The following is a 55,376-nucleotide window of genomic DNA, read 5'->3' on the forward strand; positions in this document are numbered from 1 at the left end:
GCTGCACCCGTGACCGGGAGCCGGGGAGCCTGGCACCGCTCCCCGGCCTCCGGTGTCCGTCAACGGGTCAGCGACACGCGGGTGAAGTCCACCGGCACGTCCAGCGCCACGTTGATGTAGTTGGTGAACACGTTCAGCGCCACGTGCGCCACCGTCTCCACGATCTCCTCCTGGCTCAGCCCGGCGTCGCGCGCGGCCTGCACGTCGGAGTCCGCGATCTGGCCGCGCTTGTCGACCAGGGTCACGGCCAGGGCGAGCATGGCGGCGGCGCGCGGGTCGTCGGACTGGCCGCTCTGCGCGCTGGTCATCTCGGCGGTGGTGGCGCCGGCCTTCTTGCCGAGCATCGTGTGCGCCGAGAGGCAGTAGTCGCAGTGGTTGCGGTCGGCGACGGCCACGGCGACCATCTCACCGAGCTTGGCGCCGAGCACGCCTCCGCCCAGTGCGCCGAACTGGGCCCACATGCTCCGCAGTGCGGCCGGGGAGTTGGCGACCGCGCGGAACATGTTCGGCACCAGGCCGAAGGCGCCCTTGATCTGCGCCAGGGTCTCGGCGCGCTCGTCGGTGATCTGGTCGGGGTCGGTGAGCTCGATGCGGGACATGGTTCTCTCCTTGATGTTGTGGAACGGGATCAGGTGCAGGTGCCGTCGACGGAGCAGACGGCGGGTGGAGTGGTGCCGTCCACGGCGGGTGGGACGGCGCCGTCGAGCAGGCGCGTCACGGCCGAGGCCAGCGACATGTCGTCGACCTGGCCGAGCTGGTGGCCGCGCAGCACGCCGTCGCGGTCGATGAGCACGGTGGTGGGCGTGCCCCGCATGCGGTAGCGGCTGAACGTGACCGGCGCCGGGTGGTCGCCGCTCGCCGCGTCGACGCCGACCGGGAACGGGATGCGGTACTCGTGCAGGAACGCCTTGAGGCTCACCGGGGTCATCGCGCCGTGGTGCTCGAACACGGTGTGCAGGCCGATGACGGCGAGGTCGTCGCCGAAGGTCTTCGCCAGGCGCACGGCCTGCGGCAGCGCGTGGCTCACGCAGCCGGGGCAGAGCATCTGGAACGCCTCCAGCACGACCACGCGGCCGCGCAGGCCGGCCAGGTCGAGCGGCTCGCTGTTGAACCACTCGGTGGTCTCCCACGGCGGCGCCTGCGTGAGCGGATCGGACGCGGGTGCCGGCAGCGGGCTCACCACGACCGCCCGGCGTAGGGCTGCGACCACAGCGCGACCTGGAGGGTGACCGCCTTGAACCAGGCCTGGTGCATGGCGTCGACCTGCTGCTCGTCGTGGCCGCCCGCCGCGAGGAACGGCCGGATCGTCGCGGTGATCGGGTAGACGAACGCGATGATGTAGCGCAACGGGATGTGCGGCACCGAGTCGGCGTGGTCGGTCTCGTTCTTCTTCGGCACGGTGTGCCGCAGCGCGATCTCCTGCTGGTAGGCGAGCCAGCGCTCGTCGTACGGGCGGGTGCAGGTGTCGGTGATCCAGCGGGCGAACCGGGCGCGGACCCGTGCGAGGTACTCGGGGATCGGCGTGCCGTCCGGCGTGGCGAAGTAGGCCACGAGGTGCGGGTGCGAGCCGACGAACCCGTACCAGACGTCCAGGACCTGCTCGATCTGTCCACTGAGGACCTCACCGGCCAGTAGCAGGGCCTCCCGGTCCTCCGGTCCGAACAGGACGGTGGCCAGCAGCAGCTCCAGGTCGGTCGGGGTGACCGGGGACGGGGCCAGACCGGGGTCGTCGTGGGTGTAGCCCGGTACGGGTTCAGGAGTGATCATGTCGCTTTCCTTCGCGAGGACGGAGAAGTCCGCTCGTCCCCAGTGGGGCGAGGTTCCGGGACCGGAGCGGTCCCGGAGGAGGTGAACGTCAGTCTGTCACAAACTAGGTAGGACTCCTACCTAGTTCTTCGCTCAGGTGACCCACGTCTCAGCCGGGGCGATTTGCGCCCGGTGCGTACGATCGCCGGGAAAGCACTAGTCACAGGGCGGATCGCATGACTGACACCGACGGCACGGCCGGCCTCGACCGGCGGCTCGCCGACGCCATCGAGCGGATCGGGCACGGCATGCGGTCGCTGGCCCAGCGCACCGCGCGGGAGCACGGGCTGACGCCGTTGCAGCAGCAGGCGGTGCTGGCACTGGCGCAGCAACCGCAGGCACGGCGCGAGGTGGCCGCACTGGCGCAGGAGTTCGACGTCACCACGCCGACGATGTCCGACGCGGTGGCCGCGTTGGAGCGCAAGGAGTTCGTGACCCGCTCCCCCGGCACGGACGGGCGCAGGCGGTCGCTGGCGCTGACCCCCGGCGGCGAGGAGGTCGCGCGTCGACTGTCCTCTTGGGACGACCCGCTGACGGCCGCGCTCGGCGCACTGCCCGACGCGGACCGCGCGACCACGCTGCACACGTTGCTGCGGGTGATCGCGGACCTGCAGCGCACGGGCGTGGTGACCGTGTCGCGCACATGCACGACATGCCGTTTCTTCGGGCCGAACGAACACCCCGAGCCGGACGCGCCGCACCACTGCCACCTGCTGCGCATGCCGTTGCCACTGGCCGGGTTGCGCACGGACTGCCCGGAGCACGAGGCGGAACCGGCCAAGACGCCGGCGGTCCGGCGCAGGCAGCGCACCACCGCACCCTGAGCCTGCGGTCCGAGCCGGTCGGCTCAGCCGTGCAGGCGTTCGGACTGCGAGTCGAGCCGCCCGTCGAGCCGCCGCCGCAGCATCCCCGCCCACGACTCGGGCAGCACCCCGGCGTGCCGGAGCAGGTGCCGGGCACCCTCCCGGTCACCGCGGTCGAGGTTGACGACGCGGTGCACCTCCGCGGCGGTGATGCCGTGCATCGGCGTGCTCACCGGGATCAGCCGGTCGCCGTGCACGAGGTGTCCCGGCTGGAGCACCCGGCAGTAGAAACCGGTGCGGCCACTGCGTTGCGCGCGCACCGCCAGGTCGTCCACCCCGTGCCGGGCGGCGAGCTTGAAGCAGGGCCGCCGGGGCTGGGACACCTGCAGCAGCACCGATCCGACGGAGTACACCGCACCGATCACCGCGTCGCTCTCCAGCAGTCCTGACGTCGTGAGGTTCTCACCGAACGCGGGCATCGCGAGCTCACCGATCTCCTCGCTCCAGGCGGTGTAGTGCTCGGCGGAGTACAGCAGGACCGCCTTGTTCGGCCCGCCGTGGTTCTCCACGTCCCCCTGCTCGTCCCCCGCCAGACCGAGGCGGCCGACCTCCACCCGGTGGGGCGTGGGCGTTTTCGCGATGGCGGTGATCACCGCACGCCCCCGCCACGGCAGCTCCCGCACGACTCCGGTGGACACGACCACCACGTGAGCGTCGCTCATCGGGTCTCCCCCGTTTTCTTGAACTGATCCGGACTGGTTGATCGAAGCGGGCCGAGCATGCCACAATCTTGCTAGGAGTCCTAACTATTGTTGTCGATGAGGAGCCCGCCTTGACCGCTGACGACCTGGTCGCCGCGTTGCGCGGAGCCTCGTTGAGGGTCACGAAACAACGGCTCGCCGTGCTGTCGGCGCTCGGCAGCCATCCACACGCCGACGTCGAGCAGCTGGGCCGGGCCGTCCGCGCGGACATCGGATCGGTGTCCACCCAAGCGCTCTACGACGTGCTCACGGCGTTGACCGACGCACGGTTGGTGCGCCGGCTGGACACCGGCGCGCCGGCCCGCTTCGAGCTGCGCGGTCACGACCACGACCACCTGGTGTGCCGCGGTTGCGACGCGGTGGCCGACGTCGAGCGCGGCGAGCACCCGGCTCCACCGCAGTTCCCGCAGACGCACGGTTTCCGCGTCGACGAGACCGAGGTCGTGCACCGGGGGCTGTGCTCCCCGTGCCACCTCGCAGCCCAGAACCCCTGACCCGAGAAGGTTTCCCTGATGGCGTTCGAGGACAACACCGACCCGCTGACCACCGCCGCCGGCGCACCGGTCGCCGACAACCAGAACAGCCTCACCGCGGGTCCGCGCGGCCCGGTGCTGCTGCAGGACCTGTGGCTGCTGGAGAAGCTCGCGCACTTCGACCGCGAGGTGATCCCGGAGCGGCGGATGCACGCGAAGGGCTCCGGCGCGTTCGGCACGTTCACCGTCACCGCCGACCTGACCGCCTACACCAGCGCCGCGTTGTTCAGCGCGGTCGGCAACCGGTGTGAGACGTTCCTGCGGTTCTCCACGGTGGCGGGCGAACGCGGCGCCGCCGACGCCGAACGCGACATCCGCGGCTTCGCCACCCGCTTCTACACCGCGGAGGGCAACTGGGACGTGGTCGGCAACAACACGCCGGTGTTCTTCTTCCGCGACCCGCTCAAGTTCCCCGACCTCGCGCGCGCCGTGAAGCGGGACCCGCGGACCAACCTGCGCGACCCCGAGAACAACTGGGGCTTCTGGACGAACCTGCCCGAGGCGCTGCACCAGGTGACGATCGTGATGAGCGACCGCGGCATCCCGCGTTCCTACCGGCACATGCACGGTTTCGGCTCGCACACCTACAGCATGGTCAACGCCGACGGCGTGCGGCACTGGGTCAAGTTCCACTTCCGCACCCGGCAGGGCATCGAGAACCTGACCGACCAGCAGGCCGGTGAGCTGATCGGCCGGGACCGCGAGTCGCACCAGCGCGACCTGTACGACGCCATCGAACGGGGCGAGCACCCGGCCTGGACGCTCTACCTCCAGGTGATGCCGGAGGCCGACGCCGCGAGCTACCGCTTCCACCCCTTCGACCTCACCAAGGTGTGGAGCAAGAAGGACTACCCGCTCATCGAGGCGGGCGAGCTGCGCCTGGACCGCAACCCGGACAACTACTTCGCCGACGTCGAGCAGGTCGCGTTCACCCCGGCGAACGTCGTGCCCGGCATCTCGCTGAGCCCGGACAGGATGTTGCAGGGCAGGCTGTTCTCCTACGGCGACGCGGCGCGGTACCGGCTCGGCGTGAACCACCACCAGATCCCGGTCAACCACCCCAACGGCGCGCGGCTCGTGAACACCTACCACCGCGACGGCGCCATGCGGGTCGACGGCAACCAGGGCGGCGTGCCCGGCATCCAGCCGAACAACCACGGCCGCTGGTCCGAGCAGCCCGCCTACACCGAGCCGGCCCAGGCCGTCGGCGCCACCGCGGACCGGTTCGACTTCCGCGCGGACGACGACAACTACTTCGAGCAGCCCGGCGACCTGTTCCGGCTGATGACCGGCGAGGAGCAGCAGCGGTTGTTCGACAACACCGCGCGGGCGATCAAGGGCGCGCGCAGGGAGACCGTCGAACGGCACGTCTTCCACTGCGGCCAGGCCGATCCCGCGTACGGCGAGGGCGTGCGCAAGGCGTGCGAGGCGATCGGCGCGTTGTGAACCGCCCCGCGCGGCCCGGTCAGGACGGGGCGTAGCGGGCGAGGACCGTCCGCACCGCCTCGTCCACCGAGTGCGCCATCGCCTTCGCGGTCGGCGCCCAGTTCACCAGCAGCATGCGCGGCCAGAAGGCGAAGTTCGAGATCATGCCGAGGAACTGGGTGGCGGCGAGGACCGGGTCGGGCACGGTGAGGGTGCCCACCCCGGACTCGGCGGCCAGGTAGTCGAGCACGGCGTCGAAGAACGGCTGCTTGCCCAACCGGAACTGGGTCTGGCCGAGCTCGGGGAACCGCGGCGCCTCCGCGATCACGATCCGGAAGAGCGCGACCATGCCCGGCCGGGTCAGCAGCGCCACGTACCGGTTGCCCAGGGCGGTCAGCCCGGCTCCCGGGTCGCCGGGCGGTGGTGTGAGCGCGCCGTCGTCGCTCCGCCAGTAGTCGGTGACGATCGCGTCGAAGAGCTCGGCCTTGGTCGGGAACTGCTTGAACAGCGTCGCCTTCGACACCCCGGCCGCGTCGGCGATGCGCGCCAGGGAGGTCTTGTCGTAGCCGGACTCCAGGAACAGCGCGGTGGCGGCGTCGACGATCGCCGCCCGCTTCTGCTCGGCCATCCGCTGGTGGTAGGTCGACACCTCGCCATTGTGCCACGAGGTGAGTCACTTGACTCACCACCGGACCGCAGCCTACCGTTCCGAGGTGAGTCACTCGACTCACCATTAACGGAGGTACCGATGCGTTTCCAGGGCAAGACCGTGTTCATCACCGGGGCGACCGGCGGGATGGGGCGCAGCCACGTGCTCGGCTACCACGCCGAGGGCGCGAACGTCGTGGTCGCCGCGCGCAACGGCGACGCGCTCGCGGCCGAACTGGGTGAGCGCGCCTTGTCCGTGCGCCTCGACGTCACCGACGAGCAGGCGTGGCAGGCGGCGGTGCGGGCGGCGGAGGAGCGGTTCGGGCCGGTCGACGTCCTGGTCGGCAACGCGGGGGTGCAGCACCCGGCGGCGTTGGTCGAGGACACCGACCGCGCGGTCTGGCAGCGCACGCTCGACGTCAACCTGACCGGCCAGTTCCTGGGTGTCAAGCACGTCGCGCCGTCCATCCGGCGCGCGGGCGGCGGGTCGATCGCCATCATCGCCTCGACGATGGCCAACGTCGGATCGCCCTATTACGCGCCGTACGCGGCCAGCAAGTGGGCGTTGCGCGGTCTCACCCGCACCGCCGCATTGGAACTGGGCCGCGACCGGATCAGGGTCAACTCGATCCACCCCGGTGTCGTGGCCACCCCGCTCATCACCGAGCCCGTCGCACCCGGTCAGCCCGCGATCGGCGACCTCTTCTCCCCCGCCGGCTACGCCGTGCCGCGGCTGGCCGAGCCCGCGGAGATCACCGCCGTGCTGCTGCACCTGACCTCGGACGAGGCGTCGTTCACGACCGGTGCGGAGTTCGTCGTCGACGGCGGGTTGCTGCTCGGGCCGGCACTGGCCGCCTGACGAGCTCCTGCACGACTCTGACCAGGTCTTTCATCGGCGGAGCAGCGCGAAACGCGCGGTATGCCTCATTCGCGTCGGGGTTTGCGGGTGGGGCCACCGGGTAGGACGAGCCTTTCGGCGATCGGAGGGCACACAGTGGAACCCAGCTCCCTGCTGTACACCGGAGCGGGGCTCGCGACACTGGCCGCCGCGCTGCTACCGCGGTTGCTCGCCCGCGCACCGGTCTCGATGCCGATGCTGTTCCTCGGGGCGGGTGCGCTCACGTTCTCCGTCGTGGACACGTTGCCGAACCCCGATCCCGACGAGCACGCCACGGTGCTGCTGCACCTCACCGAGATCTGCGTGATCATCTCGTTGATGGGCGCGGGGCTCGCGCTCAACCGGGCGGTGAGCCTGCGCGGGTGGGCGACGACCTGGCGGCTGCTCGCGATCACGATGCCGTTGTCGATGCTCGCCGTCGGGCTGCTCGGCTGGGGTGCGCTCGGGCTGGGTGTCGCGTCGTCGGTGCTGCTGGCGGCCGCGCTGGCGCCGACCGACCCGGTGCTGGCCAGCGAGGTGCAGGTCGCGGAACCGGCGGAGAACCCGGAGGACGACACCGGCGAGGACGAGGCGCGGTTCGCGCTCACCTCGGAGGCGGGGCTCAACGACGGTCTGGCGTTCCCGTTCACCTACGCCGCCGTCGCGATCAGCATCGCGGGTGCCGCGCCCTCGGCGTGGCTGGGGCACTGGCTCGCCGTGGACGTGCTGTGGCGGCTCGCGTGCGGCTTGGCCGTCGGCGTCGCCGTGGGCTGGTTGCTGGGCAAGCTGTTCTTCTCGGTGCCGTCGGAGAAGCTGCGCCTCGCCGAGCACGCGGAGGGGTTCGTGGCGCTCGCCGCCACGTTCCTCGCCTACGGCGTCACCGAGCTGGCCGAGGGTTACGGGTTCGTCGCGGTCTTCGTGTGCGCCTGCACGATCAGGGCCGCGGAACGCCACCACGGCTACCACCAGGTGCTGCACCGCTACGTCGAGCAGGCCGAGCGGATGCTGACGGTCGTGATCGTCTTCCTGCTCGGCGGTGCCGCGGTCAGCGGGCTGCTCGCGGGCCTCGACTGGCGCGAGGTCGCGGTCGCCGCGGTGACCCTGGTGCTGGTCAGGCCGCTGGCGGGGTGGATAGGGCTGCTCGGCGGCAAGACGGGTTCGCGCGAGCGGACCGTCATCGCGTTCTTCGGCGTGCGCGGTGTCGGCTCGCTGTTCTACATCACCTACGCCTTGCAGGAGGGGAACTTCACCGGGCACGACACGATCTGGCGAATCGCCGGGCTGGTGGTCATCGGTTCCGTTCTCGTGCACGGGCTGTCGGCGTCGCCGGTGATGTGGCTGCTGGACCGCAGGCGGCAGCAGAAGGGCGGCGAGGCGGCGGCCACGACCCCGGTCTGAGCCCCGCGCCGACCGTCCACGGCAGGCATTCCCGGTGCTCCCACATTGTGATCAGGAACTTTCGCCGTGCGAAAAACCTGAAACGAGGACTACAGTCCAAGGAAGCGGTTGAGCCTGCAGCTGCGTCCTTCCTCCAGCAGGAGGTCGCTCCACGGCGAGGAGGCTCTGCCATGGCGAACACTTTCCATTGCCCGCTGCACGTGCAAAGAGAGGTCAACGGGCTCGCGATCGTCGTACGCGCCGACGGGGACCTGGACCAGGACACAGTCGAGACGCTGCACAACGAGCTCCAGATCGCCCTCGCGATGGCGACGGCACCGTTCCCGGTCGTGGTCGACCTGAGCCGGGTCACGTTCTTCGGCTCGGCCGGCATCAACGAGCTTGTGGTCCAGCACCGCGCCGCGCGGACCGCGGGCGTTCCCCTGCGGGTCGCCGCCGCTCACCGGATCGTGCTGCGACCCATCACGGCATCCGGAGTGGATCAGCTGCTGGCGCTGTACCCGGACGTGGAGCAAGCCCTTTCCGCTGGCCGGAGCGCCAGGTCGGCCGGGTGACCCGGTCGGCGGCACGCCCGGCCTGCGGTCCGGAGTGGACGGTGCAGCCACCCGCGGGCCGCTCGGCCGCCGCGCTGAACGCGAGCCGGTGCTCGCCGATCCAGATGGAGTCGCCGTCCCGCAGCACGGCCTCGTGCACAGGGCTGCGGTTGACGTAGGTGCCGTTGAGCGAGCCCAGGTCTTCGAGGACGACCACGCCGTCCTCCCACCGCACCTGCGCGTGCCGCCGTGAGACGGTCATGTCGTCGAGGACGATGTCGCAGTGGGGTCCGCGTCCGATGAGCAGGCCCCGCTCGGTCAGCGGGACGGTGACCGGGTGCTGCCCGGTGGTCGTCAACGCTGCGGTCGTCAGCACCGGTGTGCTCGCCTGCACGAGTTCGCCGATCATGCCGGAACCCGCCGTTCCCTTCGCTCTTCGCTGAGCCGGCACTCCCCGTGCCCGAGTGCCGAGTGTAGTGGGGCTCCGGTAGCACGTGAGCACGCCCCTCGGCCATCGGGGACTGATCGGCGGCAGGGCGCTGGGCCGTCTGATGGATCTTCCCGAACCGGGGTTTGAACGGGGGACGCCACCGGGCACTGGAGAGCACCTGTGTGCGGATCGATCCCGGAGCGGTGAAGAACATGATGGCGTCGTACTGGGAGACCGCTCGAACGGGGTTCACCGCGTTCGTGGGCGTCGGCCTGCTGGTGCTCGCTCCCCTGGTTTTGTTGCACTACCTGCGTTTCGGGCGCGTGGAGCCGCGCCGTGCGTTCGTGCTCTACGGCCTGCTGGCCTACGGTCTCGTCGCTCTGGCGCTGATCTTCCTGCCGTTCCCCGCGAACCGCGTGGAGGTCTGCCAGGGCGAGCAGATGCTCTCGCTGGTGCCGTTCCAGTGGGTCACCGACATGAACAACAACCTGTCGGCCAACGGGCGCTCCGGCATCGTCGCGATGGTGACGTCGCAGGCGTTCATGCAGCAGATGTTCAACGTCGCGCTGTTCGTGCCGCTGGGCGTGGTGCTGCGCAAGGCGTACCGCAGGGGCCCGCTGGCCGTGATCGCGATCGGCATGGGCATCTCGCTGGCCGTCGAGGTCGTGCAGTACACGGGCAACTTCGGCTACTACCCCTGCCCGTACCGCATCTCCGACGTGGACGACCTGATCTCGAACACGGCCGGTGCGCTGGTGGGCTGGATGCTCGCCCCCGTCGCACTGGTGGTACCGACGGTGCCCGGTTCGGAGGACTCCGCGGCCCCCACCGGCACGGTGACCGTCCCGCGCCGGCTGCTGGCGCTTGCCGTCGACCTGCTCCCGGTGCTGCTGCTCGCGAAGCTCGTGCTCCCGGACCCGCGCTGGGCGGTGCTGGCCCTGGTGGTCCTGCGCGTCGTGCTGCCGGCGGCGACCGGTGGTGCCACCCCCGGCAGCTGGCTGCTGCGCTACCGCACCCGCCGCGAGGACGGCACCCGCGCGAACCCGCTGCAGATCGCCATCCGCGAACTGCTCGGCGTGACCGGTCTCGTGACCTACGCGACCGTGGTGTCGCCGTGGCTCGGTGCCGGCCGGTTCGACCTGGTCGTGGTGGCGCTGGTGGTCGTCGGGACGTTCGTGTTCCCGGTGTTCCGCCGCGACCAGCGCGGCTGGCACGAGCACGCGGCGCGCACGCGGGGCGTGCGGGATTCGGACCGCGTGGAGGTCCCGGTGGAACGGGAGCGTGAGGATGCGCCTGCGGCCGGGTGAGGTGGAGGCGGCCGGCTGGCGGGTCGTGCCGCTCGGTGAGGTGGTCCGGCGACTGGTCGGGGTCGGGGGCGGCGGGTCGGCGGTGGAGGTCGGTGTGCGACCGACCGCTGACGGCCCCTCCGGCGCTCACCAGCCCGGCCTCGTCCCGCGGCCCGTGATCGTCGGCATCGACGGCCGCGGTGGCGCCGGGAAGTCCGCCCTGGCCGAGCGGCTGCACCACGCCGTGCCGCGGTCGTGGGTGGTGCACACCGACGACATCGCCTGGAACCAGGCGTACTTCGACTGGGCCGGACTGTTGACCGAGAACGTCCTGCGGCCCCTGCACCGCGGCGAGGCGGTGGAGTTCCGCCCACCGGCCTGGGTCGCGCACGACCGGCCGGGCGCGGTCGTGGTCCCCGCCGGGGCCGACGTGGTGTGGGTGGAGGGCACGGGCGTCGTCCGGGCGGAGCTCGGGCCGTGGCTCGACGCCTCGGTCTGGGTGCAGGGCGACCTCGACGAGCAGGAACGCCGCCTCGTGGCGCGCGACGGCGACTCGCCCGAGCAGCAGCGGCACGTTGCCGCGTGGCTGGCCGAGGAAGTGCCGTTCCTGGAGCGCGAACAGCCCTGGCTCAGGGCCGCGGTCGTCGTGAACGGGACCCCGGAGCTGCCGCACGACCCCGCGACCGAGATCGTGGTCGCCGCCTGACCTCGTCCTGATCAGGGCGTCCAGTCGGGCGAGCGGCCCAGCAGGGCGAGGACGCGGCGCATCGGGTCGGTGTCCCGGGTGACCAGCGCGGGCGCGAAGGCCGCACCGGGCTGGAGCCGGCCCTCCCCGTCCGGCACGGCGAGCGCGATCCGCAGCGCGGGTTCGGCCAGTTCCGGTGCGAGCCGGTGGCCGAGCCCGAGCGAGCGCGCCACGTCCCAGCCGTGCACGACGTAGTCGATCAGGTGGAACCCGATCGCCTGCACGGCCGGAAACCTCGTCACCGGGGCGAACTCCGGCAGCTCGAACTCCTCCACCGGGTCGGCGAAGGCGGCGAGGAGGTCGCGTGCGGCGGCGGCGTGGTCGGACGGGCTCGCGAGGCGGGCCTCCCACGCCGTGCGGTCCCCTCCCCCGCCTCGCGCGGCGGCGGCGAACCCGCGGTGTTGCGCGGTCATGTGGGCGAGCAGGTCGGCGACCGTCCACCCGGCACACGGCGTCGGCCGCTCCAGGTCGTCGTCCCGGACCTGGTCGACGGTTCGGACGCTGTCCAGCACGGCGGTCCGGTGGAGTTCGAGCAAATCAGTAAGCACACGCATACGATATGCAGACGCTTATCATATGCGCAAGGCTATGATGTCGATCATGACCGGTCGGCGGGACCTCGCGGCGATGATCGCCCCGCTGCAACGCGCGCTGATCGCCGCCGAGCAGCCGGTGCTGAGCGCGCACGGGCTGAGCATGTGGGGCTACGTCGTGCTCGACGCCCTCGACGGCCAAGCGGTGCGCACGCAGGCCGCGCTGGCGGAGTTCATCGGCGCGGACAAGAGCCGCATCATCGCCGTGCTGGACGACCTGGAGGCGGCAGGCCTGCTGGAACGCACTCGCGACCCGGCAGACCGGCGCGCACGCTTCGTCGCGATCACCGACGAGGGGCGCCGCAAGCACCACGCCGTGCAGGCGGACATCCAGCGCAACGAGGACCGCGTGCTCGCCCAGCTCCCACCCGCCGACCGCGAGGCGTTCCTCCGAGCACTGGCCGTGCTGTCCGCACAGGTCAGCGGCTGAGCCGCGCCCGCAGGATTCCCTCGACCGCCTCGACGAACGTCTCCCCGACCGGCCCGGGATCGGTGAGGCACCCCGCCGCCATCGCACCGTCGCGCAGCATGACGAGGTGCCGCGCGTCGAGCTCGACCGGCGAGTCGCCGACCCGGGACAGCAGCTCCGCGACGGTGTCGTGGAACCACTGGCGGTGGTTCAGCACCGCGACGTGCACGGGGTGCGCGGGGTCGGGGTACTCGGCCGCGGCGTTGAGGAACGCACACCCGCGGAACCCCTCGGAGCGGATGTGCGCGGCAATCCCCCGCGCCACCGCCCGCACCGCCTCGACGTCGTCGGCCGCAGCGGCCACACCGGCTTCGAGCTGCTGCCGCGTCGCCCGGTCCGCCTCACCGAGGTAAGCGACCAGCAGGTCGTCCTTGCCGGCGAAGTGCCGGTACATCGTCGCGCGGGTCACCTTCGCCTCGGCCAGCACGCGGTCCACGCCGACCGAGTGCAGCCCCTCGGCGTAGAACAGCCGGCCGGCGGTCCCGAGCAGGCGGGTGCGGGCATCAGACACGCGGGTCATGCTCCCGACGCTAACAGAGAGAACGTTCGTTCTTGACAACCGCGTGCCGGTCCTGCCAGTCTTCAAAAAGTAGAAAGAACGTTCTCCCTACCTCAAGGACGATCCCGTGAGCACCAGCACCGCGTCACCGGCCACCCTCGCCCCCGCACTCCGCACGCTGTACTTCGCCCGCTTCGGCTTCGCGCTGGTGTGGGCGGTGCTGCTGATGCTCACCGCCACGACGATCGGACCGATCAGCGGCACGCTGCTGGTCCTCTACCCGCTGTTCGACGTGGCGGCGGTCGTGGTGGACAGCCGCACGTCCCGCACCGGACGCGCGTCGTGGGGCCTGTACGCGAACATCGCCGTCAGCACGATCGCCGCGGCCGGGCTGGTCGTCGCGGTGACCTCCGGCATCCCGGCGGTGCTGACGGTGTGGGGCGCGTGGGCCGTCGTGTCCGGCGTGACCCAGCTCGTCGTCGCCGTGGTGCGCCGCGGTCTCGGCGGGCAGTGGCCGATGATTCTCAGCGGTGCGATCTCCACGCTCGCCGGTACGTCGTTCATCGTCCAGGCCGGCAGCGACGGGGCGACGTTGACCACCCTCGCGGGGTACGCGGGGATCGGCGGGATCTTCTACCTGGTGTCGGCGCTGCGGCTGGGCAAGGCGCGCGGCTGACCGGGAGCGGGTGCCCGCCTCGAACCGGGGCGGGCACCCGGCCGGCTCCGGGCGCCGCTCGTCCGTCCACCGCGCTTCCGGTTCCCGCCCGTCTACCCCGGCAGCTGGATTTTGACCGACACTGAAGCCATCGCGAGCTTCGCGACCTTCGTCGGCCAGGCGGGCGCCGTACGATGCGGTGGGCGGGCGTCAGGACCGCGCCTGTGGAGGCTGTGCAAGATGAGTGATCGAGAGCTCGGGCTCTCCGCGCTGGTGGACGACCTGCCGGTGGTCGTGTGGCAGGGCGACGCGAGTGGCCGCGCGGTCACCTTCTTGTCCGGCAACGTCGAACGGCTGCTCGGGTACCCGGCGCGGCGGTGGCGCGAGGACCCCGGGTTCTGGGGGCAGGTCACGCACCCCGACGACCGCGAGGAGAGCGAACGGCGGCGCTGGGGTGCGGAGACCGACTACGAGACGGTCTACCGGGTGCGCACGGCCGCGGGCGAGTTCATGTGGGTCATGGAGCAGGCGCGGGTGCGCGGGCCGGTGCGCAGCGGGGTGCTCGTCGACGTCACGGCGCGGCAGGCCGAGGCGGAGCGGCAGCGGTTCCTCGACGACCTCGACCGGGAGTTGCAGCGGCTCGACGACGCCGAGGAGCTCATGGCGTTGGCGACCAGGATGCTCGGCGAGCACATGAGTGTCGATCGGTGTGCCTACGCGCGCGCAGAGGCTGACGAGAACCACTTCGTCATGAGTGGTGACCACGCCACAGGGTTGCCGCCGTTGCCTGGGCGGTTCGCCATGCGTGGGTTCGGCGCCGGTGCGTTAGCGGCCATGCGCGCGGGTGAGCCGTGGGTCGTGCACGACGCGTTCAACGACACACGGATCGAGAGCGACGACCTTGCCGCTTACCGTGTCACGGGCATACGTGCGGTGATCTGCCTGCCGTTGTTGCGCGGTGGACGGTTCGTGGCGGCGATGGCGGTGCACCAGGCCCATGTGCGGCATTGGACGCGCGACGAGATCGACCTCGTGTCGGTCGTGGTGAACCGGTGCTGGGAGTCGATGCAGCGCGTGCACGCCGACCGGGCGTTGCGGGACAGCGAACGGCGGCACCGCAAGCTCGTGGAGCGGGCCACGGACGCGATCTGGTTGCTGGACCAGGAGATGCGGTTCGTGTCGGCCAACCCCGCGACCGGGCACCTGCTCGGCCACCGGCCGGAGGACCTGCTCGGCACGCCGATCACGGACCTGCTCGTCGACGGCCTGCCCGCCGACCTGTCCGGGTCCGAGGTCGTCACCCTGCGGCACGCCGACGGCACCGAGATCGTGCTGGAGCTGAGCGTCCAGGCCACCCCGACCGGGCTGCAGGCGATCGGCAGGGACGTCACCGAACGCCGTCGCGCGGAGGCCGAGCGCGAGCTGCTGCTGCACCGCGAGCACGAGATCGCGGCGGCGTTGCAGGAGAGCCTGCTGCCGCGGCAGCTGCCGGCGCTGCCCCGGCTCGCCACGGCCGCGCGGTACCTGCCGGCCGCGCAGCACTCGCAGATCGGCGGCGACTGGTACGAGGTCGTGCCGCTCGGCGAGTCGCGCGTCGGGCTCACCGTCGGCGACGTCGTGGGCAAGGGACCGGCCGCCGCCGCGGTCATGGGACAGCTGCGCAGCGCGCTGACCGGGTTCCTGCTCGACGGGCACTCCCCCGCGGAGTCGTTGCGGCGCCTGGACGTCTTCGCGGCGCGCGTGAACGGTGCGGCGGGCAGCACGTGCGTGTGCATCGTCTTCGACTGGCAGGCGGGCGAGCTCTGCTGGGCCTCGGCGGGCCACCCGCCGCCCGTGGTGGTCGACCGCTCCGGCGCCCGGCCTCTGACGGACGGGGTTGGTGCGGTGCTGGGCGCCGGGACCAGCCCCGTCCCGCAGCACTCGGCTCCGCTGCCACCGGGCGCCTCGGTCGTGCTGTACACCGACGGGCTGGTCGAACGCCGTGACGAGGTGCTCGACGAGGGCGTCCACCGGCTCGTCTCGGCCACCGAGACGGCGGCGGACCTCGCACCGGACGCGCTGGTCCAGCTGATCATCGACGCACTGCTCGCCAAGGGCCAGGACGACGACGTGGCGCTCGTCGTCGCACGGCACCTGCCCGCACCGCTGCGGCTCACCGTGCCCGCGGTGCCGGCGGAGCTGGCCGGTCTGCGGCACACGGCCACGAGGTGGGCCGAGGTCGTCGGGCTGTCCGAGGACTCCGTCTACGACCTGGAGCTCGCGATCGGCGAGGCCGCGGCGAACGTCGTCGACCACGCCTACCCCGAGGGCGGCGGCACGTTCGAGACCCGGCTGGAGTCCACCGGCCGCGGCGTGCGGGTGACGGTGACCGACCGGGGCCGCTGGCGCCCGCAGCCGGCCGACCGCGGCCACCGGGGCCGCGGCCTCGACATGATCCGCAAGCTCAGCGACACCGTCGACCTCTCCGCCGGAGAGGAGGGCACGACCATCCGCTTCCACGTGCCGCTCGTGCCGCTGGAGTCCACACCGGACGTGAAGCCCGGCGCGAGACCGCACCACGCACCGCCCCCGGCCGTGACCGGGCTGACCGAGCACGCGGACGGCGACGTGCAGCGGATCGCGCTGACCGGTGACCTCGACATCGCCACGGTCGAGAACCTGCGCACCCCGCTGCTCGCGCGGGTCGGCGCCGCGGACGACCGGCCGGTCCAGGTCGACCTCACCGACCTCGACTACCTCAGCAGCTCGGGCATCGCGTTGTTGTTGCACGCCAAGGCATCCGCGGCCGCGCACGGGCGGGCGCTGACCCTGCTGGCGGCGGCCGGCAGCGCACCGGCCCGCATCCTGCACCTGTCCGGGCTGGAGCACGGCACCCGGCCCTGACCGGTCACTCCGGCGCGGCGCAGTCCACGAGCGCGAACACCGTCTTGCCGCCCTCGCGCGGGCGGTGACCCCACTGGCGGGAGATGCGGTCCACCACGACGATCCCGCGTCCGCGGTGCTCGCCCAGGCGGGAGCGTCCGTAGACCGGTTCGAACGGCGACTCGTCGTCCACCTCGACGGTGATCGAGCACGGGTCGGTCCGGTGCAGGATCCGCAGCCGGCCGGTGCCGGGGGTGTGGTCCAAGACGTTCGTGACGAGCTCGGTGACCACGAGCTGCACGTCGTAGAGGTGGTCCTCGTCGAGGACGTGCAGGGCGGCGGTGACCTCGCGCCGCAGCGCGGACAGCGCGAGACCGGGCGCGACGGGGAGGTCCACCACGAGTGCGGTCACGGGCACCGCCGCAGCAGCACCAGGGCGATGTCGTCCTGCTTGCCCTCGCCCAGCTCGGCCAGCAGCCGGTCGGCGAGCTCGTCCATGTCGGCGGTGTGCGACACGGCGGTGCGCAGCCGTTCCATGCCCTCGTCCAGGTCGACGCCGCGGCGTTCGACGAGGCCGTCGGTGGTCAGCAGCACGAGGGTGGCGCGCGGCAGCGGCAGCTCGGTGGCCTCCGGCCGCTCCAGCCCGACGCCCAGCAACGGGCCCCTGACGTCGGCGTACCGGGCGCCCTGGTCGTCGACCAGCAGCGGCGGCACGTGGCCAGCGTTCGCGACGGCCATGGTCCCCTCCTCGAGGTCCACCAGCAGCAGGCACATGGTCGTGAGACCGCCGGAGGGGTGGAAGCGTTCCAGCAGGGTGTCGACCCGGCGCAGGATCTCGGCCGGCCGGTGCCCCTCCACGGCGTAGGCGCGCAGCGTGTGCCGCACCTCGGCCATCACCGTCGCGGCCTGGATCGAGTGCCCGCACACGTCGCCGATGGCGATCAGCATCCGGCCGTCGATCTCGACCACGTCGTAGAAGTCACCGCCGATCTCGGCGTTGCTCGACGCGGGCAGGTACCTGGCCGTCATCGGCAGCTCGGGGTGCTGCGGCAGCACCCGCGGCAACAGGCTGCGCTGCAACGTGAGCGCGAGCGAGTGCTCCTCGGCGAAGGTGTGCAGCCCCTCCGCGGCCAGCGCGGTGGCCTGTGCCAGCTGCCGCAGCAGGTTGCGGTCGGCGTCGTCCACGACGGACTCCGGCGGCACCGCGATGCAGATCGGCGGCCGGCGCGGCTTGGTGCGGGCCAGCGCCGCCGTCACCGGGGCACCTGGCCGCCACGGCACGTCGCGGGCCTCGGCCAGCGTCACGCCGACGCCGGTGCCCAGTGCCGACGTCCACCGCTCGACGTCGGCGATGTCGGGCCGCGGCAGGACCTCCGGCTGGCTGGACCGTGCCGTGGCCACGGAGACCTCGCCGGAGGGGGCGGTCAGGACCGCGCTCGCCTCGGCGTCGAGCACCTCGGCCGCACCGACCGCCGCGGCCTCGGCCAGCGCGTCGAACGTCGGCGCCGCGTTGATCGCGAACGTGGCGGTGGTGAGCCGGGTGAGCCGGGCGGCGAGGTGCTCGGCCAGTGCGCGGGCCCGGTGGTAGCGCAGGGCGGCCTCGACGTTGGCGAGCAGCTCGCCGGGGTCGAGCGGTTCGGTCAGGTAGGCGTCCGCGCCGCGGGTCAGGCCGGTGACCTTGTCCTCGGGCTCGATGTAGGTCGCCGAGAGCATCACGACCGGGATCGAGCTCGTCCGGGGGTCGGCCTTGATCCGCTCGGTGACGTCGTAGCCGCTCATGTCCGGCAGGTGCACGTCGAGCAGGACCAGGTCGAACAACCCGTCGTCCAGCTCGGTCAGCGCCTGCGCCGCCGTGGCCGCCTCGACGACGGTGTGCCCGCTGCGGCGCAGCCAGCTGCACGCGATGAACCGGCTGGCCTCCAGGTCGTCGACCACGAGGACCCTGGCCGGCCCACCGCCCATGGCTGTCGGGTTCATCGGTCCTCCGTTCTGCGCGCCGTGAGCTGGGCGTCCCTGACCGCCCTGCCCACCGTTTCCGGGGAGATCCGCTCCTCGTGCAGCATCACCGCACCGAGGCCGTGCACGCTGCGGGCGAGACCGCCGGGGTCGTCGCCGCACACGATCACGACCGGCACGCACCGGAGGTCGGGGTCCAGCCGCAGCACCGACAGCACCGCGCTGCCGCTCATCAGCGGCGCGCTGGCGTTCACGAGCACCAGGTCGGGCTGCCGGGCCTTGGCGAGGTTCAGCGCGGACCGGCCGTCCGAGGCCTCGACCACCTCGGCCGCGATGCCCGCCAGCGCGTCCCGCAGCTGCCGGCGGGCCTTCTCGTCGCCGTCCGCGACCAGCGCGCACGCCACCGGGGCCGGCTGGACGAGCTCGTCCTTCGCGGTCGGCAAGGTCAGCACGACCTCGGTGCCGACACCGGGCGTACTGGTCAGCGCCAGCGTGCCGCCGAGCAGCTCCGCGAGCTTGCGGGCGTAGGACAGGCCGAGGCCGGTGCCGCTCACGCCCGCCTGCAGCGCGTTCGGCACCTGGTAGAACTCCTCGAACACCCGGTCCTGCTCTTCGAGCGGGATGCCGATGCCGGTGTCGGTGACCACGAACCGGACCTCGTCGGGACCCGGTCCCGGCTCGGTGGTGAAGCGGATCTCGCCGCGCTGGGTGAACTTCACCGCGTTCGACAGCACGTTGCGCAGGATCCGCACGAGCATCGTCTCGTCGGTCACCAGCGACGGCAGCTCCGGCGTCGGTTCGACCACCAGGCTCACGTCGCCGGTGCGCAGCAACGGCCGCACCGCCGAACGCAGCTGGGTGAGCACGTAGTCGAGCGCGACCGGCGCCGGCCGCGGCTGCAGGCTGCCCGACTCGGCCTTCGCGGTGTCGAGCAGCTCGTTGACCAGCGCGAGCAGGGTGGCGGCCGACTCGTTGATGAGGTCCACGTGGTGGCGCTGGTCGTCGGTCATCGGGTCGCCGCCGGGTGCGTTGAGCAGGCGGGTCAGGCCGACCACGGAGTTGATCGGCGCGCGCAGCTCGTGGCTGATGTTCGACCAGAACCGGATGCGGGCGGCAGCCGCGTCGCGCAGCTCGGCGGACTTGGCGTCGAGCTCGGCGTAGAGGGCCACCACGCCCTGGTTGGTCTGCTCCAGCTCGTCGGAGAGCTCCTGGTAGAGCGCCACGACGCCGCGGTTGGTCTCCTCCAGCTCGGCGTTGACCCGTTCCAGCTCCTTGCTCTTGGCCTCCAGGTGCTCCAGCGTCTCCAGCAGCTCCTGGTTCTGCGCGCGCAGCTCGTCCAGCGCGCTGGCACCGGCGGTCTCGCGCAGGTCCCGCAGCAGGCGCTCGTCGAGCACGACCGCGTGCTGCACGTTCTTCGCGAGCGTCACGCCGGTGGGGCTCACCCGCAGCTCGTCCATCAGCCTGCGCGCGGTGTCCCAGCCCGGTCCCGCGTCGCTGACACCCGCACCGCCGGCCTGCCAGGTCAGCTCGACCAGCAGCACCGGCACCGGGTCGCGGTGCAGCCGGAAGACCGCGGTCGCGGCCACGTCCTGCCGCACCAGCTCCCGGCCGACGTCGCTGAGCGCGGTGGCCAGCCGGACCTGGTTCTGCCCGTCGAGCCCGGCGGCGGCCGCGACCTGGCGGCCGCGCTGACGCAGCAGGAACACGTCCCGCTCGTCGCCGACCACGAGGCGCAGCAGTTCGGTCGTGGTCATGCCGGTCTGGCCACGAGCACGCAGGCGTCGTCCTTGCGCACGCCGGCCTCGCGCAGCAGGGTCGCGGCGATCAGCACCGGCGGGTCGGTGGTGAGGTCGCTGCCGTGGCCGGGGCCCCAGCGCTCGGTCAGGCCGTCGGAGTGCAGCACCACCACCGCCCCGTCCGGCAGCAGGTAGTCGAACGCCCTGATCGTGCGGGCGTGGTGGCCGGCGACACCGGGCACCGAGATCATTCCCTGCTTGCGGTCGGGCGTGAGGACCGCGGCGGCGATGTTGCCCAGCCCGGAGAACCGCACTGTCCGCGCGACGAGGTCGACGTCGGCGACCGCCACCGCGCCACCGCGGGTGCCCCGCAACGCGGCGTGCAGCCGGGTGACCACCTGTTCGGGCGGCATGTGCGGGAGGTCGCGGAAGAGCCGCACGGCGGCGTCGGAGGCCGCTGCCGCCAGCGGGCCGTGTCCGGACCCGTCGCACATCAGCAGCGTCAGCCGACCGGCGCGCCGGCACACCGCGTAGGCGTCACCGCAGACGTCCTCGCCGCCGATCGGCCTCGTCAGGCCGGCCGCGCTCTCCGCGCCCCACTCGGGTGCCCAGTCGGCGGAAGGGGCGAACCGGGCGACCAGTGCGGTGCCCAGGCCGACGCGGGAGGTCATGGCGCAGGTGGTCGCGAGCCTCGCCACGGCGCCCAGCCCGACGCCGAGGGTGCCGGTCGTGGACTGGCCGTCCTGCCAGGCGAGCGCGATGTCGCTGATGCCCGGTCCGCGGTCCACGGCGACGACCTCGACGGCCGCGTCCCGTTCGCCGCGCACCGACCGGATCACGACGACGCCCTGCCGGGCGTGCTTGTGCAGGTTCGACCCGATCTCGGTGACCGCGAGCCCGATCTCGGCGATGCGGGTCGCCCCGAAGCCGAGCCGTTCGGCCAGCGCGGTCGCGGTGCGGCGCGCCCTGCCGACCTGGGCGGTCTCCTCGACCGGCAGCCAGGCCTCGTCCCGCACGTGCGGGAGGCAGTCCGCCGCGGTCATCTCTTCCACTTGACCACCGTCACGACCGTGCCCCTGCCGACCTCGGTGTCGAGGTCGAACTGGTCCACCAGGCGGCGGGCGCCGCTCAGGCCGAGTCCGAGGCCGCTGCCGCTGCTCCAGCCGTCGGCCAGTGCGAGCGTGAGGTCCGGGATGCCCGGTCCCTCGTCGTGGAACGACGCGCGCACGCCGAGCCGGCGCCCGTCGTCGACCTCCTCGACCCTGGCGAAGCCGCCGCCGCCGTAGATCAGCGTGTTGCGGGCCAGCTCGCTGGCCGCGGTGACGAGCTTCGTCTGGTCGACCAGCGAGAGCTTGGTCTGCTGCGCGTACGCGCGCACCAGCTGGCGCACGCGGACGACGTCGTCGTCACCGCTGATGGCGACCTCTTCCGGCCCGCCGGACCGGGGCGGCATCAGTCGTCCCGCTCGAAGTCGGAGTGCGCGACCACACCCCGGCGCTGCCGGCCGAGCTGTCCCAGGATCTTCATGCCGCGTTCGAGGTCGAGCGCGGTGCGCACGCCGCCGAGCGTGAGGCCCAGCTCGACGAGCGTGATCGCCACGGCCGGGCGCATGCCGACCACGACGGTGTCGGCGTCGAACAGCCGGGAGATGGACGCGATCGTGGCGAACATCCGGCCGATGAACGAGTCGACGATCTCGACGGCGGAGATGTCGATGACGACACCGTGGGCGCCGGTCGAGCTGATCTTCTCGGCCAGGTCCTCCTGCAGCGCGAGCACGCTCTGGTCCTGCAGGTCGATCTGGATGGAGACCAGCAGGACGCCGCCGATCTTCAGGATCGGGACGCGTTCCATCAGCCGACCTCGCGGCGCACGACGTCGACGCCCTCACGACGCAGGGCGTGCCGCAGGGCGTCGGCGAGCGAGGCCTTGGTGACGATGTCGCCGAACTCGATGCCCAGTGCGACGATCGTCTGCGCGATCTGCGGGCGGATGCCGGACACGATGCACTCCGCACCCATCAGCCGGGCCGCGACCACGGTCTTGAGCAGGTGCTGCGCGACCTGCGTGTCGACGGCGAACACCCCGGTGATGTCGATGATCGCGTGCTCGGAGCCGGTCTCGACCAGCATCTCCAGCAGCTTCTCCATCACCACCTGGGTGCGCGCGGAGTCCAGCGTGCCCACCAGCGGCACGGCGAGGACGCCCTCCCAGATCTTGACAACCGGCGTGGTCAGCTCCAGCAACTGCTCCGACTGCTCGCGGATGATCTCCTCACGCGCCCGCGCGTACGACTCGAACGTCAGCAGGCCGAGCGCGTCCAGCAGGCCGGAGAACGCCATGACCTGGCGGTGGATCTCCGGGTCCTCGTCGTTCTCCACCAGGGAGAACACCTCGCGCTTGAGGGAGAACACGCTCGACGCGGTCTCCGACGGCGTGAAGCCCGCGCGCACCCTGGACCGCGAGTACTCCTCCAGCTGAGCCTTGATCTCGCCGAACTCCGGCCCGCTCACGTTCCTGCCGTCGTTGCCGACCAGGGGCAGCAGTGCCGCGAAGAACTCGCGGAAGTCGGTCTCCAGCTCCGCCCGCGTCGACCGCCCGCGCAGCAGGGCCGCCACGGCGCCCACCCACTTGTCGATCAAGGGGTCGGCGTTGGTCCGCAGCAGCTCCGTCAAGCGCGGGGCGTGTCCTGCGTCTGCAGTCACTCATGCCTCCTCAGGCGGTGGTACAACCCTGCAGACAGTAGTCGTGGGCGCGGTCGAACCTTCAGGTGGTCGCTGCGTTTAGGGTGCTCCCGCCCGAGGTAAGTCACCCCTGCACAACTTGGACAGAGAGGCACCCCTTGACGACCGGCGGCGACCCTCCTCATACCCCGCACGTCCTGGAGCTGAACGGTGATGTGGCCGACATCCCCGGGGTCCGGCGGTGGGCGGAGTCCGCGCTGCCCGGACTGCACGAGGACGACCTGCTCGACGTGCAGCTGGTCGTGACCGAGCTCGTCTCCAACGTGTACGACCACGGCCGGTTCCCGGCGCGCCTGCGGCTGCACCGCCGCGGCGGTGACGACGGCGTGGAGGTCGTGGTGGAGGACGCCTCGACGACGCCGCCCCAGCTCAGGCCGTCCTCACCCGACTCGGTACGGGGCCGCGGGCTCGTGCTCGTGGACCAGCTGTCCGCGAAGTGGGGTGTGCTGTCGCGGAACGCCGGCAAGACCGTGTGGGCGGTCGTGCCGTGCCCGGAGACCTGCTGAACCCCGCTGGAAGATCGTCGGGAGAACGCTCAGACGCGGCGTTGCCGGGGCAGCGTCCCCAGACCGGACAGGGCCTCCGCCAGGTTCGGGTGCACCGTCAGCAGCACGTTGACACCGGACAGCTCCAGCGGGCGCAGCACGGTCTTGCTCGCCGCGACGACCCGGAACGGCACCTTCGCCCGCTGGGCCTCCCGCCGGACGGCGACGACCATGTTGATGCCCGCGGAGCCGAAGAAGCTCACCCCGCCGAGGTCCAGGACCAGACCGGTGGGCGCACCGCGCACGGCCTCGACGGCCTGGTTGAGGGCGGGGTCGTCGGTCATCCGGTCGATCTCGCCGGACACGACGACGACGGCTATCCCGTGGTGGTGGACTGTGCGGGCGGTCTGCACGACCGCGCCGCCGGCTTGCTGGCTCATGGCCCGCGCTCCCATCGGCAAACCGTGCGAAGCGCCGACTGCAGCAGCCCAACCCGGAGAACCTGTAGATGACCTCACAATGAGTGAATCGGTTTTCAGGTACTCCAGTCCACGCTATGCCTCTTCGGACCGGGACACAACCTCACCCCGTGATCACCGCCCGATGCGCAGCGTGACATCCGTGAGCGGTGCGCTGGTACAGGTCAGGACCCGGCCGGTGGCCTTCTGCTCCGCGGTCAGGCAACCGGTTTCCTGCCGGGACACCTCGCCGCCGACCAGCTGCGCCACGCACTCGCCGCAGCTGCCGACCGTGCAGGAGTACGGCAGGGGCAGGCCGGCCGCGAGCCCGGCGTCGAGCAGCGTCTGGCCGGGTTCGGCGACCGCGGTGCCGAGCCCCTCGACGACCACCCGTTGCGGCGTCGCCGATCCCGGTGCCCTGACCGGTCCGCTGGTGTAGCGCTCCTGGTGGACGTGCTCAGGCGGCACGTCGAGCGCCTGGCGCACCACGTCCATGAACGCCTCCGGGCCGCACAGGTAGTACCGCGCGTCCGGCGACGGCGCGAGACTCCCGACCCACCGCCGGACACCGGGGCCGTCGAGGCGTCCGGCGCGGGCGGTCACCACGTGCGTGACGGCGAGCCGGCCGGGGTGGCGCTCCCCCAGTTCGGCGAGCTCGGCGGCGAAGATCGCCTCCTCCTCGCTGCGGTCGCAGTGCAGCAGGGCGATCCGGGGTCCGGCCGGCTCGGCGAGCAGCGCGCGGACCATGCTCATCACCGGTGTGATGCCGCTCCCGGCCGTGATCGCCACGACCTCGTGCCCCTGGACGAGCCGGAAGGAACCGGACGGGCCGCGCACGGCCACCCGGTCGCCGACGGCGAGGCGCTCGTGGACGTGCGCCGAGAACCGGCCGCCCGCCACCCGCTTGACGGTGAGCTCCAACCGGGTGGTGCCGGGCGCGGAGGACGCCGAGTAGGGCCGGCGCACCTGCTCGCCGTCGAGGTCGGCGACGAGCGTGAAGAACTGGCCCGGCCGGAAGTCGAACGGCGCGCCGTCGGCCAGCACGACCGTGACCGCACAGGGGGTCTCCGCGCGCACCTCGACGACCCCGACCTCGCGCAGCGGGTCCGGTGTGGGCGCGGCGGTACCGGCAGGGGCGATCGCGTAGCCCTCCTTGCGCAGGCCGGAGCGGTAGGCGAGGTCCAGCACCGGTCGCAGCCACCTGGCCGGTACCAGGCCCGCCACCCTCAGCAGTGCACGGCGCGGCCGGCTCGCGGTGTTGGCGGTGAGGTGCCCGCTCGCCAGCGCGATCAGGTCGGGGGTGTCGTCGACCGGCGCCGAGGTCCAGAGGCGGGCGCGGGTCACGGCGTCGCTCGTGCTCAGCTCCGCGGCCTCGACGTGGACGAGCAGCGCCGCGTGCGGCGGAACTCCCTTCAACGCCAGCGGTTCCAGCACGGCCGGGTCGACGGTGATCACAGCGCGGCCGCGCCCGTGCAGGACGCCGGTGCGGCCGGGGACGAGTGCGGCGAACGAGAGGCGGTCGTCCTCCAGCAGGTTGTGCAGGGTGTCCGCGCGCCGGTTGCCCCTGCGGTCGGCGATCACGAGCGTGTGGCCGTCCAGTACACGTGCGACCGGTCCGGCCTCCCCGCGCGGGCTCGTGTCGGAGCCACCCTTCAAGTCCCATGTGGACAGTGCGAGGAACGGTGCCGCGGCGAGGAAGTCGGCCACGCCGGGCGCGGCCAGCGGGCCCTCACCGACCTGCGCGGCGGCGGGTCCGGCCGGTACCGGCGGCTGCCACAGGCCGGACCGCAGCACGGACTGGGCGCAGTGCACGTAGGCCTGCTCGACGTCGAACACGACCTCGCCGGTGCCGGACGCGGTCCCGTTGACCCGCAGCGTCTCCCCCACGCCCGGCAGCAGGAACACCAGCGACGCCGGTCCGGCGGCGGTGCCGTCGAGGGCGAAGGTGAGCCGGGTCGGTGACAGGAGGCGCGCGAAACCCGGCCGGCCGCCGACGACAGCGGTCCGGCTCGTGCCGTCGGCGGCGCGGTGGCCGAAGCCCGCGATCGGACTGCGCGCGAGCACGGCCGCGCAGCCCTCGTCGAGCGCGCCGACCTGCTTCAGCACGATCATGGACGCGGGCCGCCCGACGACGGCCTCCACCTCGGCCACCGTCCGCAACCGATGGGCTTCGTCGATCATGACGGGCTTGTTTCCCCAGCTCATGACACTATTGTGAGGTTTTGCTCAGCTCTTGGGTACTCGCTTTTGGAAGGACCGCCGTGCCGTCACCGGACGATCGTCTCGCCCCACGTCGCCGACCGCGTCAGGTGCGCGCGGAGCTCACCCGCGACCGGATTCTGACGGCGGCTGCTCACGTTTTCGTCGAGCACGGGTACGCCGCGGGCACCACCAACCGCATCGCCGAGCACGCCCGCGTCTCGATCGGCTCGCTGTACCAGTACTTCCCGAACAAGGACGCGGTCCTGGCCGCCCTGCTGGTGCGGCACGTCGACCGCGGCCGGTGGGCGCAGGCCGAACAGCTCGACCTCGCCCCCGGCTCGCTGGCGCAGACGGTGCGGGCGCTGGTCCGCGACGCGATCGACAACCACGACGAGGACCCGCGGCTGCTGCGGATCATGATCCAGGAGGCGCAGCACTCCCGGGAGCTGACCGAGGCCGTGGCCCGGCACGGCGAGCAGCGGGTCGCCCAGGTCCGCGACCTGTTCGCCCGCCACCCCGACGTCGGCGTGGCCGACCTCGACACCGCGGCGGAGCTCATCGTGTTCACCGTCGAGGTGAACACGCACCGGCTCATGGCCTTTCCGCGGAACACCACCGTCGAGAAGTTCGAGAACGAGCTCGTCGGGATGGTGACGCGCTACCTGCGCGGCGACCGCTGAACCGCCGTCGGGTCACCGGTCGCGGCGCAGGTGGCGCGCTGGCCCGCTCAGCGCCAGAACGACCGGCGGCGCTCCTTCGCCTCCTGCTGGGCGAACTGGCGCAGCAGTTCCCGCGCGCGGGCCCAGAGCCGGTCGACGTCACCGCCCGCGGTGAGCTCGTCCTGCAAGCGCCGCAACGGTTCGAACGCCTGCCCCTGCTCACCGGCGATCAACGTGCCGAGCCGGCTGGCGAGGTCGGCGAGCAGGTCGCGGCGTTCCCACTCCGGCAGACCGGTGGCCTGGTCCAGGCGGTCGGCTTCCAGCGCGGCGATCTCGCGCAGTTCGGCCGTGGCGTCCCGGGGCGGTGCCGGACGGGCCGAGCCGCGCAGGGTGGCCGAGATCCGGGCTCGGCCGCGGGTGGGCGGTGGCACCGGGGCGCCGGGCGGGACCGGGGCTCCAGGCGGCACCGGAGGGCTCTGCGGTGCTGGAGGTGCGGGCGGCTTCGGGGCGTCGGGCGGGGCGGGTGCGCCGGGCGGGACAGGGGCACCGGCCGGAGTCGGAACGCCGAGCGGGACGGGTGCCCCCGGCGGGATCGGGACGCCGTCCGGCGCGGGCGCGCCGGCCGACCTGGCGGGAGCGGCGGGCATCGGAGCGGCGGGCATCGGCGCGCCCGCCATCGGTGCGGCCAACGGGAACGGCGCCGGTCCGGCGAAGCCCACCGCCCCACCGCCATAACCACCGCCGTATCCGCCACCGGCGCGCGGCATGGGCGGCGGTGCGGGGTCCCAGCCCGACGGCAGCTCGACCGGCTGCACCACGCGGTGCACCTCGCCGTCGCCCGCGACCCGTTCGTCCACCGCCACGAACGCGGTGAACCGGCACAGCACCCCGAACCGCAGCGAGGTCCGCACGATCTCCGCTTCCACGGCGCGCTCGCCGGTCGCGTAGCGGTCTTCGAGGTCGCGCAGCGCGGCACGGGCCCACTGCGACCGGACCGCGGGCTCGGTGTGCTCCAGGACGGGCACCGCCTCCTCCCAGGCGCCACCCTCGCGGGTGCGGCCGCGGACGGTGAACGACTCCGGCGCGGCACCCCGGTACCGGCCGAACGCCACCAGCGGCACGCCGGGGTAGATCGCGGTGGGCAGCTTCGGCAGGTCGGACGACGGTGTCACGACCACGTCGGTGACCACCGGCGCGCCGATGCGGCGCTGGATGTGCGTCATCGCCTCGTCGAGCCGGTCCTCGCTCTCGACGAGCTCGCACCGCCCGGCGCCGCGCGCGGCCAGGCGGCCGAGGAAGCCCGCGTTGACGGCGGAGTCGATGCCGACGGCGTGCACCCGCGTGCGGCCGAGGACCGGTGCGATGTCGCGCAGCAGCTGGTCCTCGTTGCCGACCTGGCCGTCCGTGACGAGCACGAGCACCGGGTCGCGGTCCGCCTCGGCCTGCGCGAGCAGGGTCAGCCCGTCGCGCACCGGCTGGAACATCTCGGTGCCGCCGCGCGCCTGCACCTTCGCCAGGTGCTCGACCGCGCGGAACCGGTGGCGGTCGGTACCCGCGACCAGGCCGGTGCCGAGCTCGGCGGGGTGTTCCACGCGGTCGTCGAACGTGAGCACCGCGAACCTGTCGTCCGCCGTCAACGTGTCGACGATCCGCGCCGCCGCACGCCGTGCCGCGACCATCTTCCAGCCCGACATGCTGCCGGACCGGTCGAGCAGCAGCACGACGTCACGCGGCCGCACCGCCGCCCGCGGCTGCGGTGGCAGGACCGTGAGCTGGTAGGTGCCCTCCTCGCCGTCGGCGTCGGGCACGCACACCACCGCGGAGCTGGTGCCCGCGTAGGCCAGCCGCAGCACGAAGTCGCGGTCGACGCGTTCACCGGGAACGACCGTGACGGTGTTGCCCTCGGCGGTGACGGCGTGCAGGCTCGACCGCACCTCCCCGAGCTCCAGCCCGGCCGGGTCGACCTGCACGCTGATGCCCAGGCGCACCGGGTTCGGGAAGCCGGGCAGCAGCACCGGCGGCGTGATCCGGGAGGCGTCGGGTACGAGGTCGGTGTCCTGCGCGTGCCCGTCCCCGACCGACGGACCGTCGAGCGGCGCACCCGGCACGTACCGCGGCGCCACGACGAGCGGGAACCGGAACGTGGCCGCGCCGTCCTCGAACACCAGCGGCCCGACGACGCTCAGCTCGACGGTGACCCGTTCGCCCGCGGGGATGTTGCCCACCCGCATGGTGAACACGTCCGGCCGTTCCTCCTCCACGATGGACGCTCTTCGCCCCGCCGCGATCGCCTGGTCATAGGCCTCGCGTGCCTGACCGCGCTCTTGCAGGTCGGCCACGACGGTCCGGTCGCCTGCGGTCATCTTCATGCCGGTGACGGCGGCGCGGTCGGGCAACGGGAAGACGTAGGTGGCTTCGAGAGCGGTGTCGTGCGCGTTCACGAACCCGGTCGTGAACACCGCGCGACCCAGGAGCCCGGTGACCACCGCCCGCACGTCGACGCTCTCCAACGGCAGGTTGCCGCGCTCGGTGAGCAGCGCGCCGACCCCCGCGTCCTCGGTCGTCCGGCCGACGCGGTCCACCTCGGCCGGCTGCAACGGGGTGACGGTGATGGTCATGGCGTTTCCCTTTCGTCGGTGAGCAGGCCGCGGGCGGCGAGCAGGTCGAGCAGTGGCCGCGCGGCGGCCGCGATGTCGGCGAGGTCGGCGGGGGTCGGGGTGCCGGGGGTGAGGAGGACGGCGCCGCCGGTGAGGGGGATGCCGGTGAGGAGTGCGGGTGGTGCCGGTGCGTCGTGCGGGGCGGGTGGGCTGGATGGGGCGACGGGCTCGGGCGGGCTCGGTGGTGCGGCGGGTGCGGGTGGTGGAGCGGCACCCGCGGGCGGCACGGGCGAGGGCGGCGGCACGGCATCCGCGGGCGGCATGAGCGACGGCGGCGGCGCAGCACCCGCAGGCGGCGCGGGCGCAGACGGCGGCGCGGCACCTGCGGGCGGCGGAGCCAGCGGTGCGACCGCTGGCCAAGGCGTGCCCGCTAGTGGCGGCGGTGGCGTGGGCGGTGCGGGCAGCGGCGGTGGCGCGGGTGGTGCCGGTGGTGCTGCCGGCGCGGCCCAGAACCGCGGCCGCACCTCCCCCGCCGGCGCGTCCTCCGCCACCTCCAGCAACCCGTCGGGCACGCGGGCGATCGCCAGCAGCGCCTGGTCGGTCGCACCGGCGAGCTCGGCCTGGATGTCGGCCAGCGTCCTCCCCTCCGACTGCAGCCTCTTGACCGCCACCAGCTGGAGCAGGTGGCGCCGGTCGTACAGCGCGGTGCGGCCGCGCATCGCCGAGGGCCGGTCGACCAGCCCCGTCGTCGCGTACCAGCGGACCGCTCGCCGGTCGGGCACGTCGCGAACCCGGCCGTTGGGCGCGCCCTGGTACTCCGCCGTCAGCGCGGCGGAGACACGTTCCAGCAGCTCGTCAAGCGTCCACACCCCATGATAGTGACACTGTCACGATGACAGTGTCAATGAAAAAACCTGATGAGGTCCACCCGGCGTGGCCGGGTAGGGTTCCGCGCGTCGCGCAACGGACGGAGACCCCTGGGTGAGCACGGACGAGGCCAGCCTCAGCACCGGCCACGAGGCCGCATCGGGCCAGCTCAGGACCCGGAAGGCGCAGATCCTGACCGCAACCGTTCCCGCGCAGGTCGCGGACATCACCGCCCTGGTCAACCGCGTCTACGCCGAGGCGGAGGCCGGGTTGTGGCGCGACGGCGCCACCCGCACCAGCGAGGCCGAGGTCGCGGGGCTCGTCGAGGCCGGACAGGTGGTGGTCGCGCTGCACGAGGACCGTGTGATCGGCGCGGTGCGGCTGCGGCAGCTCGACGACCGCACCGGCGAGTTCGGCATGCTCGTCGCCGCGCCGGAGGTGCGCGGCACCGGGCTCGGCCGCGACCTCGTCGCCCACGCCGAGGAGTGGGCGCGGGACAGGGGCCTCTCCCGCATGCAGCTGGAGCTCCTGGTGCCGCAGAACTGGGAGCACCCGGTGAAGGAGTTCCTGCGGAGCTGGTACACCCGCATGGGCTACGAGGTCGTGCACAGGGGTGACCTGGCCGACGACCACCCGCACCTGGTGCCGGAACTGGCCTGCCCGTGCGACTTCCTGGTCTTCCACCGGGAGCTCGTGCCGGGCACCTGAGGGTGCCCGGCACGATCCGCTCACACCACCGAGCAGGCCGCCCCGTTCAGCGTGAACGCGCCCGGCACCGAGTTGGACCCGGTCCACGTGCCGGTGAACCCGAGGCTCACCGACCCGCCGCCGGGGATCGCCGCGTTGTAGGAGGCGTTGGTCGCGGTCACCGCCGCACCGGACTGGGCGGCGACGGCGTTCCACATCTGGGTCACCGTCTGGCCGTTGCCGAACGTCCAGCGCAGCGCCCAGCCGTTCACGGCGGCCGTGCCGGTGTTCTGCACCTTCACCTCGCCCTGGAACCCGCTCTGCCACTGGCCGGTCACGCGGTACGCGACCGCGCACGAGCCGGTGGGCGCGGTGCCGGTGGTGAACGTCGTGACCGGCGACCGGGACGAACGGTTGCCGGCCGCGTCGAGGGCGTAGACCGCGACCGCGTAGGCCGTGGCGGGCGTGAGGCCGGTCAGCGTCGCCGACGGGCCGGTGGTGGACGTCAACGGGGACTCGGTGCCGTCGACGACGCGCACGACCTGGTAGGAGGTGACGCCGACCGCGTCGGTCGACGCCGCCCACGCCAGTGCCGCACCGGTTCCAGTGATGTTGGAGGCCGCGGGGGCGCCGGGGGTCGTGGGTGCCGTGGTGTCCTGGCCGCCGCCGCCGAACACCGCCGCCTCCCGCGAGGTCGCCGCGATCCCGCCCGCGCCGGTGAAGATCCGCTGGCCCCAGGCGGTGAGCCGGGAGGCGTCGAAGTCGGTGGCCATGTCGAGGTACTCGACGCCGCCGCCGTTGCCGCTCCACGACCAGCCGAGGTACCCCAGGCGCTGGGACTGGGTGTAGGAGAAGATCGTGTTCTCGTCCGGGTCGCCGTCGGAGTGGTTGTGGCCGAACTCCCCCACCACGATCGGCAGCCCGGCGGCCACGAAGCGGCCCAGGTAGTCGGTGATCTCGGCCGCCGTGTCGAACACGCCGTACATGTGGACGGAGAACACGGTGTTGCGCTGCGGGTCGGCGGCGAAGACCGACGCCGCGTTGTCCCTCATCGTGAACGACCAGTCCTGGCCCCAGTTCGGGGCGTCCACCATGATCGTGTGGGTGAAGCCGGCGGCGCGCAGCCGGCTGATCGCGGACTTCGTGTCGGCGGTCCAGCCGGAGGCACCGGTGTTGCCCCACGGCTCGTTGCCGATGTTGAGGATGACGTAGGCCTCCTGACCGGTCATCGCGCTCTGCACGCTGATCCAGTAGTCGACGGCCTTGGCGAGGCTCACGGCACCGCTCTGCTCGCCGTAGCCGGTGGTGTCGTGCACCTCCAGCACGCAGATGAGCCGGTTGGCCTTGCACTGGCCGATGACGTTCGCGACGTCGGCCGCGTCGTTGCGGGTCCACCGGTCGCCGCTGGAGAGCACGACGCGAACGGTGTTGGAGCGCAACGCCTTCAGGTCGGCGAGCGCCCGCGTGGTGCGCGAGGTGTACCAGGTGTGCGCGTGGTTCACCCCGCGCATGACGAACTCCGCGCCGGTGGCGTCGTACAGGCGGCCACCGCTGACGTGGAAGCCGGTGGCGGCCTGCGCGACCGCGGGTGTGGTGAGCAGGGACAGGCCGACGAGCACTGTGCTCATCAGCGACAACAGTCGTTTCACGGTGCGGTCCTCTCTTGCGGTCCGACTGGGAGCGCTCCCAGAAATGGGCGCGCCGAAACAACCCGTGCAGGGCGACGGGAGATCAGTGAGCGGCCGCCGAGCTGTCGCGCGGGACGAGCACGGCGGTGGGCGACCAGCGCGGGGCGACCGGGCCGCCGCCGATCAGCTCCAGCACCGACTCCGCGACCGAGACGCCGAACTGGTGCACGTCGACGCTCATCGTGGTGAGCGCGGGCGTCGCGAGCCGGCACAGCGTGGAGTCGTCCCAGGCGACCAGGCTCAGCTCGCCGGGCACCGCGACGCCCAGCTCCTTCGCGGTGGCCAGCCCGGCGACGGCCATCACGTCGTTGTCGTAGAGGATCGCGGTCGGCGGCTCCTGCCGGTTCAGCAGCGCCGCGGTCAGCTTGGCGCCCGCCTCCTCGGAGTAGTCGCCCTCCACGATCACCGGGACCAGACCGGCCGCGCGGCAGCCGTCGACCAGCGCCGTCGTCCTGGCCGCGGTGTGCAGCAGGCCGGCGGGACCGGTGATCCGGGCGATCCGGGTGTGGCCGAGCGCGAGCAGGTGGGCGAGCACCTGCTCGATCGGGCCGGCGTCGTCGGTGCGCACGGCGGGTGCGGCGAGCTCCGGCGCCGGTTCGCCGACGACCACCGTCGGCAGCCCGATCTCCCGCAGCACAGCGGGTCTGGGGTCGACGACGGTCCGGTTCACCAGCAGCACGGCGTCGACCAGGCCACCGCTCGCCCACCGGCGGTAGGCGGTGATCTCGGCGTCGTGCGCGGGCACGACGTGCAGCAGCAACGACAGGTCGTGCGGCGTGAGGCGTTCCTCGATGCCCGCGATGAACTCCATGAAGAACGGCTCGGTGCCGAGCAGCCGGGCCGGGCGGGCGAGCACCAGCCCGACCGCACCCGAGGACGGGGTGCCCATCAGGCCCCTGCCCGGCCGAGGTCGTTGGCGCAGCGCAGCACCGCGGGACCGGTCAGCGCGTCCTGGTCGGGCAGCCGGACCGCAGTCCGCACCACGAACGAGCGCGTCTCCCCGGCGAGCATCGGCACCAGCATCTCCTCCACGACGGCGTCCGGGGCGACCCGGTCGGCCAGCAGCACCACGTCCCCGGCGTAGGAACGGGCGCGCACGTCGACACGGTATCCGCCCTCGACCGCCACCACCTCCGCGGTGAGCGGTGCCGGGTCGAGGTCGAGGTCCACGTCCTCGGCGAACGGCCGCACGACCCGTTCGGCGTCGGCGGTCGCCACGAGCACCTCCCGCACCGGATCTCCCGGCACCACAACGGAATCGGGCAGCTCGACCGCCGCGGCGGACCGGGCGGCGACGGCGAACGGCAGCGACACCTTCTCCAGCACCGCTCCCCCGACCGCCTGCCGCTCCACCCGCAGCTCACCGCTCCACGGCTCGTCGTGGTCGTTCACCACGACCAGCGCCGACCGGCCGTCGCGGGGCTGCACGGTGAGCAATCGCGGCGCGAACGCCCTCCGCAACGCGTACCAGAGCGGTTTGCGGCGCTCCCCGCTGTCGACCGCGGCCCACGACGTGGCGGGCCAGCAGTCGTTGAGCTGCCACACCAGCGCACCGGCCGTGCGCGGCCACCACGACCGGAAGTGCTCGATCCCGAACGCCACCGCGCGGGCCTGGTTGAGCTGCGTGGCCCAGTGCCAGTCCGCGAACTCCTCGGGCACCGGCAGGTGCGGCGCGAGACCGCGGTCCAGCTTGCCGTTGCCGTCCTCCGCCTTCTGGTGCGCGAGGAACGCGGGCGAGGTGGACGTCAGCGGTTCCTCGTGAACCCAGTGGGTCAGCGTCGTCCACGTCGGCGGTCCCTGGAAGCCGAACTCCGAGCAGAACCGCGGCACGTGGTCGCGGTAGCGGGTGTAGTCGACCCGGTTCCACACCTCCCACTCGTGCCGGGTGCCGTGGTCGGCGTCGTTGGGGTGGCGCTCACCGGGGCTGTGCGGGCTGCCGGGTGAGTAGTGCCGGGTCGGGTCGAGCTCGGCGACGACCGCGGGCAGCAGCTCGGTGTAGTAGCGCAGGCCCCAGGTCCGGCCGCCGAGCTGCTCCGGCCAGCCCCAGTCGGCGAAACCCCACTGGTTCTCGTTGTTGCCGTTCCACAGCGCGAGCGACGGGCGCCCGGCCAGCCGCGCGACCTGCTCGCGCGCCTCGGCCTCCACCTCGCTCCACAGCGGCTCCTCCTCCGGGTAGGCGCCGCAGGCGAACAGGAAGTCCTGCCACACCAGCACACCGCGCTCGTCGCAGACGTCGTAGAAGTCGTCGGACTCGTAGATGCCGCCACCCCAGACCCGCAGCATGTTCAGGTTCGCCTCGACGGCCTGGTCCACCCGGCGCGCGAGCCGGTCGCGGGTGACGCGGGTGAGGAAGTGGTCGTCGGGAATCCAGTTGGCGCCCTTGGCGAACACCCGCCGGCCGTTGACGACGAACGTGAACGGCGTGCCCACCTCGTCCGGTTCGACGTCCACGGTGACCGTACGGAACCCGACCCGGTGCTGCGCCCCGTCGAGGAGCCCGTCCGGGCCCAGCAGCGACACGGTCACGTCGTAGCGCGGCTGCTCGCCGTACCCGACCGGCCACCACAGCTCGGCGTCCGGCACCAGCGCGGTGACCACGCCCCGGTCGCCCTCGCAGTCCGCCTCGAACGTCTCGCCGTTCACCTCGACGCGCAGCCGCAGGGCCTTCGGTGCCGCGGGGTCCGCGTGCTCGACGTCGGCGTGCACCTCGACCCGGCCGGTGCCGTCGGCGTCGACCGTCACGAGTGGACGGACCGACGCCAGCCGCGCGGTGTGCCAGCGCTCCAGCCGCACCGGCTTCCAGATGCCCGCGGTCTGCAGGTCCGGTCCCCAGTCCCAGCCGAAGGAGCAGGCCATCTTGCGGATCATGTTGAACGGGTGCGGGTAGGCGTGGTCGCGCCGTCCCAGCCGGCCCTCCACCTCCTGCGCCCGCGTCAGCGCGGAGGAGAACGTCACCACCAGCTCGTTGGTGCCGTCGGCGAGGAACGGCCGCACGTCGAACCGGTACGTGCGGTGCATGTTCGCGGCGGTGCCGACCAGGACGCCGTTGAGCTGCACAGCGGCGATCGTGTCGAGGCCCTCGAACACCAGGTCGGCGCGTTCGCCGGCGACGGCCGACGCCTCGAACTCGGTGTCGTAGCGCCATTCTGTGCGGTGCATCCACCGCAGCGACTCCTCGGCGCGGTCGAGGAACGGGTCCTCGATCAGCCCGGCGGCGAGCAGGTCGAGGTGCGTGCTGCCGGGCACGGCGGCCGGCACCCGCACGCCCCGCAACGAGTCGGGCGCGGGTCCCGCGACCACGCTCAGCTGCCACCCGTCGTGCAACGTCTGGCGCTCCATCATGTCCCCATTCCCCAGCGTCAGCCGGAAACCGGTGCCGCGTCGGCCCATTGCCCGGTGTGGTGGTCGTACGCCGCGGCCGCACCCGCCCGCGCCACGACGTCGCGGCGCACGTCGAGCACGCGGCCGCGGGCGTCGGGGTTCGGCGAGGCGGCGGCGAGCAGCTTCGTGTACGGGTGGTGGGCGTCGAGGATGACCGCGTCGGACGGTCCCCGTTCCACCACCCGGCCGCGGTGCAGCACGAGGATCTCGTCGGAGAAGTGCCGGGCCGTCGCGAGGTCGTGCGTGATGTAGAGGACGGCCAGCCGTTCCTCGGCCTGCAAGCGTGCCAGCAGCCTCAGGACGCCGAGCCGGATCGACACGTCGAGCATGGACACCGGTTCGTCGGCCACCACGACCTGAGCTCCCGGTGCGAGGGCGCGGGCGATCGCGACGCGTTGCCGCTGGCCGCCGGACAGCTCGTGCGGCCGGCGCCGGGCGAAGTCGCGCGGCAGGGTCACGCGGTCGAGCAGCTCCCGTGCCAGCTCCACCGCCTCGTCCTGGTCGCGGGCCTTGCCGTGCAGCAGCAGCGGGCGGGTCAGGTGGTGCTCGACGGTGTGGAACGGGTTGAGCGAGGCGAACGGGTCCTGGAACACCATCTGCACCCGGTTGCGGTACTCCCGGTCCGGCACCGGCGCGCCGGTCGGTCCGGTGACGGTGATGGTGCCGCCGCTGGGTTTCTCGAGCCGCGCGATCATCCGCGCGATCGTCGACTTGCCCGAGCCGGACTCGCCGACGAGCGCCACGGTGCGGCCGGGGTCGAGGGTGAACGAGACCCGGTCGACCGCGCGGAACGACGTGCGTCGCAGCCCGGTCCGCACCGGGAAGTCCTTCACGAGCTCGTCAGCGCGCAGGGTGGTCATCGCAGCGCCCCTTCCCGGCCGAACGCGCCGCGTTCGCCCTCCAGGCTCGGGAACGACCCGAGCAGCTCGCGGGTGTACGGGTGGGTGGCGGCCCGGTGGACCTGCTCGGCGGTGCCGTGCTCCACGACCCGGCCGCCCCGCATCACGGCCACCCGGTCGCTGATCTCCAGCAGCAGCGGCAGGTCGTGGGTGATCAGCACGACCGCGAACCCGAGCTCGTCGCGGAACCGCAGGATCTCCTGGAGGATGCCGCGCTGCACCACCACGTCGAGCGCCGTCGTCGGTTCGTCCATGATCATGACCTGCGGTTCGAGCAGCAGCGCCATCGCGATCATCACGCGCTGCCGCATGCCACCGGACAGCTCGTGCGCGAACGACCCCAGCCGGCGCGGGTCGACCCCGACCAGCTCCAGCACCTCGGCGCACCGCTGCCGCCGGTCCTCCCTCGCCATGGCGGGCCGGTGGGTGGTGAGCACGTCGTCGAGCTGCGCGCCGATGGTGGTCACCGGGTTCAGCGCGTTCATCGCGCCCTGGAACACCATGGACAGCTTGGTCCAGCGGAACGCCCGCAGCTCCTCCGGTCCCAGCGCCAGCACGTCCACGTCGGTGCCGTCGGCGTCGTGGAACACGACCGAGCCGGACGTCACCTGCGCGGGCGGGCGGTGCAGCCGGTTGACCGCGTGGGCCAGCGTGGTCTTGCCGCACCCGGACTCCCCCGCGATGCCGAGCACCTCGCCGCGCCGCAGCGTGAAAGACACGTCGTCCACCGCGAGCACCGGCTCGGCGCCCTGGTACACGACGGAGAGGTCCCGCACCGTCAGCACCGCGTCCACGTCCGGCCGTTCGACGGCCTCGGCCCGCGGCACCACGGCGTCGGGCGCACGGCGCGGTTCGCTGCGCAGCTTCGGGTTGATGATCTCGTCGATGCTGAAGTTCACCAGCGCGAGCCCGCACCCGAACAACGCGATCACCAGCCCCGGCGGGACGAACCACCACCACGCGTCGAGCTGCAGCGCGAACCCGTTCTGCGCGTAGAACAGCATCGTGCCGAGCGTGAGCGAGTTCGACGCGCCCAGGCCGAGGAACGACAGCCCGGCCTCGCCGAGGATCGCCGCGATGACCGCGAACACGAACTGCGAGGCCACCAGCGGCAGCAGGTTCGGCAGGATCTCCACGGTGATCACCCGCCACGGCTTCTCGCCCGCGACCCGCGCCGCCGCCACGTAGTCGCGGTTGCGCACCGACAGCGTCTGCGCGCGCAGCACCCGTGCCGAGGCCGCCCAGCCGGTCAGCGCCAGCACCACCGCGATCGTCCACGCGCCGCGCTGGTCGGCCGGCACGAACCCGGCCACGACGATCACCAGCGGCAGGCCGGGGATCACCAGCACCACGTTGGAGAACAACGAGAACAGCTCGTCGGTGACACCGCCGGCGTACGCGCCGAGCACGCCGAAGAACGCGGACAGCGCGGTGGCGAGCACGCCCACCAGCAGCCCGATCCGCAACGACCCGCGGGTGGCGTGCGTGAGCTGGGCCAGCACGTCCTCCCCGGTCTGCGTGGTGCCCAGCAGGTGCTCGCCGCCGGGCGGGGTCAGGCCGATGTCGCGCACCGCGTTCGGGTCGCCGGTCAGCAACGGCCCCACCAGGCCGAACAACGTGATGACCGCGATCAGGCCGAGGCCGAAGCCGAGCTTCGGCGACCAGCGCGGCAACAGCGCGCCCCAGCCCGTGCCGGAGTTGCCCATGGTCCGCTCCTCTCAGCCGGTCGCGCGGGTGCGCGGGTCGACGATCGCGTGCAGCAGGTCGACCGCGAGGTTGGCCCCGAGCACCGCGGTGGTGATCACCAGGAAGATCCCCTGCATGAGCGCGTAGTCGTTGTTCTGCACCGCTTGCAGCAGCCGGCCGCCGATGCCGGGGTAGGAGAAGACCTGCTCGGTGACGATCGAGCCGGCCACCACGAACCCCAGCGAGATGGCGAACCCGGCCACCGACGGCAGCACGGCGTTGCGCGCGGCGTAGCGGATCATGACCCGGCTGTCGCGCAGTCCCTTGGCGCGGGCGGTGAGCACGTAGTCCTCGGACATCGCCGACACCATCATGTTGCGCATGCCCAGCAGCCAGCCGCCGACCGACGAGATCACGATCGTCAGCGCGGGCAGCGTGCCGTGGTAGAGCGCGGAGCCGATGAACTCGGCGTTCCAGCCCGGCGACAGGACCACGTCGTAGCCGCCGAGCAACGGGAACCAGCCCAGCGCCGACGACAGCAGTGCCACGAGCAGCAGTGCGAGCCAGAAGTACGGCACCGCGGCGAGGACGGTCGTCGAGGGCACCAGCGTGTCGAGCCAGGTGCCGCGCCGCCAGCCGACCACGGCACCGAGTGCGACGCCGAGCAGGAACGACACCAGCGTCGCGATGCCGACCAGCACGATCGTCCACCACAGCGACGCCGTGATCACCTCCGACACCGGCGCCGGGAACGCGCTGACCGAGACGCCGAGGTCGCCGCGGGCGAGGTTGCCCAGGTAGGAGAAGTACTCGCCGAGCACCGACCGGTCGCCGCCGGTGCCGAGCAGCAGCTCGTAGGAGCGGCGCACGGCCGGGTCGACCGAGCCGCCGCGCTGCTGCAGCCGGGCGATCAGCACGTCGACCGGGTTGCCCGGCATGAGCCGCGGGATCACGAAGTTCAGCGTCACCGCCGCCCACAGCGCGACCAGGTAGAAGGCGATCTTGCGCGCGTAGTACCGCATCAGCTGCCCGCGGGCTTGAGCTTCATGAGGACCTCGGAGCTCTCCGGCCGCGACCAGACGGCGGGGAACGCGTAGAGGTCGTCGGTGGTGGGCCAGCCGGTGAACTTCTTCGCGTTGTACTCGCTCGTCGTGCCGCCGGTGAGCACCGGGATGTACGGCATGACCTCCTCCACCCGCTGCTGGATCACGTCGAAGTGCGGCTTGCGGGCCGCGGCGTCCTCCGGGTTGATCCGCTTGAGCGCGGCGAGTGCGGCGTCGACCTGCGGGTCCTTCATGCGGCCGAAGTTCGGGTTCGCGGCCTGCCCGACCGGTGCGGTGGTGTAGCCGGCGAAGAAGTAGCTGAACGTGTAGTACGGGTCGGCCGCCGGGCCCTGGTAGACCGAGTCGATTAGCAGCTCGTACCCGCCCTGGCTGCGCGCGTCGGCCCACTCGTTCCACGACAGCTGCTGTGGCGTGACCTTGATGCCCGCCTGCTGGAGCTGCTGGGCCAGGGTGTTCACGGCGGTGATGTAGTCGGTCCACCCGGTCACCACCTTGACGGTGAGCGACAACGGCTTGCCGTCCTTGGCGTAGATGCCGTCGGCGCCCTTGCGGTACCCGGCGGCCTCCAGCAGCTGGGCCGCCTTCGCGGTGTCCGGGCTCATCGCAGCGGACTTCTCCTCGAGCGTGCCCGCGATGTACGGCTCGTCGCGCTGGAGCAGGGCAAACCCGGGCGAGATCGGGCTGCCGGTGTCCTGGAACGCGAGCGCGTTGAGCTGTGAGCGGTTCATGGCGTGGTGGATCGCCTTGCGCACGGCGGGGTCGGTCTGCGGACCGGTGCAGCCGAGCTCGGCGCTGGAGCAGGTGAACAGCGCGATCTGGTTCTGCGGCACGGTGACCGCGCGGTAGCCGGGGTAGGTCTTCTCGACGTTCTTGATGTCGGGCACCGGACCGGTCTGCCAGTCGACCTTGCCGGCCTTGAGCGCGTCGGCACCGCCCTGGTTGCCCGCGAGCGACAGGTAGCGGACCTTCTTCACCGCGGGCTCGCCGCCGTGGTAGCCGGGGTTGGCCTTGAGCGTGATCGCCTGCGGCTTGAACTCCTCCAGCTGGAACGGCCCGGTGCCGACCGGGTTCTTCACCGGGTCGGTCGCAGGGGTGGCGAGGTCCTTCCAGAGGTGTTCGGGCACGATCCACAGCCGGCCGAGCACCTGCGGGCCCTCCATGAACGACGGCTCGTCGAACTTCACCACCACGTGGGTGTCGTCGACAGCGGTCGTCGTGCCCTTGAAGCCGGTCGAGTTCATCGTGCCGTTCTTGCGCACCATGTCGAAGGTGAAGACGACGTCGCGGGCGGTGAACTCCTGCCCGTCGGACCACTTCACGTCGTCGCGCAGGGCGACCGACAGCTCGGTGCCGTCGGCGTTCCAGGAGAACTCCCTGCCCAGCCGGGGCCGGGGCTTGGCGTCGCGCTGCATGGCGTTGAAGAAGAACAGCGGCTCGAAGATGGTGCCGATGCCCTCGTTCGCCGTGGGCGAGTAGGGGTTGAAGTTGCCCTGGTAGTCACCGTTCTGGCCGGTGAAGGCGACCAGCGTGGCCGCGTCGGCCGAGCTCCCGCCGGACGGTCCGCAGGCGGTGGCCGTCAGGGCTAACGCCGCGACCGCGGCGGCGACGCGCAGGGACTTCGGGTTCATCGTGGATCCTCTCGCAGGCCTTCAGTGGGCTGGATCACACCAACGGAGGACATTCTTAAGTAACTTAAGAAAGTAAGTCAACATCTGCGCGTAGCACCGCCGTTACTCCGACGGCTAACCTTCGTGCGGCGAGAGGAGGCCCCGTGAGCGGCCCTGTCCGGGGCACCCCCCACGCGAGCAGCAAGGCAGCGGTGCTGGACGTCATCCGCGCCGCGGGCACGATCAGCCGCGTCGGCCTGATCAACGCCACCGGCCTCACCGGCGCCACGATCTCGACCGCCGTGCGCAAGCTCCTCGACGAGGGTCTGGTCGCCGAGACCGGCCACGCCGAGTCCACTGGCGGCAAGCGCAGGGTGCTGCTGCAGCTCAACCCCACGTCCCGGTTCGCGCTGGGCGTGCACCTCGACCACAGCGGCATCACCTACGTGCTGACCGACCTGGCCGGCGGCGTGGTCGCGCGGATCACCAAACCCGGCGCGGGCACCCGGGCACCGGCCGAGGTCGTCGACCGCATGGCGGCCGAGGCGAAGACCCTGATCGCGAGCGTCGGCGTCGACCACGACCGGGTCCTGGGCCTGGGTCTCGTCTCCCCCGGCCCGCTGGGCGCCAGGACCACGGCGGCCATCGCCCCGCCCGTGATGCGCCGCTGGGCGGGCTACCCGGTCGACCGCGAGCTCGCCGCCGCCGCGGGCCTGCCGGTGGTGGTCGACAACGACGCCACCGCCGCGGCACTGGGCGAGCACTGGTCGCGCGGCATGGGCAGCGCCTCCACCTCGGCCGCGCTCTACATGGGCACCGGCATCGGCGCCGGCCTGGTGATCGGCGGCATCACCTACCGCGGGACCAGCGGCAACGCCGGGGAGATCGGGCACGTGTGCCTGGACGTGGACGGGCCGGAGTGCTGGTGCGGCGCGCGGGGGTGCGTGGAGGTGCTCGCCGGGCCTGAGGCCGTGGTGGCCGCGGCGCGGGCCGATCGGGCCCTGGCGGAACGGATCGGACTGGCCGGCGATCCCGGCGCGGACGGCGACCGGACGCCGGCTTCTCCCGCAGCCGGCTTCGCGGCCGTAGGCCGTGCGGCCCGGCGTGGCGACCCCGCCGCCCTCGCCCTGCTCGAACGCTCCGCCCGCTACATCGCCGTGGCCGCGCGGACGCTGGCCAACGTCATGGACGTCGAGTTCGTCGTGCTCACCGGCCCGAGCTTCGCCATCGCGGGCTCGGTGTACCTGCCGGTCGTGCGCGAGGAGCTGGCCAGGAGCTTCTACGCGCGCGGCGCGCACCCCGTGGACGTCCGCCTCTCCCACACCGCGGCCACCGCGCCCGCGATCGGCGCCGCGGCCATGGTGCTGCAGTCCGAGCTGGTGCCGTTGCACGCGCCCCAGCGACTGCCGGAGGACCTCGCAGAGCCGGGGCTCGTGACCGTCCGCCCCTGAGGGGCCGGGCAATTCACGCGACCGGTTGATTCCGTGCGAGTGCGCATAAGTTTCCGCGATTCATCTGCACGCAACTTCCGGTCTCACGAGCTGGGAATTCACCATTCGAAAAAGTGTTAACCGTTGCGCCATCCGAGTGGTCGGTCGTTTTGTCGGATTGCCCCGAGATAGAGCTGGATAACCAGCGATGCGTGACTGGGCGGTATTCGGGTTGATTCCTCGTCGGGACCGGAAAAGCGGCAGGGCGATGGACGGACTGGGGCTTCGGTGATGAACAGGACCTGGCACGACCTGATCCACGGCGACCACTGGCGGTCGGACGACCCGGTGTGGGTGGAGGACGACGAGGAACACAGCCGGCGCGAGGTCGACGCCCTCGCCGCCTCGGTCGAACGGGCGGTCCGAGCGCACGGCACAGCGCGGGTCGTGCTGATCCGCGCCGGCAGCAAGCTCGGTTTCTTCGCGGGCCAGCTCGGGGTGTGGCGGGCCGGGTGTGCCGCCGTCACCGACGACGGCACGCTGAGCCCGGACGAGCTCGACCGCGTGCGCCCCGGCCTGACGTTGTCGGTCCACGGCGACGTGACGGTGACCGCGAACACGGGCACCGCGGCACCGGACGGCGCGCTGCCGGAGGACATGGTGTCGGTCAACTTCACCTCCGGCAGCACGGGCAGCCGCAAGGCCGTCGCCGTGTCGAGGGGCAACCTGCTGGCGCTGTTCGCCTGCCGCGGTCTGCGGGTGCCGGTGGACCACCGGCTGACCGCGGGCAGCTTCGCCACCCCGGCGTTCGACGGCTGGTGGTTCGACACGTGGTGCGCGGTCGCCGCGGGCGGCAAGGTGGTGTGCCTGCCGGACGTCAACGAGGACGTGTTCGAGTGGCCGGACCTCGTGCGCCGGCACGGCGTCGACCGGCTGCTGCTGCCCGCCGCCGTGGTCGCCACGCTGCTCGACGTGCTGCCCGAGGCGATCGCCGGTGTGCCGTGGCTGTTCAGCGGCGGCGAGCAGTTCCACGTCTCGACCTACCGGCGCGCGAGGGAGGCCGGCCTCACGAGCCGGTTCGTCAACCTCTACGGGCCGACCGAGGCCACGTTCGCCACCCACCGGTACGTGCTGCCCGACCGCTTCGACCGCGACACCGTCCCGATCGGCCGGCCGCTCGACGGGTGCGTGGAGCGGTTGCAGGCCGCCGGCAACCGGCAGGAGCTGGTCGTGGAGGGCCCGTTCGTCTGCCTGGGCTACCTCGACCGGGGCGTGCTCGCGACCCGGTTCGACGGCCGGTACCGCACGGGCGACCTCGTGTGGACCGACGGCGGCGGCGACCTGGTCTTCGCCGGGCGCTCGGACAGCCGGATCAAGGTCAACGGGACGCGGGTCGACGCCGCCGCGCTGGAGCACGCGGTGGCCGGGCTGCCCGGTGTCACGGCCTGCCGGGTCGCCCAGCACGAACGGCACACGATCGCGTTCGTCCAGCTCGAACCCGGTGTGCCCGGCGACGAGGTGCGCGCCCCGGTCGAGGCACTGGTCCGCGGCTGCTCCGCGGCGATCGCCGTGGACCTCGTGGACAGCTTTCCGGTCAAGCCCGGCGGGAAGGTCGACACCGCCGCGCTGCTGGGCCGCCACCTGCGCACAACGGGAGTCTGAATGAGTGAGATCACGACCGCCATGATCGTCGAGTGCGTGCGGACGATTTCGAACAAGGACATAGCGGCGGACACCGACATCTTCGCGGCCGGGTTCGACTCGCTGGCCGTGCTGCGGTGCCGGGCGCTGCTCAAGGAGCAGACCGGGGTCAAGGTGCCCGGACACGTCTTCTTCGGCGGGCGCACCCCCGCGGGGATCGCCGACCTGATCGGAGCCGGCGATGCTGGTCGTTGAGAACAGCCCGCTCTACTCGGCCGACTTCTTCGCCGAGGACGACCCGTGGGCATACCTGGCCGACTTGCGGGAGAACAACCCCGTGTCCCACCACCGCCGCTCCGACGGCTACGAGTTCTACGCGCTGACGCGCTACGACGACGTGTACGCGGCCTACGTCGACCACGACCGCCTGAGCTCGGCCTACGGCACGATGATCGACGGCTCGTACCGGCCGGAGAAGGACTCGGCGTCGGGCCGCATGCTGATCGTCGCGGACGAGCCTGCGCACGGCGCGCTCAAGAGGCCGATCAAGACCAGCGGGTTCAGCAGGGAGATGGTCGCGCGGATCGGCGAGACGGTCCGCCGCAACGTCCGCGAGGTGTTCGGCTCGCTGTCCGTCGGCGACCGGGTCGACTTCACGACGGTCGTCGCGCCCGAACTGCCCAAGGGCGTGCTGGAGATCCTCTTCGGCATCGGCAGGCAGGACGCGGCCTCGTTGCTGGAGGCCACCCGGATCATGATCGGCTACCGCGACCAGGCCTACACCGGCACCGCACCGCTCGACGCGCTGGTCGACGCGCAGATCGAGGTGCTCGACTTCATGAACGAGCTGGTGGACAAGCGCATCGCCGACGGCGCGGCCGACGACATGATCGGCGTGCTCGCGCAGCTCGTCGCGTCCGGGGAGATGCCGCGCGACGTCGCGCTGCTCAACGGGCTGAACGTCGCCGTGGGCGGCAACGAGACGACCCCGCACACCGCCAGCCTGACCATCGACACGATCAACCGCGAGCCCGCGCAGTGGGCCAGGGTCACCGCCGGAGAGGTGTCCTCCGCTGTCGCCACCGCCGAGCTCCTGCGCTGGACCTCGACGAACAGCTACGTGCAACGTCTCGCGGTGCAGGACTTCCCCGTCGGTGACGAGGTCGTTCCCGAGGGCAGCTTCGTGACGCTGTGGAACATGTCGGCCAACCGGGACCGGGCCGTCTTCGACCGCCCGGACGAGTTCCTGGTCGACCGCCAGGACAACCGGCAGATCGCGTTCGGCGCGGGCGTGCACCGCTGCATCGGTGCTCCCGTGGCGACGCTGGAGGTCCAGATGTTCGTCGAGGAGCTGGCCGCGTGGGACAAGGCGTTCGCCGTGGTCGCCCCGCCGCAGCGGCTGCGGTCGAACTTCATGCTGGGCCTCACCGAGCTGCAGGTCGAGGTCGTCGAGGCGGGGAAGCCGGGCGCATGATCGCGTCGTTCCCCGCCGCCGGTGCCGGTCGCGGGCTGCGCTGGCTGTCCGGCGCGGACCACGTCGCGTGCGGCAACGCGGCGGGGGTCGGCGAGCTGCTGTCGGGCCGGTGGGAGCACGACACGGTCGCCGAGGTCGTGCGGGCGGCTCGGCAGTCCGCCGCGGAGCACGTCGTGCTGGTCGGGCACAGCATGGGCGGGCTGTCCGCACTCCGGTTGCGCGGTGCGCTGCGCTCCGCGCTGGGGGTGCCCGTGGGGGTGCTGCTGGTGAACACGCCGTACCCGGACGCCGCCGGCCGCATCCCGACGATGTCGCACTCGACGGACGCCGAGATAGCGGACGTGCTGGCCGCCGACGGATTTCCGCCGGACGTTCTCGAGGACCCGGAATTGCTGGCCGAGATCGCCGCCGGTGTCCGCACCGATGCAGAGGTCGCCGATCGGCTCGCCGAATGGGTGAACCAGGAAGCGGACATCGACCAATTGCACGTGGTGGCGACCCGTGGCGACAATTTCATCGGAACGGAGATGTGTGCCCGCTGGCGTGATCGGGTATCAGGTCAATTCCGCCTCGTCGAGGCCGAAGGGGGTCACATGCTCGACGGAACCCCGCCGGAGGTGCTCCGCGAGGCGGTCGATTCGGTCGTGTCGGCGTTGAGGAACCCCTGAATGAGCGAGCTCCGCAAGTCGACGGGCGTCTTCGTCGGCACCTTCGTGGCGCTGTCCACGATCCTGGGCGCGGGCATGATGGTGCTGCCCGGCACGAGCTACTACCAGCTCGGCCTGTCGGCGTGGATGCCGTGGGCGGTCGCGGCGTTGTCGGTCGTGCCGCTGCTGTACTGCTACGCCTGGCTGGGCCGGCGGTACCCGGCCGCGTCCGGTGTGGCCCACTACGCCGAGGTCGCGCTCGGCCGGTCGACCGGCCGCACCTCCGGCATGCTCGCCACGTTCGCGCTGGTCACCGGCATTCCCGCGACCGCGATCACCGGTGGCCGCTACCTCGCCGAGTTCTCCGGCGCCGCCGCGCTGACCTGGGCGTTCCCCGTGGTGGTGCTCGCGGCCGCGACCGCCGTGGCGCTGCTGGGCGCGAACGTCTCCGGCCGGCTGCAGGTCACCCTGCTGCTGGCGTTGTTCGCCCTCGTCGTGGTCACGGCGGTGATCGCGATCGGCTCGCACGGCCCGGCCGTCCCGAGCACGCGCCTGCCGGAGTTCTCCGCGCTCGGCACCGCGCTCACCGCGGTCTACGTGGCGTTCACCGGCTGGGAGACGGTCGCCTTCACGTTCGAGGAGCACAAGAGCTCGGACGCGATCCCGCGCATCTTCGTCACCTCCTACCTCGTCGTGGTGGCGCTGTACGCGTTGCTGCTGCTGGGGATCTTCGCCGTGGTCGACTCCGGCGACCCGGCGCTGAACTCGGCACCGCTGCTGCTCCTCGCCGAACGGGCGCTCGGCGGCGTCGGCCGGCCGATGACGCTGCTGCTGGTGATCGTCACGATCACGGCGAACGTCTGCGCCTCGGTGCTCGCCCTGTCCCGCCTGGTGTTCGGCATGGCCCGCAGCGGCTACCTGCCCGCCGCGCTGAGCCGGGTGCGGACCCGTGACGCGAACCCGGTGACCTCCGTGGTCGTGGTCGGGCTGGTGCTGACCGTGATCGCGGTGCTCGGCGCACTGGGGCTGGTGTCGTTCGAGGCGCTCTTCGTGGTGTCGGGCGGGATCTACTTCGTGCTCTACGGCGTGGGCGCGGCGGCGTTCGCCAAGCTGGCGGACGGGGTGCGCGCGCGTGTCGTCACGGCGTTGTGCGGGGTGACCGTGCTGCTCGTGACGCTGCTCGCGGGACCGCCGATGTGGCTGTGCTGGGTGCTGTTCGCGGTGGTGCTGCTGGGCACCTCCCTGGTCGACCGCCGCAGGCGGGCGAGGGTGAGCGCGACCTCCGGCTGACCGGACCGCTCCCGTCACGCCAGGGCGGTGCGGCACACCTCGACGGGATCGCGGACCTCGTGCACACCCGCCGCCGCCAAGGCCGCCGCGGCGGCGAACGACGGATCGTCCAGCACGCGCGTGACGGCTGCCCGCAGACCGTCCACCGCGGCCGGGCGGACGAGCACGCCGCTGCCCTGCCGCGCGACCCGGTTCGCCATCTCCCACTGGTCACCGCCGCCGGGCACCACGACCACCGGAACGGCCGCCCGCAGCGCCTTGACCAGCATCCCGTGCCCGCCGCCGCAGACCAGGACCGCCGCGTCGCGCAGCAGCTCGTCCTGCCGTCCCGGTCCTGACCTGGCCCAGTCCGGCAACGTCCCGGGCGGCGGCGCGAACGTGGACACCACGGCCCGCACGCCCAGGCCGTCCAGCGCCGCCAGCGTCATCTCGGCCATGCCGGCCGCCCCGGTCCACGCCGTCGACGGAGCGATCAGGACGAGCGGCGCGGTGCCCGGTGGCGGGGTCATGAGCTCCCGGCTCGCCTCCCACAGCAGCGGCCCGACCACGTGCGCGTCGGCCGGCCAGTCCGGTCGCGGCACCTCCAGCGCGGGCAACGTCGCGACCAGCCGTGCGACCGGGCCCGCTCCCCTGCCGCTCAGCCCGACCCGCCGCCGTGCCGCGACCAGCTGCCGTTCGCCCTGCTTCAGCGAACGGGCGGTCAGCGCGCGCAGCACCGCGTCCCGCAGCTTCCCGCGTACCCCGACCCCGGCCGCCAGTCCGCTGCCCATCGGCGGCAGGTGCTTCGACGGCGCGTAGAGCGGGTGCGGCGACAGCTGCACCCACGGGACGCCTGCCCGTTCCGCGGCCATGCCCGCACCCAGCGCCAGGACGTCGCACACGACCAGGTCAGGCTCTGACTCGGCGAGCTGGGGCCCGAGCGCGAGGGCCAGCTCCGCCGCCTGGTCGTGCAACGCCTTCCCGAGGTCGGCCTCGTCGCGCAGGTCGCGCAACGCCAGCCCGGTGACCCGCGCGGCCGGCACGCCCTCCCGCACCGCCGCGTCCACCCAACGGTCGCCGGTCAGCAAGACCGGGGCGTCCCCGGCCTCCCTGAACCGCAGGCACAACGCGATCGCCGGAACGACATGCCCCGGATCGCCACCGGAAACGACAACCACCCGCACGCCCCCAGTTGACCACGCCCCCTGCTGCCCAGGCATCTGCAAGTACCACCAACCCTTGATCAAACCGCCGCTGACCACCACCAACCGCTTCGCCGCACGCCGAAGCGCGCGTCCGGCTGCGGGCCGCCCCCGAGGCAGTCGGCAGTAGAAAAGTGCTGGGTGATCTTGAGTTGGTGGTACTTGCAGATGCGGGAGCAGCAGGGGTCAGAGGGCGAGTGACTCGATTGCCGCGGCTGCCAGTGGGGCCGCCGTCTGGGCGTACCGGGTGGCGAGCTTGCGGAACAGCTGCTCCGCCGCGATCGCCGGCCAGTCGTGCGCCAGGAGCTCCGCCGGCAGGTGCGGGTCCTGCCGCACGAGGTCGAGCCAGTCGCCGTGCAGCACCAGCTGCCGGGCCAGGTCGTCGGGCAACGTGTCGTCCGGCGTGCGCCACCGGGCCAGGAAGTCCTGGTAACGCGCGGCGATCGCGGCCATGTCGAAGGCGCGCGCGGCCAGGTCGGCGGCCTCCGTCGGCTTGGCGTGCTGGGCGGTGAACACGGTGATGTGATCGGCGAGGCCCAGGCCCGCGACGATCTCGGTCACGTCGTGGGTGCCCGGCGTGATCCACAGGCCGTTCTGCACCGGGCCGAAGCCCGCCCACTGCAGCTGCGTGCGCAGGTCGTGGCGGGTGGAGCGGCGGCCCTCCGGCAGGGAGAACCCGACGAGCGTCCAGGTGCCGTCCCAGTCCCTGTTCACGGCGCCGCGCTGCCAGATGCGGCGCTCACCGTCGTGCAGCACGTCGTTCGCGCGCGGGGTGAGTCCGAAGTAGACCTTGCGGCCGTTGCGGTGCTTGGTGAGCAGGCCGCGGGAGGTCATCCGGGTCAGCGTCGACCGCACGGCCTCCTCGGAGACGTCCACGCGTGCGAAGACGTCGATCACGCTGCCCGAGTAGACCGCGATGTCCCGGCCCAGCACGTACAGGCCGAGGAAGTTGAGCAGCAAGGACTGGGGCGTCACGCTGCTCACGATACATGTTGGGCAACATCTAGACGAGCGTCACGAATATGCCTTACTTTTGGTCGCGATCCCAACGGAGAGGACTCGTCGGATGGAGCTGTCTGGCAAGGTCGCGATCGTCACCGGCGCCGGTCGCGGACTGGGACGGGCCTACGCGGAAGCCCTGGCGCGCAACGGGGCCGCGGTCGTGGTGAACGACGTGGACGAGAGCGCGGAGGAGGTCGCCGCGGCCATCGGCGGCACGGCGGTCGTCGCGCCGGTGGGGCCTGCGGAGACCGCGCAACGGCTCGTCGACACCGCCGTGGCGGCGTTCGGGCGGCTCGACGTGCTGGTCACCAACGCGGGCATCCTCCGCGACCGGGTGCTGTGGAAGATGACCGACGACGAGTTCGACGCCGTCATCGACGTGCACCTGCGCGGCACCTTCACGTGCGCTCGCGCGGCGGCGGTCCGGATGCGGGAGCAGGGCACGGGCGGCCGGCTCGTGCTGGTGTCGTCACCGGCAGGGCAGCGCGGCAACTTCGGGCAGACCAACTACGCCGCCGCCAAGGCCGGGATCGCCGCCATGGCACGGACCTGGGCGCTGGAGCTCGCCAGGGCCGACGTCGCGGTCAACGCGGTCGTGCCGGTCGCCGCCACCGAGATGACCAGGACGATCCCCGCGTTCGCCCCGTTGATCGAGGAGTCCGAACGCACCGGCACGCCGCTGCCGGACTGGGTGCGCCGCGACGAGGGCATGGGCACCGTCGAGGACGCCGCCGAACTGGTCGTGTTCCTGGCGAGCGACGCCGCGAAGGGCATCACCGGACAGGCCATCGGCATCGGCGGCGACCGGCTCGCGCTGTGGGCGCACCCCGCGGAGAAGCAGGTGCTGTTCGCCGACGGCGGCTGGTCGGCGGCCGCGATCGCCGAGCGGTTCGGCGAGCTCGAACCCGAGACCTACGGCATCCCGGCTCCGGTGGCGCCATGACCGGCATCGACCTGGACGAGATCGTCGCCATCGACGTCCACACGCACGCGGAGATCTCGAAGGACGGCCACAGCTCGCTCAGCCCCGATCTGGTCGAGGCGTCCGCCCGGTATTTCAAGGCCGCCCACCGCCAGCCCACCATCGCCGAGACCGCCGCGATCTACCGCGAGCGCAGGATGGCCGCGGTGATCTTCACCGTGGACGCCGAGCACGCCACCGGCCACCCGCGCATCGCCAACGAGGAGGTCGCGGCGTCCTGCGCCGAGCACGCCGACGTGCTCATCCCGTTCGCGAGCGTCGACCCGTGGAAGGGCAGGGCCGCGGTCCGCGAGGCGCGCCGGCTCGTGGAGGAGCACGGCGTGCGCGGGTTCAAGTTCCACCCGAGCCTGCAGGACTTCTCCCCCGACGACCGGATGGCCTACCCGCTCTACGAGGCGATCGAGGAGCTCGGCGTCCCCGCCCTGTTCCACAGCGGGCAGACCGGGATCGGCGCCGGCGTGCCCGGTGGCGGCGGAATCCGGTTGAAGCACTCCAACCCGATGCTCGTCGACGACGTCGCCGTCGACTTCCCGCACCTGCGGATCATCCTCGCGCACCCGTCGTTCCCCTGGCAGGACGAGGCGCTCGCGGTCGCGACGCACAAGCCGTTCGTGCACATCGACCTGTCCGGCTGGTCACCGAAGTACTTCCCGCCGCAGCTGGTGCGGTATGCCAACACCGTGCTGCAGGACAAGGTGCTGTTCGGCTCGGACCACCCGGTGATCACCCCGGACCGCTGGCTCGCCGACTTCGCCGCGCTGGAGATCAAGGACGAGGTCCGCCCGAAGATCCTCAAGCACAACGCCGCACGCCTGCTCGGACTCGTCAAGGAGGACGCATGACCACCGCCGTGCAAGGGATCTCCGAGCTCAAGGCGCTGGCGGGGGCCGACCTCGGCCACACCGACTGGCTGCAGGTCACCCAGGAGCGCGTCGACACCTTCGCCGACGCCACCGACGACCACCAGTGGATCCACGTCGACCCCGAACGCGCCGCGACCGGCCCGTTCGGCACCACGATCGCGCACGGCTACCTGACGCTGGCACTGCTCATCCCGCTCATGGGGCAGCTGCTGACCGTCTCCGGCGTGCGGATGAGCCTCAACTACGGGCTGGAGAAGGCCCGCTTCCCCGCACCCGTCCCGGTCGGCGCCAAGATCCGGCTGGCCGGCCGCGTCGCGTCCGTCGAGGACGTCACGGGCGACGGCGTGCAGCTGACCGTCGACTTCACCGTCGAGATCGAGGGCTCCGAAAAGCCCGCGTGCGTCGCACGCGCCGTCTACCGCCACTACGCGTGAGGTGAGGTCATGGCGACAACAACGCAGTTACGCCGTGCGGTCTCGTCCAGCTTCCTCGGCAGTGTGATCGAGTACTACGACTTCCTGCTCTACGCCACGGCCTCCGCGGTCGTGTTCAACAAGGTCTTCTTCTCCTCGCTCGACCCGCTGGTCGGCACGATCGCGAGCTTCGGCACGTTCGCCACCGGCTACCTGGCCCGCCCGCTCGGTGGTGTCCTCTTCGGACATTACGGCGACCTGCTGGGCCGCAAGAAGATGCTCGTGCTGACCATGACGCTGATGGGTGTGGCGAGCTTCCTGATCGGCCTGCTGCCCACCTACGCGCAGATCGGCTGGCTGGCACCGGCCGGGCTGGTGCTGCTGCGGGTCGTGCAGGGCATCTCCGTTGGCGGCGAGTGGGGCGGCGCGGTGCTCATGTCCGCCGAGCACGCCACCTCGCGGCGCGGGCTGTGGGCGAGCTTCACCAACGCGGGTGCGCCGTGCGGCATGGTCCTGTCGACCGCCGCGCTGACCGGTACCGCGGCGCTGGTGGGCGAGCAGGCGTTCCTGTCGTGGGGCTGGCGGGTGCCGTTCCTGCTGAGCCTCGCGCTGCTGGCGGTCGGCCTGTTCGTGCGGATGCGGGTCGAGGAGACGCCGGTGTTCCGGGCCGAGCGCAGGAGGACGTCCACGCCGCTGGTCGACGTGCTGCGCAACCACCCGCGCACGCTGCTGCTGAGTGTCGGGGTCGGCCTGTCGGCGTTCGTCGCGCAGTCGACGCTGACGACGTTCATCCTCGCGTACGGCGTGCAGGCCGGGAACAGCCGGCAGGCGATCCTCAACGCGCTCACGCTGTCGTCGGCGCTCGCGGTGCTGGGCATCCTCGGCTGGTCCGCGGCCTCGGACCGGTTCGGGCGCCGGCCGGTGGTGCTCGCCGGGGCCGTGCTGATGGCCGTGTTCGGGTTCGTGCTGTTCCCGTTGGTGGACAACGGGTACGTCGTCCTCGCGCTGGTGCTCGGCCAGGCGGTGGTCCACCCGATGATGTACGGGCCGCTCGCCGCGCTCTACAGCGAGCTGTTCACCACCGGGAGCCGCTACACCGGCGCGTCGCTGGGCTACCAGCTCGCCGGACTCGGCGCGGGCCTCGCCCCGCTGCTGTTCGCGCAGGTGCAGAACAGCGCGGGGACGGGCGCGATCCCGTTCATCCTCGCGGCCTTCTGCCTGCTGACCGTGGTCTGCACGGTCGTGTTGCGGGAGACCAGCCACACCAGCCTGACGGGAGACAGGGATGCGGAACTCGGGTCTGGGCAGCTGGCCGCACCGCCGCGCGCGCATGGCGCCGAAGCGTGACGCGCTGACCCACCAGGGGGTCACCACGACCTACGGGGAGCTGGACGAGCGCACGACGAGGCTCGCGCGGCGGCTGGAGGAGCTCGGGGTGCGGCACGGCGACCGGGTCGCCTACCTCGGGCCCAACCACCCGTCGTTCGCCGAGACGATGTTCGCCGCGCACCTGCTCGGCGCGGTGTTCGTGCCGCTGAACTTCCGGCTCACCCCCGCGGAGGTCAACTACCAGTTGGGCGACAGCGGGGCCCGCGTGCTCGTGCACGCGGCCTCGCACCGCGTCACGCACGAACACGCCATCTCGCTGGACGGCTACGAGGAGTGGCTGGCCGGGGGTTCGGCGGACCCGCTCGACGTGCCGGTGGCGGTCGACGACCCCGCGTTGATCCTCTACACCTCCGGCACGACCGGGCGGCCCAAGGGCGCGGTGCTCACCCACGCCAACCTGCTGTGGAACACGTTCAACCTGATGGTCGGCGTCGACATCGCCGCCGACGAGGTGGCGCTGGTGGCCGCGCCGCTGTTCCACGTCGCCGCGCTGACGCAGACGCTGCTGCCCACGTTCGTCAAGGGCGGCCACAGCGTGCTGACCCCGCGCTGGGACGTCGACGAGTGCGTGTCGCTGATCGAGCGGCACGGTGTGACGTGGCTGTTCGGCGTGTCCACGATGTACGCCGACCTGGCCGCGTCACCGCATTGGCACACGGCGGACCTGTCGTCGGTGCGGGTGCTGCTCTGCGGCGGTGCGGCGATACCGGACGCGCTGATCCACACCTACCAGGACCGCGGGCTGGTGTTCTGCCAGGGCTACGGCCTCACCGAGACCGCGCCGGGCGCCACGTTCCTGGAGGCGGCCGACAGCGTGCGCAAGGCGGGCTCGGCCGGTCCGCCGGTGTTCCTCGGCGACCTGCGGCTGGCCGATACCGGCGAGATCGAGGTGCAGGGCCCGAACGTGACGCCCGGCTACTGGAACGACCCGGCCGCCACCGCGGCCGCGTTCACCCCGGACGGCTGGTTCCGCACCGGCGACATCGGCCGCCTGGACACCGACGGCCACCTGCACGTCGTCGACCGCCTGAAGGACATGTACATCTCCGGCGGGGAGAACGTGTACCCGGCGGAGGTGGAGAACGCGATCGCCGACCACCCGGACGTCGCCGAGGTGGCGGTGGTCGGCGTGCCGGACGACCGGTGGGGTGAGGTGGGCCGCGCGTTCGTGCGGCCCCGCGACGGTGCTTCGCTGGACGCACCATCACTGCGCGAGTTCCTGCTTCCGCGCCTGGCGAAGTACAAGATCCCGGTGCACGTCGAGGTGGTCGCCGAGCTGCCGCGCACGGGTTCGGGGAAGGTGCTCAAACCGGCGTTGCGCCGGATGCCGCTGGTCAGCTCAGCGCGGCCAGAAAGCGGCTGATCGGCCCGAAGGTGAACAGGCCGGTGCCGGCGGCCTGTTCGTCCTTCGCCGGTGCCAGTGTCGTGCGGGCCCGTTCTCCCAGCCCCCGGTCCCCCAGGCGGATCGCCGCCATCGCGAGCAGGCAGGCCCGCGTCTCGGTGAGCAGGTCCGCGGGCCCGGCCGGGAGGTCCCTCGCCGCGGCGAGCGCCTCGTCGTGCGGCAGCACGAGGGGGCGCACCCAGTCGCGGTGCGGGCCCCAGTCGTCGTCCAGGTCCACCACCGACGGACCGTGCAGGCTCAGCAGCGCCAGCGGCAGGAGCCCGCGCTCCATGCCCCACATGCCGGTGCCCTCCACACGGGCGGCGGCGGCCCGGTAGGCGCGGTCTGCGGCGGGGACGTCTCCGGCGGCGGCGAGCTTGAGCGCCGCGTACCAGCCGGTGAACACCCCGACCAGCGGCAGGTCGTACCGGCGGGCGAGGTCGTCGGCCTCCTCGGCGTGCCGGTCGGCGGTGCCGAGCCGGTCGAGTGCGGCGTGCGCCTGGACCAGGACCAGGTGGCCGAGGACCTCGTGGGTGACCAGGCGGTGCTCGGCGGCGTGGGCGACGATCTCCGCACCGATCGCGGCGCGGTGCGGGGCCAGCCCGGTGCGGTGGAAGGTGTGCATGAACCGGGCGTTGAGCGCG

54 protein-coding genes and 1 pseudogene (2 of these 55 cut by a window edge) are annotated in these 55,376 nt (G+C 72.3%); 26 read left to right on the plus strand and 29 right to left on the minus strand.

Features of this window, described 5'->3' with window-relative positions; genetic code table 11:
- Positions 1-13 carry the final stretch of a polyphosphate kinase 2 gene (gene ppk2, locus ACZ7CH_RS15020; protein WP_458432568.1) on the plus strand. 953 nt of this gene lie to the left of the window's left edge, so the window shows 13 of its 966 coding nt (coding positions 954-966); its start codon lies beyond the left edge, outside the window; it ends in the stop codon at positions 11-13.
- A gap of 46 nt (positions 14-59) precedes the next feature.
- Here ppk2 and ACZ7CH_RS15025 read toward each other — a convergent pair whose 3' ends face one another.
- The 3 genes from ACZ7CH_RS15025 to ACZ7CH_RS15035 are packed head-to-tail and all read right to left on the minus strand — an operon-like array spanning position 60 to position 1,767.
- Positions 60-599 (minus strand): carboxymuconolactone decarboxylase family protein, encoded by a 540-nt coding sequence (locus ACZ7CH_RS15025; RefSeq protein ID WP_470374143.1) that lies wholly within the window; start codon positions 597-599, stop codon positions 60-62.
- 29 nt (positions 600-628) lie between these two features.
- Positions 629-1,183: a redoxin domain-containing protein gene (locus ACZ7CH_RS15030; protein ID WP_458432572.1), complete on the minus strand. Its 555-nt coding sequence runs from the start codon at positions 1,181-1,183 to the stop codon at positions 629-631.
- Entirely contained in the window at positions 1,177-1,767 is a 591-nt protein-coding gene (locus tag ACZ7CH_RS15035; RefSeq protein WP_470374144.1) for a protoglobin domain-containing protein, read from the minus strand. The genes ACZ7CH_RS15030 and ACZ7CH_RS15035 overlap by 7 nt, the downstream gene beginning before the upstream one ends.
- A 215-nt stretch (positions 1,768-1,982) precedes the next feature.
- On the opposite strand from ACZ7CH_RS15035, the gene ACZ7CH_RS15040 reads away from it, so the two are divergent.
- On the plus strand, positions 1,983-2,630 hold the full coding sequence (locus ACZ7CH_RS15040; RefSeq protein WP_458432576.1) for a MarR family winged helix-turn-helix transcriptional regulator: 648 nt from the start codon (positions 1,983-1,985) through the stop codon (positions 2,628-2,630).
- 23 nt (positions 2,631-2,653) lie between these two features.
- Here the strand turns inward: ACZ7CH_RS15040 and ACZ7CH_RS15045 are convergent, their stop codons facing one another.
- Positions 2,654-3,331, minus strand: a complete 678-nt coding sequence (locus ACZ7CH_RS15045) for an MOSC domain-containing protein (RefSeq protein WP_470374145.1) — start codon at positions 3,329-3,331, stop codon at positions 2,654-2,656.
- Positions 3,332-3,441: 110 nt separating this feature from the next.
- On the opposite strand from ACZ7CH_RS15045, the gene ACZ7CH_RS15050 reads away from it, so the two are divergent.
- Together ACZ7CH_RS15050 and ACZ7CH_RS15055 are read left to right on the plus strand one after the other, a co-directional pair.
- Complete coding sequence (locus ACZ7CH_RS15050; protein ID WP_470374146.1) at positions 3,442-3,864, plus strand: Fur family transcriptional regulator; 423 nt, start codon at positions 3,442-3,444, stop codon at positions 3,862-3,864.
- An 18-nt stretch (positions 3,865-3,882) separates the two neighbouring features.
- The gene (locus ACZ7CH_RS15055) at positions 3,883-5,349 is read left to right on the plus strand and encodes a catalase (protein WP_470374147.1); all 1,467 of its coding nucleotides are present in this window, start codon (positions 3,883-3,885) and stop codon (positions 5,347-5,349) included.
- 19 nt (positions 5,350-5,368) lie between these two features.
- Here the strand turns inward: ACZ7CH_RS15055 and ACZ7CH_RS15060 are convergent, their stop codons facing one another.
- Positions 5,369-5,977, minus strand: coding sequence for a TetR/AcrR family transcriptional regulator (locus tag ACZ7CH_RS15060; RefSeq protein WP_470374148.1), 609 nt, complete (start codon positions 5,975-5,977; stop codon positions 5,369-5,371).
- Between the two features lie 99 nt (positions 5,978-6,076).
- Between ACZ7CH_RS15060 and ACZ7CH_RS15065 the strand changes: the two genes are divergently transcribed.
- The 3 genes from ACZ7CH_RS15065 (at position 6,077) to ACZ7CH_RS15075 (ending at position 8,805) form a co-directional block, all read left to right on the plus strand.
- Entirely contained in the window at positions 6,077-6,835 is a 759-nt protein-coding gene (locus ACZ7CH_RS15065; RefSeq protein ID WP_360384288.1) for an SDR family NAD(P)-dependent oxidoreductase, read from the plus strand.
- A gap of 135 nt (positions 6,836-6,970) precedes the next feature.
- Positions 6,971-8,251 carry a cation:proton antiporter gene (locus ACZ7CH_RS15070; protein WP_470374149.1) on the plus strand — a complete coding sequence of 427 codons (1,281 nt, stop codon included), beginning with the start codon at positions 6,971-6,973 and terminating at the stop codon, positions 8,249-8,251.
- Positions 8,252-8,421: 170 nt separating this feature from the next.
- Positions 8,422-8,805, plus strand: a complete 384-nt coding sequence (locus ACZ7CH_RS15075) for an STAS domain-containing protein (protein ID WP_470369032.1) — start codon at positions 8,422-8,424, stop codon at positions 8,803-8,805.
- A 76-nt stretch (positions 8,806-8,881) separates the two neighbouring features.
- Here the strand turns inward: ACZ7CH_RS15075 and ACZ7CH_RS15080 are convergent.
- A pseudogene (locus tag ACZ7CH_RS15080) lies at positions 8,882-9,193 on the minus strand (FHA domain-containing protein); the annotation flags it as partial.
- Positions 9,194-9,396: 203 nt separating this feature from the next.
- Here ACZ7CH_RS15080 and ACZ7CH_RS15085 point away from each other — a divergent pair.
- The gene (locus ACZ7CH_RS15085) at positions 9,397-10,521 is read left to right on the plus strand and encodes a VanZ family protein (protein ID WP_458432585.1); all 1,125 of its coding nucleotides are present in this window, start codon (positions 9,397-9,399) and stop codon (positions 10,519-10,521) included.
- Positions 10,496-11,206 (plus strand): uridine kinase family protein, encoded by a 711-nt coding sequence (locus ACZ7CH_RS15090; RefSeq protein WP_470374150.1) that lies wholly within the window; start codon positions 10,496-10,498, stop codon positions 11,204-11,206. The genes ACZ7CH_RS15085 and ACZ7CH_RS15090 overlap by 26 nt, the downstream gene beginning before the upstream one ends.
- Before the next feature lie 11 nt (positions 11,207-11,217).
- On the opposite strand, the gene ACZ7CH_RS15095 is transcribed toward ACZ7CH_RS15090, so the two are convergent.
- On the minus strand, positions 11,218-11,793 hold the full coding sequence (locus ACZ7CH_RS15095; protein WP_470374151.1) for a TIGR03086 family metal-binding protein: 576 nt from the start codon (positions 11,791-11,793) through the stop codon (positions 11,218-11,220).
- A 52-nt stretch (positions 11,794-11,845) separates the two neighbouring features.
- Here ACZ7CH_RS15095 and ACZ7CH_RS15100 point away from each other — a divergent pair, with 52 nt between their 5' ends.
- Positions 11,846-12,268 (plus strand): MarR family winged helix-turn-helix transcriptional regulator, encoded by a 423-nt coding sequence (locus tag ACZ7CH_RS15100; protein WP_458432589.1) that lies wholly within the window; start codon positions 11,846-11,848, stop codon positions 12,266-12,268.
- Here ACZ7CH_RS15100 and ACZ7CH_RS15105 read toward each other — a convergent pair.
- Positions 12,258-12,818 carry a TetR/AcrR family transcriptional regulator gene (locus ACZ7CH_RS15105; protein ID WP_360384970.1) on the minus strand — a complete coding sequence of 187 codons (561 nt, stop codon included), beginning with the start codon at positions 12,816-12,818 and terminating at the stop codon, positions 12,258-12,260. The two genes, ACZ7CH_RS15100 and ACZ7CH_RS15105, sit on opposite strands and share 11 nt — an antisense overlap.
- 115 nt (positions 12,819-12,933) lie before the next feature.
- Here ACZ7CH_RS15105 and ACZ7CH_RS15110 point away from each other — a divergent pair, with 115 nt between their 5' ends.
- Both ACZ7CH_RS15110 and ACZ7CH_RS15115 read left to right on the plus strand, forming a co-directional pair.
- Positions 12,934-13,482, plus strand: a complete 549-nt coding sequence (locus tag ACZ7CH_RS15110; RefSeq protein WP_458432590.1) for a hypothetical protein — start codon at positions 12,934-12,936, stop codon at positions 13,480-13,482.
- Between the two features lie 219 nt (positions 13,483-13,701).
- Positions 13,702-16,344 carry a SpoIIE family protein phosphatase gene (locus ACZ7CH_RS15115; RefSeq protein ID WP_470374152.1) on the plus strand — a complete coding sequence of 881 codons (2,643 nt, stop codon included), beginning with the start codon at positions 13,702-13,704 and terminating at the stop codon, positions 16,342-16,344.
- Between the two features lie 4 nt (positions 16,345-16,348).
- Here the strand turns inward: ACZ7CH_RS15115 and ACZ7CH_RS15120 are convergent, their stop codons facing one another.
- Genes ACZ7CH_RS15120 through ACZ7CH_RS15150 form a run of 7 tightly spaced genes read right to left on the minus strand, consistent with a single transcriptional unit; the run spans position 16,349 to position 22,720 of the window.
- Positions 16,349-16,735 carry an ATP-binding protein gene (locus tag ACZ7CH_RS15120; RefSeq protein ID WP_360384307.1) on the minus strand — a complete coding sequence of 129 codons (387 nt, stop codon included), beginning with the start codon at positions 16,733-16,735 and terminating at the stop codon, positions 16,349-16,351.
- The gene (locus ACZ7CH_RS15125) at positions 16,732-18,300 is read right to left on the minus strand and encodes a fused response regulator/phosphatase (protein ID WP_360384309.1); all 1,569 of its coding nucleotides are present in this window, start codon (positions 18,298-18,300) and stop codon (positions 16,732-16,734) included. The genes ACZ7CH_RS15120 and ACZ7CH_RS15125 overlap by 4 nt, the downstream gene beginning before the upstream one ends.
- Positions 18,297-20,033, minus strand: a complete 1,737-nt coding sequence (locus ACZ7CH_RS15130; RefSeq protein WP_360384311.1) for an ATP-binding protein — start codon at positions 20,031-20,033, stop codon at positions 18,297-18,299. Before ACZ7CH_RS15130 ends, ACZ7CH_RS15125 begins: the two co-directional genes overlap by 4 nt.
- Positions 20,030-21,058: an ATP-binding SpoIIE family protein phosphatase gene (locus ACZ7CH_RS15135; RefSeq protein WP_360384972.1), complete on the minus strand. Its 1,029-nt coding sequence runs from the start codon at positions 21,056-21,058 to the stop codon at positions 20,030-20,032. The genes ACZ7CH_RS15130 and ACZ7CH_RS15135 overlap by 4 nt, the downstream gene beginning before the upstream one ends.
- Positions 21,055-21,468 (minus strand): ATP-binding protein, encoded by a 414-nt coding sequence (locus ACZ7CH_RS15140; protein ID WP_360384313.1) that lies wholly within the window; start codon positions 21,466-21,468, stop codon positions 21,055-21,057. Before ACZ7CH_RS15140 ends, ACZ7CH_RS15135 begins: the two co-directional genes overlap by 4 nt.
- On the minus strand, positions 21,468-21,869 hold the full coding sequence (locus tag ACZ7CH_RS15145) for an STAS domain-containing protein (protein ID WP_360384315.1): 402 nt from the start codon (positions 21,867-21,869) through the stop codon (positions 21,468-21,470). Before ACZ7CH_RS15145 ends, ACZ7CH_RS15140 begins: the two co-directional genes overlap by 1 nt.
- Positions 21,869-22,720, minus strand: a complete 852-nt coding sequence (locus ACZ7CH_RS15150; RefSeq protein WP_360384317.1) for an STAS domain-containing protein — start codon at positions 22,718-22,720, stop codon at positions 21,869-21,871. The genes ACZ7CH_RS15145 and ACZ7CH_RS15150 overlap by 1 nt, the downstream gene beginning before the upstream one ends.
- A 137-nt stretch (positions 22,721-22,857) precedes the next feature.
- On the opposite strand from ACZ7CH_RS15150, the gene ACZ7CH_RS15155 reads away from it, so the two are divergent.
- Positions 22,858-23,265 (plus strand): ATP-binding protein, encoded by a 408-nt coding sequence (locus tag ACZ7CH_RS15155; RefSeq protein WP_360384319.1) that lies wholly within the window; start codon positions 22,858-22,860, stop codon positions 23,263-23,265.
- Between the two features lie 29 nt (positions 23,266-23,294).
- Here the strand turns inward: ACZ7CH_RS15155 and ACZ7CH_RS15160 are convergent, their stop codons facing one another.
- Both ACZ7CH_RS15160 and ACZ7CH_RS15165 read right to left on the minus strand, forming a co-directional pair.
- Positions 23,295-23,684 carry an STAS domain-containing protein gene (locus ACZ7CH_RS15160; RefSeq protein WP_360384321.1) on the minus strand — a complete coding sequence of 130 codons (390 nt, stop codon included), beginning with the start codon at positions 23,682-23,684 and terminating at the stop codon, positions 23,295-23,297.
- Between the two features lie 153 nt (positions 23,685-23,837).
- Entirely contained in the window at positions 23,838-25,907 is a 2,070-nt protein-coding gene (locus ACZ7CH_RS15165; protein WP_470374153.1) for an FAD-binding oxidoreductase, read from the minus strand.
- 104 nt (positions 25,908-26,011) lie between these two features.
- Between ACZ7CH_RS15165 and ACZ7CH_RS15170 the strand changes: the two genes are divergently transcribed.
- Entirely contained in the window at positions 26,012-26,584 is a 573-nt protein-coding gene (locus ACZ7CH_RS15170; protein WP_458432595.1) for a TetR/AcrR family transcriptional regulator, read from the plus strand.
- 47 nt (positions 26,585-26,631) lie between these two features.
- Here the strand turns inward: ACZ7CH_RS15170 and ACZ7CH_RS15175 are convergent, their stop codons facing one another.
- Both ACZ7CH_RS15175 and ACZ7CH_RS15180 read right to left on the minus strand, forming a co-directional pair.
- Entirely contained in the window at positions 26,632-29,181 is a 2,550-nt protein-coding gene (locus ACZ7CH_RS15175; protein ID WP_470374154.1) for a VIT domain-containing protein, read from the minus strand.
- Positions 29,178-30,029: a MerR family transcriptional regulator gene (locus ACZ7CH_RS15180; protein ID WP_470374155.1), complete on the minus strand. Its 852-nt coding sequence runs from the start codon at positions 30,027-30,029 to the stop codon at positions 29,178-29,180. The genes ACZ7CH_RS15175 and ACZ7CH_RS15180 overlap by 4 nt, the downstream gene beginning before the upstream one ends.
- Positions 30,030-30,141: 112 nt before the next feature.
- Between ACZ7CH_RS15180 and ACZ7CH_RS15185 the strand changes: the two genes are divergently transcribed.
- Positions 30,142-30,735 (plus strand): GNAT family N-acetyltransferase, encoded by a 594-nt coding sequence (locus tag ACZ7CH_RS15185; protein WP_470374156.1) that lies wholly within the window; start codon positions 30,142-30,144, stop codon positions 30,733-30,735.
- Positions 30,736-30,755: 20 nt separating this feature from the next.
- Here ACZ7CH_RS15185 and ACZ7CH_RS15190 read toward each other — a convergent pair whose 3' ends face one another.
- From ACZ7CH_RS15190 to ACZ7CH_RS15220, 7 genes are all read right to left on the minus strand, one after another.
- Positions 30,756-32,363, minus strand: coding sequence for a cellulase family glycosylhydrolase (locus ACZ7CH_RS15190; protein ID WP_470374157.1), 1,608 nt, complete (start codon positions 32,361-32,363; stop codon positions 30,756-30,758).
- Positions 32,364-32,445: 82 nt separating this feature from the next.
- On the minus strand, positions 32,446-33,291 hold the full coding sequence (locus ACZ7CH_RS15195) for a LacI family DNA-binding transcriptional regulator (protein ID WP_470374158.1): 846 nt from the start codon (positions 33,289-33,291) through the stop codon (positions 32,446-32,448).
- Complete coding sequence (locus ACZ7CH_RS15200; protein ID WP_470374159.1) at positions 33,291-35,744, minus strand: glycoside hydrolase family 2 protein; 2,454 nt, start codon at positions 35,742-35,744, stop codon at positions 33,291-33,293. Before ACZ7CH_RS15200 ends, ACZ7CH_RS15195 begins: the two co-directional genes overlap by 1 nt.
- A 17-nt stretch (positions 35,745-35,761) precedes the next feature.
- Positions 35,762-36,643, minus strand: coding sequence for an ABC transporter ATP-binding protein (locus tag ACZ7CH_RS15205; protein WP_360384339.1), 882 nt, complete (start codon positions 36,641-36,643; stop codon positions 35,762-35,764).
- Positions 36,640-38,388 (minus strand): dipeptide/oligopeptide/nickel ABC transporter permease/ATP-binding protein, encoded by a 1,749-nt coding sequence (locus ACZ7CH_RS15210; protein ID WP_470374160.1) that lies wholly within the window; start codon positions 38,386-38,388, stop codon positions 36,640-36,642. The genes ACZ7CH_RS15205 and ACZ7CH_RS15210 overlap by 4 nt, the downstream gene beginning before the upstream one ends.
- Positions 38,389-38,400: 12 nt before the next feature.
- Positions 38,401-39,390, minus strand: a complete 990-nt coding sequence (locus tag ACZ7CH_RS15215) for an ABC transporter permease (protein ID WP_360384343.1) — start codon at positions 39,388-39,390, stop codon at positions 38,401-38,403.
- Positions 39,390-41,060, minus strand: coding sequence for an ABC transporter substrate-binding protein (locus ACZ7CH_RS15220; protein WP_470374161.1), 1,671 nt, complete (start codon positions 41,058-41,060; stop codon positions 39,390-39,392). Before ACZ7CH_RS15220 ends, ACZ7CH_RS15215 begins: the two co-directional genes overlap by 1 nt.
- A gap of 143 nt (positions 41,061-41,203) precedes the next feature.
- On the opposite strand from ACZ7CH_RS15220, the gene ACZ7CH_RS15225 reads away from it, so the two are divergent.
- From ACZ7CH_RS15225 to ACZ7CH_RS15250, 6 genes are all read left to right on the plus strand, one after another.
- Positions 41,204-42,490 (plus strand): ROK family transcriptional regulator, encoded by a 1,287-nt coding sequence (locus ACZ7CH_RS15225; RefSeq protein ID WP_470374162.1) that lies wholly within the window; start codon positions 41,204-41,206, stop codon positions 42,488-42,490.
- A gap of 270 nt (positions 42,491-42,760) precedes the next feature.
- On the plus strand, positions 42,761-44,131 hold the full coding sequence (locus ACZ7CH_RS15230) for an AMP-binding protein (protein WP_470374163.1): 1,371 nt from the start codon (positions 42,761-42,763) through the stop codon (positions 44,129-44,131).
- On the plus strand, positions 44,132-44,365 hold the full coding sequence (locus tag ACZ7CH_RS15235) for an acyl carrier protein (protein WP_360384351.1): 234 nt from the start codon (positions 44,132-44,134) through the stop codon (positions 44,363-44,365). It begins immediately after the preceding gene.
- The gene (locus ACZ7CH_RS15240; protein ID WP_470374164.1) at positions 44,352-45,584 is read left to right on the plus strand and encodes a cytochrome P450; all 1,233 of its coding nucleotides are present in this window, start codon (positions 44,352-44,354) and stop codon (positions 45,582-45,584) included. Before ACZ7CH_RS15235 ends, ACZ7CH_RS15240 begins: the two co-directional genes overlap by 14 nt.
- Positions 45,581-46,252, plus strand: a complete 672-nt coding sequence (locus tag ACZ7CH_RS15245; RefSeq protein ID WP_470374165.1) for a thioesterase II family protein — start codon at positions 45,581-45,583, stop codon at positions 46,250-46,252. The genes ACZ7CH_RS15240 and ACZ7CH_RS15245 overlap by 4 nt, the downstream gene beginning before the upstream one ends.
- Positions 46,253-47,521: an APC family permease gene (locus tag ACZ7CH_RS15250; protein ID WP_458432606.1), complete on the plus strand. Its 1,269-nt coding sequence runs from the start codon at positions 46,253-46,255 to the stop codon at positions 47,519-47,521.
- Positions 47,522-47,535: 14 nt separating this feature from the next.
- On the opposite strand, the gene ACZ7CH_RS15255 is transcribed toward ACZ7CH_RS15250, so the two are convergent.
- The gene (locus ACZ7CH_RS15255) at positions 47,536-48,684 is read right to left on the minus strand and encodes a glycosyltransferase (protein ID WP_470374166.1); all 1,149 of its coding nucleotides are present in this window, start codon (positions 48,682-48,684) and stop codon (positions 47,536-47,538) included.
- Between the two features lie 204 nt (positions 48,685-48,888).
- The gene (locus ACZ7CH_RS15260) at positions 48,889-49,677 is read right to left on the minus strand and encodes a PaaX family transcriptional regulator (RefSeq protein WP_360384361.1); all 789 of its coding nucleotides are present in this window, start codon (positions 49,675-49,677) and stop codon (positions 48,889-48,891) included.
- Between the two features lie 91 nt (positions 49,678-49,768).
- Here ACZ7CH_RS15260 and ACZ7CH_RS15265 point away from each other — a divergent pair, with 91 nt between their 5' ends.
- The 5 genes from ACZ7CH_RS15265 to ACZ7CH_RS15285 are packed head-to-tail and all read left to right on the plus strand — an operon-like array spanning position 49,769 to position 54,714.
- The gene (locus tag ACZ7CH_RS15265; protein ID WP_360384363.1) at positions 49,769-50,647 is read left to right on the plus strand and encodes an SDR family oxidoreductase; all 879 of its coding nucleotides are present in this window, start codon (positions 49,769-49,771) and stop codon (positions 50,645-50,647) included.
- Positions 50,644-51,528, plus strand: a complete 885-nt coding sequence (locus ACZ7CH_RS15270; protein ID WP_458432610.1) for an amidohydrolase family protein — start codon at positions 50,644-50,646, stop codon at positions 51,526-51,528. Before ACZ7CH_RS15265 ends, ACZ7CH_RS15270 begins: the two co-directional genes overlap by 4 nt.
- Positions 51,525-51,983, plus strand: coding sequence for a MaoC family dehydratase (locus tag ACZ7CH_RS15275; protein ID WP_470374167.1), 459 nt, complete (start codon positions 51,525-51,527; stop codon positions 51,981-51,983). The genes ACZ7CH_RS15270 and ACZ7CH_RS15275 overlap by 4 nt, the downstream gene beginning before the upstream one ends.
- 9 nt (positions 51,984-51,992) lie before the next feature.
- A complete protein-coding gene (locus tag ACZ7CH_RS15280) occupies positions 51,993-53,309 on the plus strand; it encodes an MFS transporter (protein ID WP_470374168.1) in 1,317 nt (438 codons plus the stop codon).
- On the plus strand, positions 53,248-54,714 hold the full coding sequence (locus tag ACZ7CH_RS15285) for an acyl-CoA synthetase (RefSeq protein WP_470374169.1): 1,467 nt from the start codon (positions 53,248-53,250) through the stop codon (positions 54,712-54,714). Before ACZ7CH_RS15280 ends, ACZ7CH_RS15285 begins: the two co-directional genes overlap by 62 nt.
- Here ACZ7CH_RS15285 and ACZ7CH_RS15290 read toward each other — a convergent pair.
- On the minus strand, positions 54,686-55,376 hold the 3' end of the coding sequence (locus ACZ7CH_RS15290; RefSeq protein ID WP_470374170.1) for a BTAD domain-containing putative transcriptional regulator. It continues 2,270 nt past the right edge of the window; only the last 691 of its 2,961 coding nucleotides appear in the window; the start codon falls outside the window, past its right edge; its stop codon occupies positions 54,686-54,688. The two genes, ACZ7CH_RS15285 and ACZ7CH_RS15290, sit on opposite strands and share 29 nt — an antisense overlap.

This window comes from Lentzea sp. NPDC037011 (assembly GCF_055607425.1).

What these genes read in the sequence shown, in the direction of transcription:
- ACZ7CH_RS15210 (WP_470374160.1), bottom strand. Translation starts at nt 38,388, where the DNA reads ATGGGCAACTCCGGCACGGGCTGGGGCGCGCTGTTGCCGCGCTGGTCG.
- ACZ7CH_RS15075 (WP_470369032.1), top strand. Translation starts at nt 8,422, where the DNA reads ATGGCGAACACTTTCCATTGCCCGCTGCACGTGCAAAGAGAGGTCAAC.
- ACZ7CH_RS15215 (WP_360384343.1), bottom strand. Translation starts at nt 39,390, where the DNA reads ATGCGGTACTACGCGCGCAAGATCGCCTTCTACCTGGTCGCGCTGTGG.
- ACZ7CH_RS15130 (WP_360384311.1), bottom strand. Translation starts at nt 20,033, where the DNA reads ATGACCACGACCGAACTGCTGCGCCTCGTGGTCGGCGACGAGCGGGAC.
- ACZ7CH_RS15240 (WP_470374164.1), top strand. Translation starts at nt 44,352, where the DNA reads ATGCTGGTCGTTGAGAACAGCCCGCTCTACTCGGCCGACTTCTTCGCC.
- ACZ7CH_RS15025 (WP_470374143.1), bottom strand. Translation starts at nt 599, where the DNA reads ATGTCCCGCATCGAGCTCACCGACCCCGACCAGATCACCGACGAGCGC.
- ACZ7CH_RS15265 (WP_360384363.1), top strand. Translation starts at nt 49,769, where the DNA reads ATGGAGCTGTCTGGCAAGGTCGCGATCGTCACCGGCGCCGGTCGCGGA.
- ACZ7CH_RS15045 (WP_470374145.1), bottom strand. Translation starts at nt 3,331, where the DNA reads ATGAGCGACGCTCACGTGGTGGTCGTGTCCACCGGAGTCGTGCGGGAG.
- ACZ7CH_RS15285 (WP_470374169.1), top strand. Translation starts at nt 53,248, where the DNA reads ATGCGGAACTCGGGTCTGGGCAGCTGGCCGCACCGCCGCGCGCGCATG.
- ACZ7CH_RS15230 (WP_470374163.1), top strand. Translation starts at nt 42,761, where the DNA reads ATGAACAGGACCTGGCACGACCTGATCCACGGCGACCACTGGCGGTCG.
- ACZ7CH_RS15125 (WP_360384309.1), bottom strand. Translation starts at nt 18,300, where the DNA reads ATGAACCCGACAGCCATGGGCGGTGGGCCGGCCAGGGTCCTCGTGGTC.
- ACZ7CH_RS15220 (WP_470374161.1), bottom strand. Translation starts at nt 41,060, where the DNA reads ATGAACCCGAAGTCCCTGCGCGTCGCCGCCGCGGTCGCGGCGTTAGCC.
- ACZ7CH_RS15200 (WP_470374159.1), bottom strand. Translation starts at nt 35,744, where the DNA reads ATGATGGAGCGCCAGACGTTGCACGACGGGTGGCAGCTGAGCGTGGTC.
- ACZ7CH_RS15270 (WP_458432610.1), top strand. Translation starts at nt 50,644, where the DNA reads ATGACCGGCATCGACCTGGACGAGATCGTCGCCATCGACGTCCACACG.
- ACZ7CH_RS15040 (WP_458432576.1), top strand. Translation starts at nt 1,983, where the DNA reads ATGACTGACACCGACGGCACGGCCGGCCTCGACCGGCGGCTCGCCGAC.
- ACZ7CH_RS15250 (WP_458432606.1), top strand. Translation starts at nt 46,253, where the DNA reads ATGAGCGAGCTCCGCAAGTCGACGGGCGTCTTCGTCGGCACCTTCGTG.
- ACZ7CH_RS15035 (WP_470374144.1), bottom strand. Translation starts at nt 1,767, where the DNA reads ATGATCACTCCTGAACCCGTACCGGGCTACACCCACGACGACCCCGGT.
- ACZ7CH_RS15135 (WP_360384972.1), bottom strand. Translation starts at nt 21,058, where the DNA reads ATGACCGCGGCGGACTGCCTCCCGCACGTGCGGGACGAGGCCTGGCTG.
- ACZ7CH_RS15160 (WP_360384321.1), bottom strand. Translation starts at nt 23,684, where the DNA reads ATGAGCCAGCAAGCCGGCGGCGCGGTCGTGCAGACCGCCCGCACAGTC.
- ACZ7CH_RS15235 (WP_360384351.1), top strand. Translation starts at nt 44,132, where the DNA reads ATGAGTGAGATCACGACCGCCATGATCGTCGAGTGCGTGCGGACGATT.
- ACZ7CH_RS15115 (WP_470374152.1), top strand. Translation starts at nt 13,702, where the DNA reads ATGAGTGATCGAGAGCTCGGGCTCTCCGCGCTGGTGGACGACCTGCCG.
- ACZ7CH_RS15175 (WP_470374154.1), bottom strand. Translation starts at nt 29,181, where the DNA reads ATGACCATCACCGTCACCCCGTTGCAGCCGGCCGAGGTGGACCGCGTC.
- ACZ7CH_RS15065 (WP_360384288.1), top strand. Translation starts at nt 6,077, where the DNA reads ATGCGTTTCCAGGGCAAGACCGTGTTCATCACCGGGGCGACCGGCGGG.
- ACZ7CH_RS15055 (WP_470374147.1), top strand. Translation starts at nt 3,883, where the DNA reads ATGGCGTTCGAGGACAACACCGACCCGCTGACCACCGCCGCCGGCGCA.
- ACZ7CH_RS15165 (WP_470374153.1), bottom strand. Translation starts at nt 25,907, where the DNA reads ATGAGCTGGGGAAACAAGCCCGTCATGATCGACGAAGCCCATCGGTTG.
- ACZ7CH_RS15145 (WP_360384315.1), bottom strand. Translation starts at nt 21,869, where the DNA reads ATGGAACGCGTCCCGATCCTGAAGATCGGCGGCGTCCTGCTGGTCTCC.
- ACZ7CH_RS15280 (WP_470374168.1), top strand. Translation starts at nt 51,993, where the DNA reads ATGGCGACAACAACGCAGTTACGCCGTGCGGTCTCGTCCAGCTTCCTC.
- ACZ7CH_RS15140 (WP_360384313.1), bottom strand. Translation starts at nt 21,468, where the DNA reads ATGCCGCCCCGGTCCGGCGGGCCGGAAGAGGTCGCCATCAGCGGTGAC.
- ACZ7CH_RS15275 (WP_470374167.1), top strand. Translation starts at nt 51,525, where the DNA reads ATGACCACCGCCGTGCAAGGGATCTCCGAGCTCAAGGCGCTGGCGGGG.
- ACZ7CH_RS15100 (WP_458432589.1), top strand. Translation starts at nt 11,846, where the DNA reads ATGACCGGTCGGCGGGACCTCGCGGCGATGATCGCCCCGCTGCAACGC.
- ACZ7CH_RS15245 (WP_470374165.1), top strand. Translation starts at nt 45,581, where the DNA reads ATGATCGCGTCGTTCCCCGCCGCCGGTGCCGGTCGCGGGCTGCGCTGG.
- ACZ7CH_RS15205 (WP_360384339.1), bottom strand. Translation starts at nt 36,643, where the DNA reads ATGACCACCCTGCGCGCTGACGAGCTCGTGAAGGACTTCCCGGTGCGG.
- ACZ7CH_RS15195 (WP_470374158.1), bottom strand. Translation starts at nt 33,291, where the DNA reads ATGGGCACCCCGTCCTCGGGTGCGGTCGGGCTGGTGCTCGCCCGCCCG.